Source organism: Paenibacillus lactis (assembly GCF_017873605.1).
GTDB classification, from domain to species: domain Bacteria; phylum Bacillota; class Bacilli; order Paenibacillales; family Paenibacillaceae; genus Paenibacillus_AQ; species Paenibacillus_AQ lactis.
The window spans coordinates 342,165-397,442 of record NZ_JAGGKI010000004.1 but is presented as its reverse complement, the minus strand read 5'-3'; the positions used below and the strand labels follow the sequence as shown (position 1 = coordinate 397,442).

Below are 55,278 nucleotides of genomic sequence, written 5' to 3'. Positions count from 1 at the left end.
AAAAAGGGAGCGTGACAGCCATTGAAGCCCAACCTCAGGAGAAAACTGCTCGGTTTCGTTCTTGCTTTCCTTCTTTGTTACCTTGGAACTGCTGAGCCTGTCCAATCTTTTGCGTCATTGCCTGATGAGCTTAGGTTGATTGCCGGCCGGCAGGCCCGTCTGGACGTGGCGATGCCCGTCCAAGCCCTCGCTTCAGTCGATCGTCCCGATGTGGTGCAGTTAAACGGCTCCCGGGCGTCGAAGCTCCAAGTATCATTAAAGCAGCCGCTCCAGCTATATCCCCAGCAAAGCGGCACAGCAGAAGTTACCCTGAAATTATTCGGTAAAATTCCTTTGAAGACAGTCCATGTGAATGTGATGCCGGAGCTGAAGGTGTTCCCTGGCGGACAGACAATCGGCGTTAAGGTTAAATCCTCCGGCATCCTGGTGGTCGGACATCATCTCGTTCGCGCTTCGAACGGGGCAAAGGTATCTCCCGGCGAAGCTGCAGGTCTCAAGCTTGGAGATCTGCTCACCGCCATGGATGGCAAACCGCTGACCGATGTAACGAAGGTGGCCGAGATCGTGGAGAAGGCGGGGAGAGCCAAACGACCGCTTGATATCACGTTCAAACGCAGCGGCAAGGTCATGAAGACAAAGCTGAGTCCTGCTTTCGACGAGGACGATAAAACCTGGCGTCTAGGGCTTTATATCCGCGATTCTGCTGCAGGGGTGGGCACCTTAACCTTTTATGCCCCCCACCAGAAGGTGTATGGCGCGCTCGGCCACGTCATTACCGACATGAATACCCAGACACCCATTGAAGTGGGGAGCGGGCAAATCGTGCAATCCAATGTCACATCCATTTCAAGAAGCGAAGAAGGGGAACCAGGCGAGAAACGGGCGACCTTTTCCAAAGACGGCAAGGTGCTTGGTAATGTTGAGCGCAACACCCATTTCGGCATTTTCGGCAAAATGAAGGATCTGCCGGAGCATGGTCTGTACACGGAGCCGATTCCAATCGCCATGTCCCACGAGGTGAAGGAAGGGCCGGCTGAAATACTGACCGTGGTCGAAGGCCAGGAGGTCGAGCGTTTCACCGTTGAGATCGTTCATGTCTCCAAACAGGATGCACCCGCAACCAAAGGGCTTGTACTCCGGATCACGGATCCTAGGCTTCTCAAAAAGACCGGCGGAATCGTGCAAGGCATGAGCGGCAGTCCAATCGTTCAAGACGGCAAGTTGATCGGGGCGGTCACCCATGTGTTTGTGAATGATCCGAAATCCGGCTACGGCTGCTTTATCGAGTGGATGCTTCAGGACTCCGGCGTACTACCCTCTGCAGAATCAAAACCAACACAAAATCTTAAGGCAGGTTAATGCCTTGAGATTTTTTGTCGTAATACGACGAAATACATATTAATTTGAAATAAAATATTTAATTATAAATCAACTTCAAAAAAAAATAAAGAAAAAATAATTTTCGACAGAAGGAATTTAAATCCGTCTGTCGAAAACCATATACACAAGAAAAATAACCAAAAAATCCTAAGTGATCGGATAAAGGAGGAGCACGAATTGCAAAAGATTGAAGTATTATTGGCAGACGACAACCGTGAATTTACGAATTTGCTCGGCGAATACATTTCGGATCAACCCGATATGGTGGTTTCCGGAATCGCTTATAACGGGGAAGAAGTACTGAGCATGATCGAGGAAACGGGAAAAGTACCGGATGTGCTGATCCTTGATATTATTATGCCGCATTTGGACGGTCTCGGCGTACTTGAGCGTCTTCGTGATATGAATCTGTCCCCGCAGCCGAAAGTGATCATGCTGACCGCATTCGGTCAGGAGAACATCACCCAGCGGGCTGTCCAATTGGGAGCTTCCTATTATATTTTGAAGCCGTTCGATATGGAGGTGCTGGCTAGCCGGATCCGCCAGCTGGTCGGTTCCCCAAGCAATCTGTCGTCCAGCACGCCGTTTACGAACGTCAAATCCAATGTCGTACCAATGGGCAAGGGCAAAAATCTGGATGCGAATATTACCTCGATCATTCATGAAATCGGCGTGCCTGCGCATATTAAGGGATATCAATACCTGCGCGAGGCCATTACGATGGTGTACAACAATATTGAAATTCTCGGCGCGATCACGAAGACGCTGTATCCGGCCATCGCCGAGAAATTCAAGACAACGCCATCCCGCGTGGAGCGTGCGATTCGTCATGCCATCGAGGTTGCATGGACGCGCGGCAACATCGACAGCATCTCGCATCTGTTCGGCTACACGATCAACATCAGCAAATCCAAGCCGACCAACAGCGAATTCATCGCGATGGTTGCAGATAAGCTGAGAATCGAGCATAAGGTCTCTTGAAATGATGGTGTAACGCGGAAATCTGACGGGGATTAGAACCGGTGTCCGTTAGTCCTTTATCGGACATGACTTCGTATGTCTCGATAACCGATATGCGGTTTCGTTCGAACTCCTGAGCTTTCCGTATTCACCTCGAGCAATTGCCATTATCGATCGGATGTATTTAAGCTGAAATACGAAACGAACTTTGCAAACCTTCCTTACCATCCAATGAGAAGCTCATAACCGGGTCCCTTTCTATGTGCTAGGGACATCGTGTTGTGGGCTTTTCTTATGGCATCGAGAGTACAGCTTTGAAACAAAAAAGGGGTCCTTCCTTTGGTCCGCAGACCTTCAGGAAGAACCTCTTTTCATCGTTTCCCGGGCAATAATTACAGATAGTAGAGCTTAAACTCGATATCCTGGTCATGATTGCCGAATTTTTTGCCAAAGATCGTAGCCCCGCCGACATGCTCGGCATCCTCTTTAACCTCGATCCGAAAGGTCCAACGGTCACAGGTCGTATCCAGGTCCTGAACGGAGATCGCGGACAGCGGGTCACCGTCAATATAAGTGCCGTGCGATGTAATCCGTATGGTCTTCAGGAGCCCATACTGGTTAATATTGTGCGGCCACCAGTCCGGCGTAAACTTCCCTCTCGTATCCGCAAAGTCACCTGGACTCGTCCAGGTGCCGAGCTCGATGCCATTTAGCGAAAACGTAATGTCCGAAGGCCAGACGTCATTGGAAAATGGAAATTCAGAGGAGATTTCCAAACTGATCTCGAACTGCTGCAGCTTCTCGTCCTTCTTGAGGAAGTTCGGGATGTTGTATTGAACGAACCCCTCGGTGAACCATAGAATTTCCGCGTCCACGCGCTTCGGATCCATAAAATATTTCGGTTCGTCGACTCTTCCGATAAATTCCTTATCGGTTGCCAGACCGCAGGTCGGCTTAAGATCATAGTCCGTGTAGTGCCCGATCGGCACCGAGGTCTCGTAAGAGGCGAAGGAATGAAAGATTTTTTTGGGAAAATTGATTTCGATATGATCGACCTTCAAAATCGATATTTTCTGCTGACCCGATTTTCCGGGCACCTTCTCGGTCTTGATGATTCCGGCATCCTCCAGCTTCTTGATATGCTTGGTGACAATCGCGCTGCTGAGCTGAAGCTCGTGGGCAAGGTCCTTGATGTTCATTTTATTTTTGGAGAGAAGCTGGATAATCCGAATTCGAACCTCGCTCGCCAGCGCTTCATAGACGACAAGAGAGGATTTGTCTATTTCCAACTGCATCGATCCCACTTCTTTCAATTGGATTTCATTTCCTGACTTCCTTAACTAATATGAATGATACCACAACTATGGTTAACCTGTACATAAATCAACCAAAATAATCAATCAAAATAATGATGATTTGATTAACCAAAACATTAATCAAATAGAAAATAATATAATTAAATTTATAGAAATGTTATTGACACCGTTTTCAAGGTGCATGTATACTGAACAACAGTTAATCGTTTCCATAGCGTTTGAATGAAAGGGTTAACGAAATGAATTGTAACAGGAGGAGAACGTGTTGAAGAAAAAGATGGGGGTTTCATTAATACTTGTATTGTTGGCCGTATCCGTATTATCCGGTTGCGGAAGCGGGGACAAAAATACGATAACCTTCTGGACGCCTCTCACAGGGGACGACGGCGCGTACATGGATCAACTGGTGAAGGACTACAATGCCACAAATCCGGAGTATAAGGTTAAGCACGTCATCACATCAGACATGTATACGAAGATCTCTACGGTTCTCAACTCCGGCAAGGGTGTTCCCGACCTGGCCATCATCCATGCGGATCGTGTTCCCGGCTTTGTCAAGCAAGGGGTCCTTGAGCCAATGACCGGTGTTATGCAAGCGCAACCAGAGCTGAAGGAAGAGAATTATTTGCCGCAGGCTTGGAACACAGGCAATATCGACGGCACCCAGTACACGGTTCCCCTGGATATTCACAGCAATGCGATGTACTACAACAAGGATTTGCTTAAGAAGTACAATGTGGAAAGCTTCCTGGACGATGATGTCGTAACGATTGAAGAAATGCTGTCGCTCCAAGGTAAGCTGGACGAAGGGGATTATGTCGTTAACGATGCCTTGTTAGGCTGGGTGGTGCTGGCACAGATCCAGAACCTCGGCGGCGACATTCAGCAGGACGGCAAGCCGGCCGTAAATACGGAAGTGATGAAGCAGGCGTTCCAAGAGATTAAAAAGATTGCCGATGCCGGTCTGATGACACCGTTCGGCGAGGACGGCTACTTGATGTTCCAATCCGGCAATGTGCTGTTCTCGACAGACGGAACCTGGAGCTCGACCGCTCACGCAGCCGTAGAGAACCTGAATTTCGGCGTGACAAACATCTACTCCGCAAATGCGGACAAGTTCACGAACCGCGCTTCCTCGCATCTGTTCGCGATGCTGAATAACGACAAACGGACGGATGAGAAGGAAGCAGGAATCGGTCAGTTCCTGGAGTTTATTCGCCAGAACTCGATGGAGTGGGCGAAGGCAGGACAGATCGTCGCAAGTAAGCAGGTCATTGAAAATCCGGAATACAACAAATACATCCAGTCCTTCTTTACAGCGAGCGATAAACAAATTGAGTCCTTGTACATTTATACTTACGAATACTACCCTTACGTAGCTGAAGCCGTTGATACGTACGCCGCAGATATCGTGCGCGGAAACGTTGATATCGATGAAACTCTCCAAACGATGCAAAAGTTCGTCGAGGATAAAATCGCTGAGGGCAGTAAGGCAGCGGAATAGGCCGTGCGCATGAACCGATAGCAAAAAAGCAATGTGCCATCCGATCATGGCGCATTGCTTTTCCCAAAGGAGAAATGAAAGGGTATGAAAAAGAAGTCGCTGACACCTTATTTCTTTGTAGGTCCACATTTGATTCTGTTTGCCGTATTTATTTTTTTGCCGACCATCTACGGTATTTATGCATCATTCACACAGTGGAACCTCATCAATGATCCGGTCTGGGTCGGACTGGCCAACTACAAAACGATTTTGTTTGATACGGAGTCTACGTTTTACACGCAGTTTTTTAACGGGATCAAGAACACGTTGATTTTCGTTGTCTTAAGCGTTCCGATTCTAATTGTCATTCCGCTCTTGATCGCGGTGGCGCTGGAGCATAAAAAGGTGAAAATGAAAGGGCTTATGCAGTCCATTCTGTATATCCCCGGCTTGATCTCGATTTCAGCCGCAGCGCTGATCTGGTCTTTGATCTTTAACAAGCAGCTCGGCATTACGAACAATCTATTCGGTTCCGAAACGGTATGGGCGGCCAATCAGCCTTACGCCTGGCTTATTATCATCGTAATCACGGTATGGGGTGGAGTTGGGGGCAATATGATCATCTACCGTGCTTCGATCAGCGGCGTGTCCAAAGATCTGTACGAGTCGGCCGAAATGGACGGAGCCGGGCCGATCCGGAGATTCTCAAGCATTACCCTGCCGTCGATCCGTTTCCCGCTGATTTATACCTTCGTGATGACAACGGCCGGGGCGTTCAACGTATTCGGGCAGCCGTTAATGATGACCGACGGCGGGCCAAGACAAAGCACCACCGTGTTGATGATGTACATCCGTCAGCTTGCCTTCGGCCATGGGGAATCCATTGCCGGTATGGCATCCGCCATGGCGGTCCTGCTCGGACTGGTCATTCTCGTCATCTCGGCATTCCAGTATTACGTGATGAATCGGAATGCTTCATAGCCGCTTTGCAAACTGCGGCCGGCTAATCTAACGCCAAACGTTAAAAGGTAGGTGTACTGTACATGTCGAACCCGGTGTTGAAGGATGCGGAGACGGCTCCAAGGGCGGCTAACCGCAAAGGCGTCCGGTCATCCTCATCCAGCTTGAATATATCGAAATATTTAGCCTATTTGTTTCTTATCGTTCTATGCGTCATATGGGTCATTCCCGTAATTTTCGGCATAACGACATCCTTTCGTTCCCAAACGGAGGTCGTAACCACCGGCTTTCGGCTGCTGCCGGAGAACTGGATCTTCGATAACTATGTTGCGATCCTGGAAAATACGTCAACCGCGCCGATCCTCCGCTGGCTGATGAATTCGGTCTTTATTGCGACGCTGCACACACTGCTGGTCATTGTCGTGATTTCAATTACGGGCTACGGATACTCCCGTATGAACTTTAAGGGAAGAGACACGCTGTTCTTCACGCTGCTTGGCATTTCCTTCTTTCCAGGCGTCGTTAACCTCATCCCGTCCTATAAAATCATTGACGCCTTAGGCTGGGTGAATACGTCCTGGGCGATGATTATTCCCGGTCTTGCGGGAATGGGGAATATCTTTCTCGTCCGCCAGTTTATGAAAGGCATTCCGAAGGATCTCGACGAATCCGCCAGGGTTGACGGTGCCGGTGATTTCCGGATCTATTATTCCGTTATATTGCCGCTCATCAAACCGGTGCTGATCGTGTGCGGGCTGTTTTCCTTTACCGGATCCTGGAATGATTTCCTCTGGCCGGTCATCGTATATACCGATGTCGAGAAAATGCCGGTTACTGCGGGGCTGCTGCTGCTTCAGGATATTTACGGAAATTATCGCATGATCGGGCAATTGATGGGGTCGGCCATTCTGGCCATCATTCCGACTTTGCTGTTATTTCTTTTTGCCCAGAAGTATTTTGTGCAGTCGATTAATCTGAATGCCGGGATTAAAGGCTAAGGAAACAGACCTTTTGGGTCCCAGCCAATAAATATAAAAAATCATTATACTTGGATAGGAGTTATCATCATGTCAGAATTGAAATTGAACAATCCCCTCATCGAGCAGAGGGCGGACCCTTGGATTTATAAGCATACCGACGGTTATTATTATTTCACGGCTTCGGTTCCCGAGTACGACCGGATTGAGCTGCGGCGTTCCCGTACCATCTCTGGATTGGCGGAGACGGAGGGAACAACGATCTGGGTGAAGCACGAAACCGGATGGATGAGCGCCAACATCTGGGCACCGGAAATTCATTACATCGACGGCAAATGGTATGTGTATTATGCCGCTGCGCATACATCCGAAACTAGAGACGGATTATTCGATCATCGCATGTTTGTGCTCGAGAATGAAGCTGCGAATCCCCTTGAAGGCGAGTGGGTCGAGAAAGGGCAGGTTGTGACGAAATGGGAGTCTTTTGCCTTGGACGCCACAACGTTCGAGCATCGCGGTACACGGTACTATGTGTGGGCTCAGAAGGATCCCGGCATTCCCGGGAACTCCAATCTGTATATCTCGGAAATGGAGAATCCATGGACACTCAAGGGAGAGCAGGTCCTTATCTCCAGGCCGGAATATGATTGGGAGAAGCAGGGATATCTGGTCAATGAGGGCGCGGCGATCTTGAAGCGGAACGGCCGGATATTCATGACGTATTCAGCAAGTGCAACTGACCATAATTATTGTATGGGGTTGTTAACAGCGGATGAGAGCAGTGATTTGCTGAATCCGACTTCATGGGTGAAGTCGCCGGAGCCGGTATTTGCTACCTCGGAGGCCAACGGACTGTATGGACCCGGGCATAACAGCTTCACCGTATCGGAAGACGGCAAGCAGGATATTCTCGTCTATCATGCGCGAAGCTACAAAGAGATCGAAGGCGATCCGCTGTACGACCCGAACCGCCATACCCGGGTACAGCTGATCCGGTGGAACGAGGACGGTACGCCGAACTTCGGCGTGCCGCGGCCGGATACGAAGCTTGTCAACGCCGACTGATTCGATTGCATGAACAATAAGAGCTGCCAGACATCCGTTGCTACGTACAATGGAATGCTGGCAGCTTTTTGGTTTTAATGGGCATTAACGAGAGGATAAGGGCAGGATTATCCTGGACGATGGACGTTGGACGAAACTTGTCGAAACATAGCTAAAAAAGGGATAGCAGCCCTAAACCGGCAGCTCGGACGGATAGCTTAGAAGGAATATCGCCCCGTAATGGAGAACAAAGGTACAGTGCGAATTTTCGGTTCATTAAATCGTGTGGGAGGAATATGCAATGGCTAATATATTGGTCTTGGGCGGAACCCGTTTTTTTGGCAAACGACTGGTCCAGCGCCTGATCGATAACGGGGACGAGGTCACCATTCTTACGCGGGGCAACCATCAGGACCCGTTCGGCCGGCATGTGCGGCGGATTGCGGCGGATCGGAAAGATCCCGGCGCGCTGAAGCGGGCTGCCGGTGAAGCGGATTGGGATATCGTGTATGATAATATATGTTATACGCCGGAGGAAGCCGGGCAAGCAGCCGATATATTTGCAGATCGAACGGGCCATTACGTGCTCACGTCGACGCTGTCGGTTTATGATTTTGCTGATCATTCGCTCCGCGAGGAGGATTTCGATCCATACCGGTATCCGATTATTATGAACGACCAGCAGGACTACAGCTATAAGGAAGGAAAGCGGCAAGCTGAAGCGGTGCTGTTCGGGAGGCATAATCTGAACGTTACGGCGGTGCGGCTCCCGATCGTGCTTGGCCCTGACGACTATACCAAGCGGCTGCTGTTCCATGTCGAGCATGCGGCTGCCGGCGAGCCGATCGGATTGCCGGCGCCTGATGCGGAAATATCGTTCATTCATGCGGAGGAGGCTGCCGAGTTCCTCCAATGGGCAGGGACAACCCGGTTCGAAGGGCCGATTAATGCCTGCTCTGACGGAACGATAACGATTCGTGAGATTATGGGAATGATCGAGAAAGAGATCGGCAGATCGGCGCCGCTTATCCCGTCTGCGTCCCCTGAGCATATGTCTCCGTTCGGAATTCCGGACAATTGGACGATGGACAACACGAAGGCGTCTGAAGCCGGCTTCCGGTTTTGGAATTTAAGGGATTGGATGCCCCGGTTAATATCCGAGCTATCAACCGATGTGAGGTTAAAGTAGCTTATAAGCGCAGGTGAGGCTATCCAGAAAGGAAGAAACAGCATGAATGACAAAATCGAAGCTTTCAAGGCGCGAATCCAGCAGTTGACGGCTGACGGAAAATGCTCCCCCGAGGCTGCTGAGCTGATCGACGAAATGTACGCGGAGCTTGAGACGGCCTACAAGCAGAACCTGAACCTGAGGAAGACGGCGCTTAAGGCCGTATCGAAGCAGGAGAGAATGTCCAGCAAATTGAAGGATGCGCTAATGGAGTAGTTAGGTTCTGATTCTGTAATATGAACGTCAGTCCAAAAGGAATGAAGACTTCGATTCTCAAATGTTCATAATCGAAGTTGAACTAGCTAAAGGGGATGCCCGAAAGATCTGATAGATCTCAAGGACATCCCCTTTTCTCAGTGGACCATGCCTTCCGTCAGCTTCCGGATGAGGTTCCCGGCTTCGGTGCGGAACGCTTCTTCTTAAACCGGGGGCCGACATAATTCCGCTTACGGTCACGAAACAGAATCCAGCCGCCAAGAAAGCCGATGCCGATTACAAAAAGCGCAAGACCGCCAAGGAATGGAAGCCAGCCGAAGGAGGGATTGGTCACGCGATCATCTCCATGGACGGCGATATATAGGAACACCGCATCTTTCATCATTAAGAAGCCTTTCATCGCCATAAAGCCGGGAACGACCAATATAAGAATGGCGATAAACCGGGAAATAATCATTTTCATAAGGAGATTCCTTCCTGAGACTGATGTAAAGTTCTATCGTTTATCATACCTTTTTCCATAGGAGATGTCTATTTGGTTTAGGTGTCTTTCGATTTTGTGTTCAGCTAAAAAGAGAGTACAATGAGAGAGAAACTGGACTTATGTTGGAGGTGCCGATTGTGGCAATTACATGTGATGTAGCGATACTTGGCGGGGGGACCGGAGGATATGTTGCAGCCATCCGGGCGGCCCAGCTTGGAAAAAATGTGGTCATCATTGAACAGGACAAGCTCGGAGGAACCTGCCTGCATCGCGGATGTATTCCGAGTAAAGCCTTGCTTCGGAGCGCCGAGCTATTTGCAGAGATGAAGGATAGCGAGCGTTACGGCATCGAGTCAGACGGCGTCCGTTTATCGTTTGGCAAAGTGCAGCAGAGGAAAGAAGGCATCGTTCATAAACTGTATCAAGGCGTTCAATATTTGATGCGGAAAAATAAAATTACCGTGGTCCAAGGAAAAGGGAGAGTCATCGGGCCTTCCATCTTCTCGCCGCGGAGCGGGGCGGTAGCTGTGGAGCTTCCGGACGGCGAGATGGAGACGGTCGTTCCAACCCATCTGATTATTGCCACCGGTTCCAGACCACGTCATCTGCCCGGGCTTGAGCCGGACGGCGTACATATCCTGACCAGCGACCATGCACTCCAGATGGAGGAGCTCCCTGAATCCATCATCATTGTCGGAGGCGGCGTTATCGGCGTGGAATGGGCCTCGATGCTGAATGATTTCGGCGTGAACGTCACCGTGGTCGAGGCGGCGACGCATCTTGTGCCAGCGGAGGATGAAGAGATCGGACGGGAGCTTAAGAAGCAGCTTGCCGGAAGGGGCGTCAACATCCTGACAGGCGCCAAGCTGCTGATCGAAACCTGCGAGGTTCAAGAAGGACGCGTTACGATTATGCTCGAGCATGACGGCGAGAGCAGGACGCTGACAGCCGACAAGCTTTTGATGTCCGTAGGAAGGGTTGGCAATACCGACCAGATCGGCCTGGAGAATACCGATGTCCGCGTGGAGAACGGAGTCATTGCCGTGAATGCGAACATGCAGACGACCGAACCGCATATTTATGCGATCGGCGACTGCATTGGCGGTCTTCAGCTTGCACATGCCGCCAGCCATGAGGGGATCACGGCCGTGAATCATCTGGCAGGCGAGGCCCATATGACTTATCGCAAAGAGTGGATTCCGCGCTGCATTTATTCCCGTCCTGAGGCGGCCAGCGTTGGCCTTACGGAGAAGGAAGCCCGGGATCGCGGGCATGCGGTCAAGGTCGGCAAGTTTCCATTCTCCGCGATCGGCAAAGCGCTGGTCAACGGGACGCAGGAAGGCTTTGTAAAAGTGATCGCCGATCAGGAGACGCAGGATATTTTGGGCGTGCATATGATCGGTCCGCACGTTACGGAGCTGATCGGGGAAGCGGCACTTGCGCAGGTGCTGGATGCCACGCCTTGGGAAGTAGGAGCAGCGGTTCATGCGCACCCGTCTTTGTCGGAAATCATAGGCGAAGCGATGCTGGCCGTGGACGGAAAATCGATCGGTTTATAGGCCTAAAGGCATTCTTTGTGGAATCCCTCATTTCTTTTTGGTTAAAAAGGGATTATAATAACATTAAGCCAAGTCTTAGTACCAGGTTTTAATACTTGCTCTGATATGCTACTGTTGACGGTGCGACTGCACCGATCCTGGAGGGCGAGGCTCATGATAAAGGAGGGATCTCCATGAAAGAACAAGAAACGATGACTTCGAAGACCAATCGGCATGAACAGCTTGGGCTTACAGACGGACAGGTTCTGGACATGTACAAATATATGGTGCTGGCGCGCAAGTTCGATGAGCGCAACCTGCTGCTGCAGCGTGCCGGCAAAATTAATTTTCACGTATCCGGGATCGGACAGGAGGCTTGTCAGGTCGCTGCGGCTTTTGCCCTCGACCGGGAGAAGGATTATTTCCTGCCATACTACCGCGATTACGGATTTGTGATGGCTGTAGGCATGACACCGCGAGAGCTCATGCTGTCGGCATTTGCCAAGGCGGAGGATCCGAACAGCGGCGGCCGGCAAATGCCCGGGCATTTCGGGAGCAAGCGGCTGCGTATCGTGACAGGGTCCAGCCCGGTCACAACGCAGGTTCCGCATGCGGTAGGCATCGCGCTGGCTGCTAAGATGCAGAAGAAGGATTTTGTTACGTTTGTTACGTTTGGCGAAGGTTCGAGCAACCAGGGAGATTTCCATGAGGGCTGCAACTTTGCCGGCGTCCATAAGCTACCTGTTATTTTGATGTGCGAGAATAATCAGTACGCGATTTCGGTTCCGATTCACAAGCAGCTCAGCGGCAAAGTGAGCGACCGTGCGCTGGGATATGGTTTCCCGGGCATTCGGGTAGACGGCAATGATGCGCTAGCTGTATATGCAGCAGTTAAGGAAGCGCGTGAGCGGGCGATCCGCGGCGAAGGGCCGACACTGATCGAGTCGATGATGTATCGTCTGTCTCCGCATTCCACCTCCGATAACGATTTGGCTTATCGGACGAAAGAGGAAGTCGAAGAGAACTGGAAGAAAGACGGCGTGGTCCGGTTCAAGAATTATCTGATCGATTGCGGATTATGGGATGAAGCGCGGGATCAGGATCTTATTGCACAATTGAATCTGGAAATTAAAGAAGCGACCGAATCCGCAGACAATGCGCCATTCCCTAAGCCGGAAGATACGCTTCTTCACGTATATGCCAGTGATGAAGGAGGGGCTCAAGCATGGCGGTAATGGAGTATATTGATGCCATTCGACTTGCAATGAAGGAAGAGATGCAGCGGGATGAATCGGTATTCGTGCTGGGCGAGGACGTTGGCGTTAAGGGCGGCGTCTTCACCACAACGAAAGGCCTGATGGAACAGTTCGGAGAAATGCGCGTGATGGATACCCCGCTCTCGGAATCGGCGATCGCCGGCGTAGCCATCGGAGCCGCCATGTACGGCATGAAGCCGATCGCGGAGATGCAGTACTCGGATTTCATGCTTCCCGCGACCAACCAGATCATCAGTGAAGCAGCCAAAATCCGTTACCGCTCGAATAACGACTGGAGCTGTCCCGTGGTTATCCGGGCGCCGATCGGAGGAGGAATCTTCGGCGGCCTGTACCATTCCCAGTGTCCGGAATCGATATTCGTCGGGACACCGGGCCTTAAGATCGTCGCCCCTTTCTCGGCGTATGATGCGAAGGGATTGCTGAAGGCAGCGGTACGCGATCCGGATCCGGTCCTGTTCTTCGAGAATAAAAAGTGCTATAAGCTGATCAAGGGCGAGGTTCCGGATGACGATTACGTCGTACCGATCGGGAAGGCGAATCTGCTTCGGGAAGGGGCCGACATTACGGTGATCGGCTATAGTCAGCCGCTGCACTTCGTGATGCAGGCTGCCGAGGAGTTGGAGAAGGAAGAGGGCATCACCGCCCACGTGCTCGATTTGCGCACCTTGCAGCCGCTGGATCAGCAGGCGATTATGGATGCGGCCCGTCAGACGGGGAAAGTGCTGATCGTGCATGAGGACAACAAAACCGGCGGTGTTGGCGCTGAAGTAGCGGCGATCATTGCCGAGCACTGTCTGTACGATCTGGATGCGCCGATTATGCGTTTATGCGGTCCGGATGTGCCGGCGATGCCGATCAGTCCGCCGATGGAGAAGTTTTTTATGCTGAACAAAGATAAAGTCAAAGAATCCATGCGTCAGCTGGCGCTTTACTAAGAACAGGGAGTTGTGAGCATGTCCGATAATCAGAAATTAACCGATGTTGCGATGCCTCAGCTCGCGGAATCCCTAGTTTCCGCAACGATTGCCAAGTGGTTAAAGAAGCCGGGGGATCCGATCGAGCAGTATGAACCGATCTGCGAAGTCATCACGGATAAAGTGAATGCCGAGATTCCGTCGACGATGGATGGCGTGATGGGAGAATGGTTGGCACAGGAAGGCCAAACGGTGAACGTAGGTGAAGTTATTTGCCGGATCGCTACCGCGGCTGCTCCGGAGCGTACGCCATCCGCTCAGCCTTCGGGCTATCCCGCACAGGCTTCCCCAAGCCGTACGGTTTCGGCGGAAGGAGAATCCATGCGTCACCGGTACTCTCCTGCGGTTCAAAGCCTGGCGGCAGAGCACCAAATTGATTTAAACCAGGTACAAGGCACCGGAATGGGCGGCAGAATTACACGTAAAGACGTTCTGGCCTATATCGGGCAGGGACGACCGGCTGCTGCCGCAACCGCAGCTTCCGGCATGGTCTCGAATGAAGCCGAGACGGCGGCACAACGATCAGCTTCGCCGTTCGAAGGCATGCAGCGCCAGACGCCTGCCGCACCGACGCCGCCGCCCGGAACGCCCATCCCGGATGTGCGTCATTCCGGGCTTCACTTGACCGAAACGCCGAAGATCCCGACCATCGAAGTGGAAGGCATGGAAAACGGGCGCTCGGAATATTTTATTGATGTTACGCCGATTCGTAATGCGATTGCGAGAAATATGCGCCAAAGCGTCACCGAAATCCCGCATGCCTGGACCATGATCGAGGTGGATGTGACCAACGTCGTGCTGCTGCGGAACAAACTGAAGGATGAATTCAAACGGAAGGAAGGGGTCAATCTCACCTATCTGGCATTCCTGCTGAAGGCGGTTGTCAATGCGATCAAGGATTACCCGATCATGAATTCCTTCTGGGCTGTCGATAAAATCGTTGTCAAACGGGATATCAATCTGTCGCTGGCCGTAGGTACGGAGGATTCGGTGCTTACACCGGTTATCCAACGCGCTGACCAGAAGAATATCGCCGGCCTTGCCAGAGAGATCGACGAGCTTGCGCGCAAGACCCGCGAAGGCAAGCTGACTCTCGATGACATGCAGGGCGGTACCTTTACGGTAAACAATACGGGCTCCTTCGGCTCCATCCTTTCTTACCCGATTATTAACTATCCGCAGGCAGCGATCCTGACGTTCGAATCGATCGTGAAGAAACCGGTCGTGATCAATGATATGATCGCAGTCCGTTCCATGGCGAACCTGTGTCTGTCATTGGATCACCGCATTTTGGACGGCGTCATCTGCGGCCGGTTCCTGCAGCGGGTTAAGGACAACCTGGAGAGCTTCAGCCTGGATACGAAGCTGTACTGAGTTGGAACAATTCTTGGTGGTAACATCTGTAAATCGACTAAGCAACACCTGTAAACGCCCGTGCATATGCTCACGGGCTGTTGTGATCATGGCATTCATTCGGATATTGGACCCCAGTGGAGAGAAGGGTGAGCACAATGACGAAACCGTTAAATGTCTCGTACACGCCGATGCTCGATTACGGCATGGCCTGGGAGCTGCAAAAGCTCCATGTAGCGGAAATCGACAAAGGGGAGCGTCACGAAAGCCTGATGCTCCTCCAACATCCGCCTACCTATACGATAGGCTCGCAGCGTCATCCGGAGCATTTGCTGCTCAGCAAGGAAGAGCTGGAGAAGAAGGGCATTGGCCTGTTCGAGATCGATCGTGGCGGGGATATTACATATCATGGACCCGGACAGCTGGTCGGGTATCCGCTCTTAGTGCTTGAAGGCGGCAAGGGGCTGGATTTGCACGGATTCCTCCGCAGCGTGGAGCAGGTCATTATCGATTATTTGGCCGCGCACCAAATCGAAGCAGGCCGCAAGCCGGAGTATACGGGCGTGTGGGTCGGCGACCGCAAAATATGCGCGATCGGCGTGAAATTCAACAAGCGCCGGCATGACCGGGGATTTGTCACGAGCCACGGCTTCGCTTTTAACATTAAAGCGGGCATCGCCGAATCCGGCTTCACGGGAATCATTCCGTGCGGGATTCAGGAATATGGCGTGACATCGCTGGAGGATTGCACCGGCCGCACCTTCGAAGTCGAGGAAGTAGCGCGGGAGATCGTGCCCTACTTCACCAAGGTATTTTCCTATAAGGCGCATTGGCCGGATAAAGTCTGGACATAAGCTGTCGCTTAACGTAAAAGAAGGGGCTCCAGGACAATAAGCAGCGTGGATCCGATCATGGCGATCAGCATGAGATAGATAAAAACTCGAAACCATTTTTTACGTTGCATGGTGCAGCTCCTTTGAAAAAGTTTAATGATGTACATCATTATAGCAGCATTTATTCCGTTTGGAAGGCTATAAGTCCATTGTATCGTAACTGCGAAAGAGAGGGAAGTCCAGTGATCTCAAGAGAACGAATCATTCAAGAGTTTATGGAACTGGTTCAGGTGGACAGCGAAACGAAGCATGAAGAGGCGATATCCGGCGTATTAAAGGAAAAGTTCGGAAGCCTTGGCCTCGAGGTCGTTGAAGACGACGCAAAGGATAAGACCGGGCACGGAGCAGGCAACCTCATCATAACCTGGAAGGCGGAAGGCGCGGAGAAAGCGCCGAAGGTACTGTTTACCTGCCATATGGATACCGTTACACCCGGCCGGGGAATTAAGCCGACGCTCGGGGAAGACGGCTGGATTCGCAGTGACGGGACGACGATTCTCGGCGCGGACGATAAGGCCGGAATCGCCGCTTTACTCGAAGGGATCCGGGTGATCCAGGAGAACAAGATTCCGCATGGCCAGATTCAATTCGTCATCACCGTCGGCGAGGAATCCGGTTTGGTCGGCGCTCGTGCGCTCGATCCGAAATACCTGGAAGCAGAGATGGGGTTTGCGCTCGATTCAAACGGAGAGCTGGGTTCCATCGTCGTTGCCGCTCCGACCCAAGCAAAGATCAAGATGATTATTAAGGGGAAATCGGCGCATGCCGGCGTGAATCCGGAGGATGGCATCAGTGCCATCCAAGTCGCCTCCAAAGCGATATCCAAAATGAAGCTCGGGCGCATCGATAAAGAAACGACAGCGAACATCGGCAAATTCCAAGGCGGCGGAGCTACCAACATCGTGTGCGATTACGTGGAGATCGACGCCGAAGCGAGAAGCATCGTGCAGGAGAAGGTGGATAAGCAAGTTGGCGATATGCGCGAAGCGCTTGAAACCACGGTTCGGGAGTACAATGCAAATTGCGAGTTTATTAGCGAAATTGTGTATCCCGCATATAGCTTTAATGAGCATGATGCAGTCGTGCAGCTTGCGCAGCGGGCGATCCGCGGGCTTGGCATGCAGGCGGATACCTTTACGTCCGGAGGAGGCAGTGATGCCAACATCTTCAACGGACTCGGCATTCCGACCGTAAATCTGGCGATCGGGTATCGCGACATTCATACAACCAAGGAACGGATTAAGGCCGAGGACTTGGAAAAAGCCGCACAGATTGTTGTGGCCATCGTGCAAGAAACAGTAAAATCCTAATACCAATAAAGTCCGCAGCGGGCATCACCCGCTGCGGACTTTTTATAATGCTCTCATCGACTCGACTCAAGGAGCGTGGAGCGTTTTTATATTTCAGAGCTTCTTTCGAGCGAAGGAAGTCTTTACATGAGCGCTAATTGACCAGCGAGCGTTCAGTCTCAAAGGGGTCGTTCCGTTGCTGTGCCGGGGACCAGGACGTGTGCCACCCCGTGCTCTCGACCACGTGCAGGGCCGCATTAATTTTGCCCAGATATGCCTCGATTTCTGTTCTGGCTTCAGCCGAAGCATACACTCTTTCCAGCCTTCCGGAGAGCGAGATCAGGGTGGACTGCAAATAACAGGCCGCTTCGCCGAATCTTGCCGCAGTATATGAGGGCCGATGGCTGCGAAGCTGCGCGAATAATTTCGCGGACTCTTCATAGGAGCCTTGGTCGTACAGACGCTCTGCCGCTACGAAAATCAGATCGGTGCTGTACAGGCCCGGGTCCTGCAGGGGCAGTTCTTCGAGCGCATGGATTTTTGCCGCTGCAAGCGACTTATATCCTTCCTGATATAACAGGCAAATCAGTGCATAATAAGCATGGTCGCCATATTCAGCCAGCAATTCCTCGGCCGCATCGATCATGCCGAGCGATACCGCGATGTCAGCCCATTCGATTCGCTCGGTCAAGCTGAGACTGGCTTCCAGCTGCGTACGCTTCAGCTTCCGTTCACAGAGAAGCTGAATGATCCGATGCTTGCTCTTCCGGTCCGTAAGCTCATTCAGCCCTTCCCCGTGACCCGCCTGGTTGCCTTGGTTCATAAGCTGCAGCGCTTCGGGGATCCGGTCGCTCCGGATCAGGCTGCATATGTACATATGCCATTGTTCATGGGTTAAACGGTCAAGGCGCGAGAGACATTCTGCGGCAATCGAATAGGAGCCGATATAATATAGCGCCTTGCCCAGCATTGCTTCCGAATTCGTGCAGCCTCCTGCTTCCCGCGCAAGGGAAGCGTAAATATCGGAATCTGCCGATCCCTGCGCATGGAGGAGGGCAGCCCACTGGTTCAAGGCCTCCTGTGCATATGCTCCCTTCTTCGAGAGAACGGTCCGAAATGCATTCTCCGCATCTTGGAAAGAACGAAGACGCATGCTTAATAGACCATACTCAAGCCAGATCAGATCCGAATCTTTCCATTCGGTCTGGGCCCCTTGGTCTCTATTCAATGGAGAGGATAGCGCCGCTTCCCTGAAGCTCACAAGCGCTTCCTCAAGATATCCGCGTCTTTCGTACCACTTCCCGCGTTCATAGATCGTTGAAGGCGGGCTTGTAATTGGTTCGGTTTCAATAAATGGTATATGTCGCATGTCGAAGCCTCCCAATGTAATAACACAGGTTCCGGTGTGAAAGTCATGGTCGAATTTCGAAAAAAAGAGAAAAAAGTCGAAAAAAGAGTCTAAAGTCCTAGTAATGCCGGGAGCTTGCGTGTTTATTCAATCTCTTGGCGGTAATAATATCCATGATGGTTGCCTCTGGCCCCCATTGATTCTGCCATTGCTTGAGCATAATGCGGATCTGCCAGGCTCGTCCCACCATATGAATCGAATGCTCCCCTTGATAGCTCTTCATCACGCGTTCCTTCTTTCTCGGAAATTTTGATATAATACACCTTATGCAATAGCATGGGCAGTCATGCCGTTTTTAAACTTAAGGAGGCTAAATCTATGAACGTGACCGGCAGCAGCAACCGCGAAGCTTCAAATAAAATGCTGGAAGAAACGACAATATCGACGCAGCCTGTATTCGACGGGAAGATCATTTCCCTTCAGGTGGATACCGTCCGCCTTCCGTACGGGCAGACAGCAACGCGGGAAGTCGTAAGGCATCCTGGTGCCGTAGCGGTCCTTGCGTTAAAAGGGGATAAAATGCTGGTCGTCGACCAGTTCAGGCAGCCGCTGGGGCGCTGCGAGGTGGAGATTCCCGCCGGCAAGCTGGAGCGCGGCGAGGATCCGATGGAAGCTGCAAAGCGGGAGCTGCAGGAGGAGACGGGCTATGCATGCGGTTCGATTCGCAAGCTGCACTCCTTTTACACGTCCCCGGGCTTTGCCGACGAAATCATTCATCTCTATCTGGCCGAAGATCTTGTGAGTGGAGCCATGAACCCGGATGAGGATGAATTTCTCCAATTGATGGAAGTCACGCTGGAGGAAGCCTATGATCTTATAAGAGAAGAAAGAATCAGCGATGCCAAAACGATTCTGGCGGTGTATGCATGGAAAATGTATACGATGACGGGAACGATCTGACATGAGTTCGGGTAAGAAGCTTGACTTCCAGCAGGACCTGCACAGCTACTATTGCGATATGCATATTCATATCGGCCGAACGGACAGCGGACAAGCTGTCAAAATTAGCGCAAGCAACAACCTGACGTTCGAGAACATTGCGGCGGAAGCCTCCGAACGGAAAGGCATCCGGATGATCGGCATTATCGACTGCCACTCTCCTTCCGTGCAGGACGATATCACCCGCTGCCTGGACAGCGGAGTCATGGAAGAAATCGAGGGCGGGGGCATCGCCTACCGGGATACGGTCATTCTTCTCGGCAGCGAGATCGAAATACGCGAGCCGGGCCTGGGAGCGGCGCATGTGCTTGCGTATTTTCCGGATTTGGGCACCATGCGCGAGTTCACGGACTGGATGTCCCGCTATATGAAAAATGTCCAGCTGAGCTCGCAGCGAATCTATGTGTCTCCGCGGGAGCTGCAGCGGGAAATCATCGGCCGCGGCGGCCTGCTCATTCCCGCGCATGTATTTACGCCTCATAAAGGGCTGTACGGCAGCATGGCGGATCGGATGAGCGATGTGTTTGATCTTGAAGGGATTGCAGGCATCGAGCTTGGTCTCAGCGCCGATTCCTCGATGGCGGGATTGATCAGCGAGCTCGACCGCTACACCTTTCTGACCAATTCGGACGCGCATTCGCTGGGGAAGATCGGAAGGGAATACAACCGGATTGATATGGCCGGCCCATCGTTCGAGGAATTCAAAATGGCGCTTCAGATGAAGGAAGGGCGGAGGGTGTCGGCGAACTACGGCCTGAACCCGAAGCTGGGGAAATACCATCGGACCTATTGCGGCGGATGCGAGAGCATCCTCGATCAGGAGCACTTAGCTGCCGAATCCGGGCCGCCAAGATGCCCGTACTGCGGCAGCACCAAGCTCATCCAGGGCGTCCTTGACCGGATCCTTGATATTGCAGACCGGGAGGATCCGCGCATACCGCCGACCCGGCCGCCATACCATTATCAGGTTCCGCTTGAGTTCATCCCCGGCCTCGGCAAATCGGCTATGGGGAAGCTGCTGGCCGCCTTCGGGACCGAAATGGCGATTCTTCATCAAGCCACCGAAACGGAGCTTGCGGAGGTCGCCGGGGAGAAACTTGCAGCCAGCATTGTCAAGGCAAGAAACGGAACGCTGGCCCTGTCCTCGGGCGGTGGAGGCACCTATGGCAAGGTGATGAAGTAAGGACACGCCGGGGTCCGTCCCCGGAACCTTTCTTCCAGTCATAGAATTCGAGAGGGGATCATAGAGTAGAGTAGAGACAGGAAAGGAGACTCTATTCTATGCAATCATTCCGCCAGACGTTAAAGGATCAGACACCGCTCTATGTATTTGTTGCTGTCTTGTTTCTGGTCGGCGTGCTCTTCGGGGCGCTGATGGTCAATGCGCTGTCGTTGGAGCAGCAGCAGGACATGGCCAGGCACTTGAACCATTTTTTCATTAACGTGCAGGACAGCAGCGAAACCATGATGCAGTCCTCCTACTGGAGCATAGCGGGTCTTCATCTGAAATGGATCGGACTAATATGGATTTTAGGCTTGTCGGTGATCGGCCTGCCGGGCATTCTCATTTTGGATTTTTTGAAGGGAGTTCTGATCGGCTTTACCGTCGGATACTTGGTTGGGCAATACTCGTGGACCGGTCTGCTATTCGCACTGGTATCCATCGCGCCGCAAAACCTGGTCATTATCCCGATGCTGATGATGTGCAGCGTTGCAGCCATCTCGTTCTCCCTATATATCATCAGAAATCGATTTTTGATGCATCGCGGAGGCAGCATGGTACGGCCGCTGACATCCTATGCACTGATAACGCTCTGCATGGTGGTTCTGGCGCTGTGCATTTCGTCCTTTGAGACGTGGGTAACGCCGGCGATGATGCAGTGGATTACACCGATGATGGTTCAAAATGCGTTGTAAGTATTGATGTTTCTGATGTTGTGAAGCCATCCGATTTAATAAAAATCACGAAAAAATCACATTTTCGGCACAAACATAGAATCAAGAATGCTTCCGAAGTGAACTTTCACTTTTTCAGAAGCGTTCTTTTTCATTTTCTTTGTCACGTGGGTGTAAATTCTTAGTGTTGTCTTTTCATCATCATGACCAACCCGAGCCATAATAGTAGGCAAATCCACACCTGCTTCTGTGAGCATACTTATGTGGGTATGTCGTAAAATATGAGGTGTCGCATTTTTCTTGATGGTTAGTCTCTTTAAAATTCGGTTCATCCGATCTCGGAGAAACTTTTGACCTATAGGCCTTCCGTTAACTCTGGCAAAAATAAAATTCTCATCATAAAAGTCATCGCTATGCTTTTTGTACAGAGATTGTCTGGCATCTTGTTTTTCTTTAAAATCCTTCAACATAGTGATAATCTGCTCGTCCACATCGAAGGTTCTGACTGACCCATCAGTTTTAGGTGGGGTTACTTCAGCGGTGTACATGTTATTTTCAGGCGAGTATAAAGTTTTCGACACTCTAACATCGCGTGTCTTGAAATTGATATCCGCCCACTTAAGCGCGCAAAGTTCCCCAGGGCGGAGTCCACTAAAAGCAAGCAGGTAAAATATTTCCTTATCTCCATACAACCCCCGTTGGAGTACAGCGCTAAGAAACTCATGAAGTTCCTCTCTCTCTAAATATTTTTCTTCAATTTCATCTCGCTCTATATCTTCAACTGTAAGTCTACGTTTTGGAATTGTTGCACCTATACATGGATTGATCTTTGTTAAGTTGTTCAATATGGCCCATTTAAATATCATGTTTGCTACAATATGAATGCTTCGGAGATACGATTGTGAATAACCTTCATCAAAAAGTGTATTTAGAATTTTTTGATACTGGTGGTGTGTTACTCGATCGATGTTTATTTGGGAAAGATGTTTTAACAAAACAAGCAGTGTCTTTGATCGTTGGCGAATGGTGCTCTTTTTTACCGCGCTTCTTGAGTAAGTATCAAGCCATTCATAAGCTGCATCTTTAAAGGTGGTCTTTTTTGCTTTTTTCAAATCAAGGCCACTATTCAATGCATCGACGACTGCTTTCGCTCGATCATAAGCCTCTTTTTTCGTCTCACCACGGCGAGGGACCTGCTTACGCTTTCCCGTAACTGGATCCGGCGGCCCCTCTAAAGTGCATATCCATTTATATCCTTGCTTATTATTAGCGGGGATTTTTTTATAGCTAGCCATTCCTAACCCTCCTTAAAAATTCGCCCCGTAAAAATGCAGTACTTGCTCTATATCCTTTCGTTGAACAATGAACTTGAAGGCGGAATTATAATACCTGATGGCGAGATTTTTTAAGCGTAAACTTATTCGTCTGTCCCTGGTGTAATCCAGATCATGAAATTTAACCGGTTTACAGTCGGCAAAGCATTGGAGTTGCTGCTCCTCAATCCGGTCAAAAGGGCCATTTGGTGAAAATAAAAGCTCATCCTGGGTCGACAAAGTTTGTTCATCGACCTGGATTATAATTTGAGCAGGCGCAATGTTATCGTCTGACGGGTCGTAGTATGCATAAATAGCCGTTTCGGATTTTCCGGGCGAGGAAGCCGGCTGGTAGCGGGCAATGTTGAATTTTATGTATGAGTTCAAGAGACTGCCTTCGTACTCTCTCCTTCGAATCTGATCCAGCCTTTTTTCGGCCAATTTAAGCGGCACTCTAAACGTTGAGGCTAAGGTTTGAATTATCTCCATTCGGCTTCCGGGTAGTTGTATCTGTTTAATCATTGAAAACGGCATGGCGGCGTATAGAACGAAATTCTCTGCATCTGCTTCCTGCGCTTGAGTAAAAAGTTTAGGCAATATCGTTTGATTTCCTGAATGTCGAAGAAGGTGGCCGAGCTCATGAAGAAAATCTAGCCATTGTTCGGCAGAAGCAAGACGACTATCGATATTTACTGTATACATACCAGGAGTAAGTTCGAGACCTCTACTTGTGATTGGTTTGTAATATATCCAAACATTTAAACATCGCGCTACTTCCCCAATATTCAATTGCTTTGGAGAGAGAATTCCGTGTGTCAAGTATAAGTCTTCGACAAATTGTTCTAGAGGGGTTAGTTTGTAAAATCTAAACATGTTGCAACCTCCGATTACAGGAATGTATGTTCGAAATAACCGTAAATATAAAAGCCGTTTCCGGCTAAAAAGTAATGATTTAGGATGATTGTTCTTCTCTTTTGTTGGTCGCAGGTTTGTCTTCAAGAATGGCGAGACGATTGGTATTAAGGGAATCAAAGGTGCTTGCCGTTCCTTTAATGATCACAGGCTCGAGTTTTGAAAGGCGCCCAGATCCAGAAAAAACTCCAATTCTGATCATAGGGAAACTCCTCCTATATAAGAATGTATGTTCGTTAATTATTTAAAAAGAAAAGCCATTGCTGGCTTAAAATATTTAGATAGCAGCTTTTTATCCAATTTGCTGCGTTGTTTATTTCATTTGGAATTTATTCTTTATAGAAACTAGGAAACTGGTTATTATTCTTTAAAAACGATTCAATCGATGACGAGAGACTTTCCGCGCTTCTTTGTTTTTTACTGTCTATAATAATTCCATTTGTAGCAGCAGATAACAAAGAAGCTTCATACTTGATGGTAGTGTAACCATAGTTAGATGGAAGTTCGCTTAGATATCCATAAATAGGCGTTCCTTCTGGCGAACTAATACGAGGAATATAATCAAGAACTTGTTCGATGTTTTCAATAGTCTCTTTCAGTTCTTCAATAGTTGTCGAAGTATTCAGCGTTATTCTATAGCCATCAAGCATTTCAAAACGCCTTCTAACATCAAGTACAGCCTCGTGTTCGGCTTTGATAAGCGAGAGTTTTTCACTAATCTCGGGATCTTCTTTCAATCTAAGTGACTCTTCATAGGAAATTATCGCTTCTTTCAGGTATCCCTTGTAGTAATCGTCATTTGCCTTCGAGTTCAAATCAGCCGTTTGTTTTTCTATCGAAGGACCACAACCAACAAGTATTAGCACTGTAAAAATGATTACTGAAATAACTTTCTTCATTTATTCCACTTGGTTCATTCCCCATCGGCTGAGGTACTTGCTCTATTCACCCTGTCGATCACCGGGTTTCCGGTCCTTTTCTGCTTCTTTAATGAACCTCCAGAACTGCAACAACTCTTTTTTTCTTTCCTCGGGAGCACTCAAATAGTCCCTGAAAAAAATACCGTGATTTGGGTTATTGATGAACGCTTCAAATTCGGCGAGTTCCTTAGGATCAATATCATCTCCATAATCTGTTGGACGGGGGTTGTCCGTCCGGCCTAAAAGGTAATCAACAGATACTTCAAAATAATCTGCCAACAAATTCAATGATTCAGTATCTGGCTCTCTTTCGCCCTTCTCGTAATATCCGTATGCTTGTCGAGTTATACCTAATAAGCTCGCTAATTCAGCCTGCGTTTTCTTTTTTTGTTGCCGTAAGTAATACAATCGCTGTGCGAGCAATACGGTTGCCTCCTTTTGAAATATATACATAATTATAACGCAACAAATTGTTTCTAAAAATATGTGTAACAAAAAGTTGCATTTTAGTATTGACAGTAACTATTAGTTGCGTATAATTAAGATCAAAGGCAACAAAAAATTGCATATGGGGGTGATTAGATGATCAGGACATGGTTGGCTACCATTCGCGAAACTAAAAATAAGAGCCAAGAAGAAGTAGCAGAGGAAGCTGGTATCACGCGTCAATATTACGGGATGATTGAAAGTGGTCAAAGAAATCCAAGCGTCCGTGCTGCTCAATCGATAGGAAAGGCTCTAGATTTCAATTGGACTCTTTTTTTTGAACAGGAAAGCAACGAAATGTTACCAATAAACAATAATGCCGAAAATCACATCCGGAAGGAGGTTGGGTGATGGAACACCAACTTTCCGAAGCAACAGCAGTCAAGGAAACATTTGATTATGCGAAAGTAAATGAATTGTTGTCCGAAGGATGGACATTGCACAGCATGTGGCCTGATCAGAGTAAGACGCGCTATGTACTTGTGAAATTTTAAATAGGGAGGAGAGAACATGGCAGTTGTTGTTATTGAAGTTGAGGATCTTCAAAAAATGATCCGAGAAGCTGTCGCCGATGCAGTGAAAGGACATTTAACCCGCGAGCTGCCGCCGGTTTTAACCAGAACGCAGTTTATGGAACTGTTGGGAATTGGCGAATCCAAGACAGCAGAGCTATTCAACAGACCGGATTTTCCGGTAAACAGGGAATTCGGGCACCCTCGAATCCCTACAGGTCTTCTATTGAAGTGGATAGACGAGCACACCTCTTGGGTTAATCAAAATGCTGGCGAGCAGTGGAAGAAAAAACGCAATGGTGGTGTTGCCTAGTGCGCTTTCGCTGGATACGCCAAACTTCCAGAACCGCCTGTGTATCAGCAACCGTAACTAGAAGCTTACTCAAGAACATAGATGTTGAGATCGCATTGGATATGTCGCTTCCGCATTATGCAGTAAACCCGGAGAGCCTCTCAAAGCTTGAAAGAAAAAGAGTTTTGAAAGAGGCGTCGGATAGTCTGAAGAGGATAGAAGAAAGCCGCCGGAGCGGTACCAGCTGCCAGCGGCGAAGGGGATGACGAGAGGGGAAGGTTTTGCTCACAACTTCATAATACATCAAATCCTTGTCCGTCATCTCCCATTAAATCGGACAAAGGAGAATGATTAAACGATGGCAATCGGACAGTTTGGATCAGCACTCGAAGAAGTGCTGAAACGAAAAGGGGAGACACGGGGGGCGGCCGGCGCGGCAGCTCACGTAGATGCTTCCCTGATCGGCAAAGTCATAAAGGGGACCAGGAAGCCTTCTAATGAAGTAATGGCATCAACAGTCAAACATTACGATGACGGCCAACTCTACATTGCGGCAGCTGGGGAGGTTACTGGCGGTGCCTTTGCCCCCTGGCTCAACAATGTGGATCTACATAGAGCAAGCGTTCTGATCAAGAGCATCGAGGAAATCAAGGAAGTGCTCGCTGCATCCGGACAAGCCCCAATCAGCAAGACCAATGAGCAGATCGACGAGTCGGAACGTCAGCAGATTAAGCGGCTGCTTATGGAGACGGTCGAGGCGATCACCGCGCTGACCCATCTGGCAGCGGTGCTTTGCAAGGAGTATTCATTCTCGTGGTTGGCCACCTGGAAAGAGCACCGCTCTACCTTGAAAGCCAAAAAATATATGAAATGAGGGTTTAACTTGTTGAGAGAAACTTTGGTAAAGCAAGCTCTGCAAGCTGGAAGAAACGCGGAACATAACCTGCAGATCATCGTTCGCAATCCGGATAAGATGATCGATTCCAACAAACTTGTAAATGGAATCGACTATCTGAACAACATGATTAGATTCGCTGAAAAAGAAATGAAAATGAAAAAAGACCGCCGGGCAGGGCAGTCTCGGTTGAGAGCACGTCTTAAGAGTCTCTTGTCGTCTATTTTAATAGTTGAACGTCAGAAGCGCAAGGGGGTTGAGCTATGACGGCCCCCGTATCACCTGCAGCAGCGTATATATCCTCGACACTGGCACTTCGGGCCAGCACTGATTCCATCGCAAAATTCATCCAGGAGGATCCGGACAATCTTCAACGATTGAACGAGCTCCAGAAACAGCGAGAAGAAGCCTATCTGAATTGGAGCAATGCAGCGTCCCTGTTGAAAACATTACCTGTACCCGAGATGGCTGAAGCGTTGGGACAAATCGAATCTACACTTTGGTACAGATGACAGAGCTTCGGCCCTGTCTCCCGGCGTCGGACAGTATCATAACCTTACTCCTGTCTGGCGTCGAGAGATGCGGCTGAACGCATCAAATATATAGGAAAGGAGAGATGGAATGGCTAAATTACCTAAATTGCCGAAGAGCCACGCCGAACGGGCTCTGAAGAAACTTGTTGGATCGGCAACGGGAATGGTGGAACTGGAGAACGGCCGAGGTTACTTCGTTTCACGCGGGATTTTTTTCGTAGAGGTATGTTTAGAGGACATGTGGCCATCTGGTGTTTTTATCCGAGGCGACATCTACTTCAAAGGAACGATCATCAAAACCGTTTATCTCAATCAAGAAAGTTTCGAGCCTGATTTGGTAATAACCGAACAAGCCGAAAGGATCAAGGCCAAGGAAAGGAGGGCAAATCATTAATGCAGATTATCCAAAAGCTAACCGTGGTCAGTAATCCGACTCGGATCTTTGAAGTCGGAACTGAGGTAAACGGCCGGGAGGTCATCGAGATTAAGCAGGTCGGTTATGAGCACGACAACGGGATTTTCTCCGAATTTCATGTGCTCGACGAAAATGATGCCCTGATTGCCAGCATCGAAAACTGCCCGGTGATCGTGGAATGGCAGACGATTGCTGAACACGACCAAACAGAAAATGACCCGCAGCAACGGGTCATATCTGGTGCCAAAATTTAATTTTGATGCCCCCACTATACCAGATGGGGGCAAATCACACAAGAGGGAGTGATCTAACATGGGAGCAGCGATGTCGCTTGATATTACTGGCGAACGCATAGAAACCGTGGTGCAGCCCCAGAGAATGTATACGCCGACGATCCTGTCGGTTCGTGCTAAAAGTGGCACAGTAGAGATTCATTGTAACGATGAGCAGTTGGCTGAGATCGAATATGCGATCCGCCAGCATTTCGAAAATATGAAATATCCGGAGAAGCCCGAGCCAACGGTCCAAGACGTCGGTCTCGAGTATTCCGTTAAGGAGGAAATCGCTTGATGAAGATTGTCCTGGAGCGCCTGACGTTCCGTAATTTTAAGGGATTCCGTGAATTCGTTCTCGACGCCAACGGCGGGAATGTGGATGCCTTTGGTGATAATGCAACTGGCAAAACGACATTGTTTGATGGCTTCACTTGGCTTTTGTTCGGAAAGGATAGTGCCAATCGGTCCGAACAGAAGTTTGAAATAAAAGAGCTGGACAAGGCCGGCAAAGTTGTACGGCATGGCCTTGATCATGAAGTTGAGGGAGTCCTTCTGGTTAACCAGCGACGCCGAACATTCCGGAGAGTGTTCAGTGAAAAATGGACACAGAAACGGGGATCAGCCACATCTGTATTCGACGGCCATACAACCAATTATTTCGTCGACGGGGTTCCTGTTAAGGAAAAAGAGTACAGGGCCGAAGTTGATGCATTGATCAGCGAGGATGTTTTCAAGCTTCTCACCAGCCCTTCTTATTTTAACGAGGTGCTGAAGCCGGAGGCCCGCCGAAAAGTACTGCTAGAGGTATGCGGAGATATGACCGATGCGGAGATTATCGCCAGCAACAAGGAGCTAACTCCACTGGCAGCGATCTTGGAGGAGCGATCCGTTGAAAAGCACAAGCAGTTGATTAAATCATCGCTTGCGGAGATCAATAAGGAAATAAAAGAGATCCCGACAAGGATCGACGAGAAATACCGTGACATGCCGGATGTCTCCGATTTGGACGCTGAACTGCTACAGGAAGACATCGACACCTTGCGCGGCAGGATAGACGCTAAGACCGCGGAGCTGCAGCGTATCCAGTCCGGGGGCGAGCTGTCGGCCAAGGAGATTCTTCTACGCGAGATCAACGCTGAACTGACGGACATCAAACACAGAGTCCAAGCAGATGGCTTGCAAGCCGTGAACGAGCAAAGAGAACGATTGATGCAACTGCGCGGCGAAGCATCCGAGTTGCAAGCGCGAATTTCTGCCGGGCAGCGTGAGATTGAACAGTACAAGCGGCAAATCGCAAGAGCTGAGAGCCAAGCGGAACGGCTGCGGGAGGAATGGCATGCTGCTAACGGGTTGGAGTTCCCCGCCCATGAACATCAGCATGACGATAATTGCCCGACATGCGGACAAGCTCTCCCTGCTGATCAAGTACATGCTGCGAAGGACAAGGCACTGGCTGACTTCAACGTTTCCAAATCCCAGCGGCTTGAACGTATCTCTGCCGAAGGTAAGGCCACTGCAGAAGAAGTCAGAAAGCTCAAACATTGCATGTTTGATCTAGAAGAGAGTTTGTCCGTTCTAGAGACCAAACTGACGGTGAAGCAAGAAGAAGTATCCGCAGCTGAAGCAAAGCTAGGCGACCTGCAGGCAGCCATTTCCGATCCGGCCGACGATCGAGAGTATCAAGCCAAACAAAAGGAAGCCGAGATTGTACGCTCTGAAATTGAGCAGCTTCGGTCCTCAGCATCCGATGCTGCAAGCAAGGTTCAAGCCGAAATCAGATTGCTAAGGGATCAAGTCAGCGAGCTCGAATCGGATAAGTTGAAAATTGCTGCAGCAGCTGCGATTGAAAAACGAATCGCCGAATTGACCGAACAGGAGCGCAAACTGGCTGCCGAATACGAGCGGCTGCAGCATGAGCTCTACTTGACGGAGGAGTTTACGCGGACCAAGGTTTCCGCACTCGAGTCCAAAATTAACAGCAAATTCAAATACGCCCGGTTCCGGCTGTTTGAAGAACAACTCAATGGAGGCCTGAACGATGTCTGCAAGACGCTTTATAACGGCGTTCCGTATGACGGTGGCCTTAACAATGCCGCTCAGATCAATGTCGGTCTGGACATTATCAATACCCTCAGCGAACACTATGGTTTTATCGCACCAATCTTCATTGACAACGCTGAATCGGTTACGCAGTTGATCGACACCGAGGCGCAGCTGATCCGTTTGGTCGTATCCGAGAAGGATAAGAAGCTACGCGTCGTAACCCAAAACATGCAGGAGGCGATCTAATTGACTACCCAAAACCAAGCGGCTGTCACCAAGAAAGAGCCAACTCAGTCCGAGAGGTTCATGACCAAGGTTATAGCCGAGTTCGGTTCTAACGTTGGTGAAGTGGCCCTGACGAACTTTCAAAAACGACTCGCTCAGAACTACTTTGTCGCCTTGGACGCGGTTCTAAAGTCTACTGAAGAGAAACGGCTGAAGAAATCGGAACGATATCGGGATCCGCTTCCGGTCACCTGGAACAATGTCAATATGGAAAAGCTTGCGCGGGATGTTGTTGCCTACGCCAGAATCGGGTTTGATCCCTCACAGCCTAATCATATCAGTCTGATTCCATTCAAGAATAACAATACAGGCAAGTACGACATTGGATTCATTGAGGGGTATCGGGGGTTGGAGCTCAAAGCTGTAAAGTATGGGCTGGACGTTCCGGATCACGTCACGGTTGAACTCGTTTATTCTAATGATTATTTCAGACCAATTAAGAAGGATGCCAATCATCCACATGAAGGGTACGAATTTGAAATTAAGAATGCTTTTGATCGCGGGAAGATCGTCGGGGGCTTTTACTTCCATTCGTATACCAAGAACCCGGAAAAGAACAAATTGGTCATGATGACCATCGCTGAAATCGAGAAGAGGAAGCCGGACCATGCCAGCCCAGAATTCTGGGGTGGCGAGAAAGACAAATGGGAAAATGGCCAGAAGGTCGGCAAGGAAAAGGTCGAAGGCTGGTACGAGAAAATGTGCTGGAAGACGGTATATCGGGCCGCCCATAGTGATATCACCATTGATAGTCAAAAGATTGATGATGATTATCTCCGACTGAAGCAAATGGAGAGTGATTTCGCCGAATCCGAGGTCAATGAGGAGATTAGAGCAAATGCCAATAAGAACGTCATCGACATTACGCCTCCTGCGACAACTGAAGCTGAACCGGAGCCGGAACAGCCAAAGGAAACAACTCGCTCATCTAAGAGCAATGTAGAACCGGCTGGACAAGGAGAAATGGATTTCGAAATCCATCCGGATGATATTCCTCCGTTCGGCACTGAGGGGCCTGATTTCTGATGATCGACATTCAATGCCTCGGCTCCAGCAGCGCGGGTAATGCCTACCGGATCTCGGACGGGCATACCGCTCTCCTGCTGGAGGCCGGCTTTCCTTTCAAATCCCTGCAGCGAGCTTTGAAGTTTCGCATGACTGAGATAGCCGGCTGCCTTATCACCCATGAACACATGGACCATAGTAAGGCCGCTCGAGACGTTATGAAGGCGGGGATCAACGTTTATACCAGCCAAGGGACAGCGGATGCCAGAGGACTCTCCGGGCATCGTCTGAAGGTCATCAAGGCATTGGAGCCGTTTCATGTTGGCACCTGGTCGATTCTCCCCTTTGACATACAGCACGACGTCGAGGAGCCACTAGGGTTCCTGCTGGCCAATACAGCCGGAGACAAGCTAGTCTTCCTGACGGACACCTATTATTGCCGACATCGCTTCCGGGATCTAACCCACATCATGGTGGAATGCAATTATTCGATGGACATCGTAAGGGAACGGGTGGCGTCCGGCCACCTGCATCCAGGACAAATGAAACGACTGCTGAAGTCGCACTTTGGTCTGGAACATGTAAAAGATTTCTTGAAAGCCAATGATACCCGCAAAGTCCAAGAGATTTGGCTATTGCACTTATCGGATGGTAATAGCGATGAGGAACGTTTCAAACGAGAAATTCAGGAAGTGACTGGAAAGATGGTCCGGGTGGCCGGGCGATGATCGACGGCAAACCTTTAATGCGCAGCATGATGGGCGAGCGGATCTGGAGCTTAATGCAATCTGATCCGGAAGAGTTTAAGCGGGAGACACGCGCGTATTTCGCTCGAGGCTATCCCGGGTGGACTGTAGTGAAAGTTAAATACCCGATCGTATACCTTCGGGACGAAAGGGGGCGTCAAGGTTGAGTGAGCCTGTGCAGTTAGATCTCTTCGGAGATTACGAGGAAATGTCCGATCAGCCGGCCTTAAACGGAATGTATTACGAACGGGCGACTGGGAAGTTTGTCTCCTTCGTCTGCGGGCGCCGGTACTTTGAGATAACGTACGGCCAATGCTTGGGTGACAAAGAATGGAAAGAGAGAATCAAGAAGGAGCGTGCGATATGAACCAAATCAATGAAATGACAAAAGAGGAGCTTCAGCAGCGTACGAAGGAGATCGTCGATTTTCTTACTGAAAAGAACGAGGAGGCGAAGAAGGCGGGGATTGATCAGCACGGCCATTTCTATACTTCTGTTGCCTTTACACTCGGCTCTTTGATCGGATTTGACTTTGAGCCTCAGGGGTACGGACCCATGCTAGGAACTATGCTTGATTCCCTTACGGATGGGCTGCAGACAGGCGCCCAGAGCAAGGGTGTAAAAGGAACCTTCATCAAAGTCGTAAGAGATTGAATCCTAGTTAGGGGATGAGCGAATGCCCGAAGGCAGTTACCCTTTTCCGATGTACTCCGGATTACTTGAGCCAAGACACTACAAAAACATAGGCAACGCGATATGGCTGTTCCTCTGGTGCATCAGCTCCACCACTACTGAGGAGGAGAAGGAGGGGACTGTCTGGGGATTTGTTCTTCGCGGGAAGCCTATGAAACTGTCTGAGATATCAGGACATTTCGGAGTTAATGAAAAGACAGTTAGTCGCTGGTTGGACACCTTAGAGCAACACGATTACATACGAATAACCAGAGCTCCACGCGGACTGATCTTAGCAGTTAAAAATTCAAAGAAATACACGGACAGAAATGTCCGATCAGTCGAAAGTGATCGGACAAAAATGTCTTATCACCCAGGCGGTGAAGAGACAAAAATGTCCGATCATGGGAACAGTGACAAGACAAATTTGTCTGATCATAGCACCTGTGATCAGACAGAAATGTCCGATCATCTGCCTAGTGATCAGACAGAAATGTCCGATCACAACGAAATTTTACCGAGTGATCGGACAGAAATGTCTGATCTAAAAGATATTACTACTACTACTCCTATTACTACTACTGACAGGGAGTGGTTTGAGGATGAGTCTGGGTTAACATCTCGGGCTGACGGAATGATCGCCATTTTAAACGCTTATTGCAAATTGCATGGCAAACTAGATTTTCACGTAAAACCACGTGAACGCGAAGCCATGGGTAGGATGGTCGCCGGGGGGATGCCGGTACCCTTTACCATCTCAACTATGGAGAGCCTGCTTCAGGCCAAGCGTATCCGTGAGGGCAGTGAATTCAAGTACCCGACGAGCTTTTTATACTACGTGGATGGAATCAACGAAGCTTGGCGCAATTCCCAAACTACCAGTCTGCCGATGGCTGGAGTCGCCCAGGGAAAGCCAGAGCAACCGAAACGAATGAGCAAGCAGCAGCAGGCTCTTGAGGATTTAAGAAGACGAGCAAGGGAGGAACGACAGCGTGAACAGAGCTGAGGTAATCGACCTTTTCATCGAAATCAAGCAAGAGTACCCATATTTTAACGACAGCGACGACGAGGTCGACCGCCACTACAAATATCTCAAGGATTTTCCATTTGAAGCAGCTTTGCGTAATGTCGAGCAGCACATCAAGACAAGTAAACGGCCGCCCGGTATCTCAGAAATCAGAGGTAGCCTCGGCGAACAGATCGAGCGTGACCGCATGAAATCCTACACGCAAGAGTATTTTGCCGAGCGTGCTCGGGCTAAACAAGAAGCGTGCCCACCGCCGCCAGGCTGGAAGGAGTCTATCTATGCAAAACTCGGACGTGCTTAACATGATCATGCCAGAAATGCCGCATGACTTGGCTGCTGAGTGCTCAGTGATCGGGGCTATCTTGGTGAAGCCAGATGTTTACGAGCACGCCGAAGCCCTAGATCCTAAAGCATTTTATCGCAAAGAGCATCAGATCATCTTCGGACGGATGGCAGAACTTGCAGAGGAAGCCGAGCCAATTGATATTGTGACACTGGCTTCCCGGCTGCAGAACAATGGCGAGCTGGAGGACATTGGAGGCGTTAGTTATCTCTCGAAATTGGCTCATGCCGTGCCGACAGCGGCGAACATCGAAAGCTATGTTGCTTCCGTAGAGGAGAAGTATTTGCTGCGAGAGCTTATTCGAACGGCTCAGTCCCAGATCGCCGCGGCAACGGCCGGGGGAAGCATCCAAACCATTGCCGCGGAGATGCAGACGGCCGCAGCCAAGCTAACGGATCGGGCAGCTCCCAAACAGGATTTCAAGCGTGTCAGAGATGTTTTGATCGATGTCATTGAGTCGACCGAGAACAAGGCCGAAGTGTATAAAACCGGGAAGGTTACCGGAATCGCGACAGGATACACGGACCTCGATGCCATCCTTGGGGGCTTGCAGAATAGCGACTTGATCATCGTGGCAGCCCGGCCGTCGGTCGGGAAAACAGCTTTCGCCCTGAATATCGCTCAGAATGTGGCCACTCGTGTCCAGGAGCCAGTTGCTATTTTCAGTCTGGAAATGTCCGCTGAGCAGTTAGTCACTCGGATGGTCAGTGCTGAGGGCATACTCGAGGCGAGCAAACTCCGGATCGGGGATATGGGGGCTGAGGATTGGACAAAGATGGCGAATGCTGCCGGCGTCCTCGGCGGCAGCAATATCGTAATCGACGACTCACCAGGCATTACGGTCCATGATATCCGCTCGAAATGTCGGCGCCTTAAGAAACAGGAGGGACTCGGTCTGATCGTGATCGATTACCTGCAGCTGATCGCAAGCGTCAGCAAGGGCAGAGGGGCGGAGAACCGGCAGCAGGAGGTATCGGAGATCTCCCGGACGCTGAAGCACTTGGCCCGGGAAATGGATGTTCCGATCATCGCACTTTCCCAGCTCAGCCGCGGTGTGGAACAGCGGCAGGACAAGCGTCCGATGATGAGCGATCTTCGAGAATCCGGATCGATCGAGCAGGATGCGGATATCGTGGCTTTCCTGTACAGGGATGACTACTACGACAAGGAATCCGAGAAGAAGAACATCATCGAGATCATCATTGCGAAGCAGCGGAACGGTCCAGTAGGAACCGTCGAGTTGGTCTTCCTGAAGCAGTTTAATAAATTCGTCAATTACGACCGGGTTCATATGGATCCTGGTCCACAGCCACCACGTCAGCACAAGGTGGTCAATATGGAGAAGCGCCAATACGCGTAAGCCAAAGGAGGCTAATGGGAGATGAAGAACGGAAAGCGGCCGACGAGGCGGCAGAGAATTGAAATCAAAGATCGGGGACTCAACCCTGAAAACTGGCTCGTAGAGCGAGATACACCTGCAGCTATGGTCCTGATTCATCGGTACACTGGCAGCTCGCGGACGATCCGGCGGGGTGCGTGATGAGCAGGTGGAGTCACTGGCACGTTTACGAGTACATGAGGCAACGGTACATTCATACCGGCATGGTGCCCGATCAGCAGGAACTGCTCGCCGAATTTGCTGACATGGAGCTCGCTCTTATCGAAGAGGGCGTGAAGGAATTCAATCTGGCCATGTCGATCGGGGGTCGGTTATATGCATAGCGAGGCCTCGATTGATCCGTTTTTTCAAGAGATACCATGGGAAATCATATACGATCATGACGGCAAGCAGATAGGAGAGGTTTTCGTGCTTCGTGGCTGGTCGAAGTCCAAAAGAAAAAGGAGGGCCAAGAAACGTGGAAGTACGAGAAGAAATCAAAAGGGTTATTGACGATCTTGAAACGAAGGCGGAGGTCGTAGATGACGAGGCAGCTGCGGCAGCTTATCGGTACGCAGCCGAAGAGCTGAAGAAGGTGGGGATATGAACCGATACGTCGGTGTTGACCACTCAACCAAAACAGGGGTCGCTATTTTGGACCCGGACGGGAATGTCTTGAAAAGGATCGAGATCCAAGCGGATGGTGCGTTAGATGCTGGCCGGATTAACGATGTCGTTGTCCGGACACTCCGGTTAATCCAGCCAACCGACAAAGTGGCCATTGAAGGATTCTCTCATGGGTCGACAGGTTCGTTTGTGGGACAACAGTACGCAATAGGCTGGGCAATCCGCATTGGACTGCATGTGCGAAAACAGAAATACATCGAGGTAGCTCCTACCCAGCTCAAAAAATTTGCAACTGGAGTAGGGAAGGGATCAAAAGACGATTTGATCTTGCCTATATTTAAACGCTGGGGGTTTGAACACCCAAGTGATAACGTCCGGGATGCTTTCGTCCTGGCGCAAGTCATAAGAGCTATTCATGAGCCTGTAGAGCTTACCAAGCCGCAGCAAGAAGTCATTCATAACATTATAAATCCACCAGCAAAGAAGCCGGCCAATAAGAAAAAGAAGAGAGGAAAGTGATTGATATGGGGAAAGATTTTGCGAAGCTTACTGGAGAATTAGCGAAAGGCATCAAAATTGGGGAATCGTCTATTGAGATTAAACTGACCTTCCCACTTAAAGCAGCATTACCGCATTTGGTCTTCTTAAGTAACAATCAAGGTGAAGAGCTCAATGTATTCCTTGGGGATCCGCAAATGTCATTCGATTTTGATGAGGTGGATGACGACGCGTATAAGCTTTACACGGGCGGCCGCCGAGTGACTGCGGATGCTTCCGGCGTGGTGACATCGGTCGAGCAGCCTGAGAAGGATGAGAACCAGGCGGAGCTGAGGCTTGATGAATCGGGAACAGGAGAAGAAGCAGATCGTGGCGAGGATCAGGCTGGAGATCCGGAAGGGGAGCCGCCGGCAGGAGACACTCCGGCAGAAGATGGCGACGAGCTAAGTGACTATGAGAAGGGAATTATGGGTGAGGAAGGATCCGATCTTCCGGAATGGATGCAGGGATCGCAAGACGGACATTCCCCAGGTGATCGGGAAATGAGCTTCGAGGATACTGATCAGGACCCGGGGGAGGATGTCGTTGCAGCTGCTAACGATGAAACCCAGACCGCTGGCGATGTCGAGATCACTCCGGAAGAATTGGAACAATACATCCTTTCCCAACGTCCATCCTTCCCGGATCTTCAGCTCGACTTCCCAAGTCTCTTCGAGCGTAAACGGAAGGATGGAGTGACCTGGAGGGAGATCGCTAAGGAAGTGGGCATGACCTCTGGGCAATTGAGCGGCAAAATCTCCAAGTACAAAGAAGAGGTCAAAAAGGCAATGATGAGCCACGGCGTGGCCTAAAAATAGATGCAAGCAAGCCCCGGTCGAAGCTGACCGGGGTACCTAAATACATGCTTCTTGCAGAACGTCAGTTCCTAGAATGGGGGGGAAGAACCTGTGAAGGTTTATGACTACTACATTACGCCGGCTGAATATGAACTGGCCGCCCAAAATGGAGTTTCGAGAGAACTTGTGAATCATCGAATCCGCGGACTCGGATGGGACAAGGATAGAGCGGTCATCACCTCGCCGCGGAAGACGACCATCCATCGTAAATGGTTGGAGATTGCTGCAAAGAACGGGATATCTAAAAGGCTGTATTTCAAAAGAGTTTACCGTGGTTGGTCAAAGCAAGAAGCAGCTACGAAACCAGTTATGAGCACGAAAGAAATAATCAAAAATCTAGACAACTACAGAATCAAGCTTTTTGAACCCGAGGACATCCAGGAAGCCGCTCGGAACGGTATCTCGTACGAGACATTCCGAAAGAGAGTCAGGGATTGCGGGTGGACAGTTGAGGAAGCGAAGACAAGACCGCTTTACACGCCTACAGAACGCGCATCAAAAGGGGCGCGCGCCGTCAGAAGAAAGCATGGCAATATATTCGCACACGTTTATCAGAAGAAACTCTCGGGGAGGAATTAACGGTGGATGAGCAGACTCGCAGACGAGTATTTCAGAAGGTGAAAACCTTCAGTAATCATAAATTCTGGAACTGGATGAATTACATGCATAGCAGAGCTTATGCAAAGGCAGCACAGCATTACGAAGAAGCGATGGGGATTGTTCTGCAGCCGAAACAAGCAGCCGCAGTTAAATCAAAAGCCAAGGAGATCCGCGAGAAATGGGACGGGATGTCTACGATCACGATCGACGATACCGAGGGAACAGAGTTCCAGTCGTTGGGGGTGTGAGCGTGGGGAGAGTGCCTAATTGGACGAAAGAGGAGATTGATTACCTTCAGGATCAATGGGGAGTAACCAGCATAAAGGGGATATCAACCCGGCTGGGTAAAAGCATCAATGCCGTAAAGCTTAAAGCTCAACGTATGGGCTTGTCCGATCCGCGGATGAACTTTGACGGTATTACAGTCTGCCAACTAGGGAAAGCCCTTGGTCGAGAATATACTATCGTGAAAAACTGGATCAATCGTTATGGAATGCCTGCTAGAAAGAAGCTGTTTGCTCAAAGTGCGAGAGTCTGGGTTATCTCCTACGCAGATTTTTGGAAATGGGCAGAGGAGCATAAGGAATTACTGAATCTAGCAAAAATGGAGCCTGGGACAATTGGTCCGGAACCTGAATGGGCAAAGATAAAACGCAAAGCCGATCAATTGCGATCTCAGAAAACATGGCAATCTATTGACTGGACGCCTGCAGAGGATCAGAGACTCGCCCAAATCCTGAAAACCGAAATCACCTACCCAGATTTAGCCCGTATGTTTAACCGATCGGAGGCATCCATAAAACGACGGATCCATGATCTTAATCTCAAAATGCGACCGGTGCGCTTGAACAATCGGATTAAATATACACCAGATGAGGTACAGACGCTGCTACGTATGGCTCAGGAAGGTTATTGCTATGAAACCATTGGCCAGACCTTAGGAAAGAGTGCGCTGGGTGTCCGCGGCAAATTGGAGCGGATGGGGTTTGATTTCAAACGTCGAAGACTTCGTGAGGTGGCAAAATGAGCAAATGGATCGGAAAACCCTCGCCCAAAAGTCAGCGAACGGAGGGATACGATAATGCCGAATAACAAAGGATGGTTTACCAAGGAAGAAGTTTTAGAAACGGGATTACCTTACTACAACTCAATATCTAAGCGTTGGACCGATACACCATATCCATTTGCGGTGTTGCTTACTAGGAGTCGGTGCGCTGCGTTAAAGGTTCCGGTCCTGAGAAGCGGCCGGGAAAAGCCATCTGCATTCCGTCACATTGCCTTAGCCGGACGAGGAACAAATGATGATAAACGGTACCGATATGCTCCTTTATACGATCGGACAGATGCATATCACCTTATTAAAGATCAATTGTACCCACATGAGATTATGGGGGATCCGCAAGATATGGAGGAATAAGAAGGAATGACCGTGATACGAGAAATCATTGTAGATAATTTCGCTGGTGGTGGTGGAGCAAGCACAGGAATTGAAATGGCAACCGGCCGCAGCGTGGACATTGCCATTAACCACGATCCCGCAGCGATCGCTATGCACAGAGCTAACCATCCAGAGACGGAGCACTATTGCGAAAGCGTATGGGATGTTGATCCCCGGGAGGTCACCGGCGGGCGTCCGGTTGGGCTGGTTTGGCTATCTCCAGACTGCAAGCACTTTTCCAAGGCCAAAGGCGGCAAGCCAGTTGAAAAAGGAATCCGCGGGCTCGCTTGGGTGGCCGTCCGATGGGCTGCGACAGTCCGGCCGCGGGTCATCATGCTGGAGAATGTTGAGGAATTTAAAACCTGGGGGCCGCTGATGAAAGACGGGTATCCGGATCCTGATCAGAAGGGCAGGACGTTTAACTGTTTCGTGAATGCGCTGAGACGGCAAGGCTACCGAGTTGAATGGCGAGAGCTGCGGGCATGTGATTTTGGAGCCCCGACTATCCGCAAGCGTCTTTTCTTAGTCGCCAGGTGCGATGGTCGCCCGATTGTCTGGCCGGAGCCGACGCACGGCGCGCCTGACAACCCGGAAGTGCTTGCAGGCAAACGCAAACCGTGGCGTACTGCTGCGGAGATCATAGACTGGTCGATTCCATGCCCGAGTATTTTTGAACGGAAGAAACAGCTGGCTGAGAATACAGAACGGCGAATAGCGCGAGGACTGCAACGTTTCATATTGGAAAACCCCAATCCGTTCATCGCTCCATTCGTGATCAAGGTCAATCATCACGGTACGGACTTCCGGGGGCAACCAATCGATGAACCGCTGCAGACAGTGACAGCAAAAAACGGCTGGGGAATCGTAACTCCCTACATCGCCCGGATCGGCCAAACCGGATTCGGAGAGGACCGACTCCAATATAAGGCCGAAGATCCACTGACAACCGTGACAACGAAGGCAGAGCACCTGCTTGTAAGCCCTACGCTTATCGAAATTGGATATGGCGAAGGACCAGGCCAAGCGCCAAGGGTGCCGGGTCTCCATAAACCACTTGGAACGGTCGTCTCCGGTGGGAGAAAGCATGCACTGGTGGCAGCATTCCTTGCACGACATTTCGGAAATTCTGTTGGCAGCAGCATCGATGATCCGGTAGGAACAGTGACCGCTGGCGGTGGTGGTCATAGCGCTCTAGTGACGGCTCATATAACGAAATTTCGAACGGGCGCTACGGGCCACAAGATGGACGAATCCCTGCACACAATCACAAGCGGAGCAGGGGCAGCCAGACCGGCCGGAGCCGCTCACACGCTGGGCCTAGTTACATCACATCTGGTCAAGCTGCGCGGCACCTGCCAAGACGGACAGCCAACCACTGAGCCGATGCCGACGATCACCGCCGGCGGGATGCACGTCGGGGAGGTTCGGGCTTTCCTCCTCAAATACTACGGCAGCGCCGACAACGGTCAGCAGCTGGGTGAGCCGCTCCATACAGTCACCACAAAGGACCGCTTCGGCTTGGTAACCATCCATGGCGTTGATTATCAGATCGTCGACATCGGCATGCGGATGCTTGAGCCGCACGAGCTGTTTGCCGCCCAAGGCTTCCCGCCGAATTATATCATCGACGTCGACGCCGACGGCAGGAAGTATTCCAAGAGCGCGCAAGTCGCCCGCTGCGGTAACGCCGTACCGCCGCCGTTTGCAGAAGCTTTGGTCCGCGCAAATCTGCCGGAGCTCTGCACTGGATCCGGAAATGCTTTGACAATTGAACGGTACAAAGAGGCGGTCGGCGCCGGACAAATGGAGTTTTCATTGTGAATCAATTGATGCTCGACCTTCAGCAATATGGTCCATGGATCGTCACCCATAAAGGTGATCGCTCATGCCGACTACTAGCTGATCGTCATTACTCCCGGCAGCGCCCGGGACATCCGATGTTCACAAGGCCAGGACGCAACCTTGTCCTCCGCTCAGCTGCTGGTGACGCTGTATGGGTGACATGGTCAGGGGTAAGGGATGACGGCATGGATGCCTGGGAATGCACACTCTTCCGAAACGAATCAAGCATCCGAAGTTCTGAAATGATTCGTTTCGCCGTGACGGCAACGGTTGCAGAATGGGGTAAGCCGCCGGCAGATGGAATCATAACGTATGTGGACGGAAGAAAGATTCGCAGCACAAACCCAGGATGCTGCTTCAAGGCTGCTGGTTGGAGAAGGATCGGGAAAAGCAAGCATAGAGGTTTGATATTACTGCAATTTATCCAACGGGAGGTTAGTCCTCCCTGATATAAGGAGAGATGAACGGTATGACGTTAACCTTAGAGCAAATGTACGAAATGCAGAAGGAGCTTGACGCCAAAATCATCAAAGAGAAGGGGCTGGAAGGGCAGGACCTGCTGCAGAACACCGTGCTGGCTCTCCAGGTAGAGATTGGCGAGCTTGCGAATGAATGGCGCGGATTCAAGCATTGGAGCAATGACCGGGAGCCACGGACAGCGGTTCAAACGGAATGCACGACCTGTGAAGGCAGTGGTGATATAAATTGGCCTTCAAGCCGTTCGTTCTTATTGGAGGGTCAAGAAGGACTACCTTATGAAAAATGCAGTGATTGCGGAGGAAGTGGCGAAGGAGATCCAATTAACTTGTTACTCGAAGAATACGTCGATTGCCTGCATTTCTTTCTGAGCATTGCCCGGCAGCTCGATCTCCCTGCCGCGGATCTGTATGCACCGGGTCCAGATGAAATAGTGAAAGGCAGTACGGCATATGTGTTCACCGAAATCCTTCATCATGTTGGTGGTGTGGGTCTTCACAAAGACCCACATATTCGCAAGACATCCTTACGATTAGGGCTTTGGATTTTTTACTCACTCGGTGAGCAACGTCTGGGGTTCACCTTTGATCAGATCGCAGAGGCATACGCTGCCAAGAATGCTGTGAACCATCAGTGGCAGGCGAACGGATATTGAGGAGGCATAGACAACATGGTACTCAAAAGCTCGGGAACCGCTGGGACAATTCTGATCTATTGGAGGTTGAGAAGGTATGGGACAGTTCAAATTTCGCGTATGGGATAAGGAGTTGCACAAAATGCATGTTTGCGGCGAGGACATTCATGACTCTATTTCCTTTGATGAAGACGGAACGGCTTTTTACTACAATCTCCAGAATGGCTGCGGCAGCGGCGGCGAAGATTCAGAATATGTTTTGATGCAATACACTGGCCTGGATGACATTGAAAGCAAAAACATATTCGATCGAGACCTGGTAGAGATCAAGGGACACCCGTTCCAGGGTCCGAACATGCAGGTCGACGGCATATACGAGGTCGGATACAACGATCGCATGGAATTATGCTGCGGCAGCTGGCTCCTGCATCGGATGCTCCATTACATCACGGTGATTGGGAATATCTATGAGAACCGGGATCTGCTGGAGGTGCCACATACATGACGGAGGAAATAGCCGAACAGCTGAAAAAGAATCGCGAATATATGGGACAACTCTTAGAGCGAAATATAATAGGCTCGATTCTTTACAACATGTATCGCCTGGTAGATACCGTAGCAACCGAATCGATAGAAGAAATCGAGCGCCTACAAGCAGTGAACAATCACTTGAATGGGATCGTGCTAAGTTGTACGGCTGATAACGAACGGTTCCGTCGCTCACTCGCTGACGGCATGCGGCAGCCGGCTCCAGTGAGTAATCAAGCCAAATTTATAGACTTGGAGCTGGCGCTTTTAAGAATGTGGTCTGATGCCGGTATCAAAGAAATTTACAAGTACAAGAATAGAATCAAAATTTACAAGCGGGAAGGATTGGGTAGATTCGAATTGTTCTACGACCTCTCCCAAGCTATGTTTACGGACGTGGAGGATACGGCGAACGGTGACGACCTTTATGCTGAAGAATACAAGGTAAGTGTTGATATGCTGATCAAGAATAGGATATCGTCTGACCCCACAGTTGAGGATGGAGGTGAGTCAGATGCTGGATAAAGGGAAGAGTGAATTCTGGCCGCCGGAGAAGCTGGCAGCACACCTCAAAGCGATCGGAGCAGACAAGCCGCCTGAACCCAGAAACAGCGGTTTGAAATATAAGATCACCGCACCGCGGAGAGGGTACCGGAACAAGTATCTAAAGCGCGGAGGCGAGTATTAAGACTTATAAATGAAAGACCCCCCTAATCCTTGGCCGGTGCGGGGGTCAATCGGTAATATATTCCTCTCAATAATTATAGCATAAAGGGGATTGAGGGGAATGGCGATAGCATGGGTACAGGGTGAGCTTTTCAGCAACGCTTCAAAGGCAGAGATCCAGCAGACGGAATTCTACCTCAGTAAATTCAAATCCATGCAGATATTCATGAGCGATTTCGAAAATTATCAGAAAGAAATGGCTCAGGTTGCGATCGATGGGGAAGCAGCTCGCCGAATTGATCAGGAGGATCTGCACGCAGACAAGACGGCTAACGCTGTAATAATGATGGAGAAACAAAAATGGGTTTACGCCCAGTATAAAACAATTTCGACGATGCTCCTGCGTGCCCACAGTCAGATTCTTGATGAAGAGGTCAAGCAAGTAATCGACATTCGATTTCTTCAAGGGTACAGCCGGAAGGAAACGATGTTGTTCATAAAGTGGGGAGTTGCACATAGCACGGTCGATCGCCGCATTAAAGAGGGCATTAGAACAATGGCCAACGTATTGAAAACGATGGGATTCTTCGAAGTAATAAGCAAAGAATTTTGACGACAATGTGGGGAAAAACGGGGAATCTTGAAGACCACATGATGAATCTACCGTGTTACGATAGGAGCATAGAAAAAGGCGAGAATGACACGCACGAGTCGCATGAATGCGGCAATGTTACCGGGGCGTACCTCTTCTCGCTTTTTTTATGCCCACGCTCGCCATCGAAAGGCAGAGAGCAGCTTGAAGCCGGCAATGCCGACGGGCGACTTGCTGCGTGGGCAACCATTATCAAAACAGTGAGGAAAATTGATATTTAACGAGGTAAACAGGGGTTTATAATTATTATTTCGTTATTTCACTTTTGACTTGTCTTTTTATTGCTCGTTAAAATGGTCTTGTCACACGTATCTAGTTACAAAGTACGGATTCTTTTAATAGCAAAGAGCGCAGCGTTTTTGCTGCGGCCGGCACGGGCGCCACTGCTCTCACGGATCTCTTTGCAGATATGAACTGAATATATATTCCGAAGTCGTTCCTTCCCGGAACGGCTTTTTTATTTCCAATAGGAGCGTGACGGTTTATGAAATGGATTCAATGGTTGATCAGAGTGACAGCAGGCAGCTCACCACGAAATCGAGAGGAACGACGACATGGCCGGAAAACGTAATAAGCTGCAGCGACCACGTTATAAACCAAAGCAACCAGATAAATGTAAAGGGTGTATATGGGGTGAGTGGACGGGAACGAAGCAGTTCTGTAGTAGACCGAAATGTTCAAAAGAGGTAAAATAACCCTTGATTTAATACTAAACAGAGAGGGATACCTTATATGGAAGACATTGATTATTTAGGTCTATTTATCATTCCAGTAGCAACTGCAATTCTTACAACAGTGGCATTGATGATTAAAGAATGGTTTCAAAGTAGAAATACCACTAAAAGAGCACTTACTGAGAAAAAGTTGGTTGAACTTTATAATCAGTTGTACAGTATTGTCATTCGTTACGAAGGTAGATTGCAATTCACGTATCGCAAGGAGGTTTACGATATTGATCCTAATGGAAAGGAAAAATATCATGAAATACCAGAAGCTGAAGATCCTGAAGTTTGGGAGGAAGCTATTCAAAAAGCCTCAGATGAAGTATACAATAAGATTCACTTATTGGAGTACGAAGATCTTATATTATGGATTAAGGTTGAAAATGGTAAGCAAGAAGAATACGCACTTGAAGATCATTCAGTAAATAAAGCTTTATCTTATCGAGATTTCAGTAAAAGTGTTAAGAAAAGTTATGGCCGATTATATAACGAATTTCATTTAAGCACCCGACAGAGGAAGAAAACGAGAATAAATGAACTAAAAAAGAAATTGAAAAATTTAAAGCGAAATCCGTTTCCTACGAAAGAAGAAAAAACTAAACAGAAGAAAGCTTTAAAAGAAGAGATTAAGAAGATCAAGCGGGCGTAGGCATCCTTTGGGGTGCTTTTTCTTTTGCTCATATATGATGAAATGTGAGCCATTTTAAGGTAGGGACAATTTTGCGCGGAAGGGATGGAGCGCGAGAGCCGAAAATGGTAGAGAAGGGGCACAGCGTTGGCACATGCCTCGATTAGTCGTGCATTCATATTAGAAACCAACTCAACTCAAATAATTGAAAAGGGAAATGGCTCCTTTTGTCGAAATATAATGCGAAGGAGGCGACAATGGTAAAGTATGAGCTTGGGAATATCGCAGATTGGTTGTCCGCTATTGGAACTATTGGAGCGGTAGTAGTGGCATTGTATTTGGCAAGGAGAGAGTCGAATCCGCGAGCGTTTGTTCAGGTTGATTGGAGTTATGAGGTCGACGGAGTGTTAACTATCTCACGAGAACCAAGTTATATAAAATGTCGAATTGTTAATATAGGAATAGTGCCTATTTATTTATCAGAGTGCACTATCTTCATTAAAAAGAGAAAAATGGCTTTTGTGCATGGAACTCATCTTGTGAATAAGACAATTAGACCAGGAGAATTGTATGAGCATACTTTCAGTTATAGTTCGGTAAAATCCTTCTGCATAAGTAATGGGGTAAAACACTTAAATACTAACATTTATTTTCTTACTCCAAGCGGGAAAAAATTTAAAACGAAGATCAAAACTCAATTCGAAAGCGGATAACTAGTGGCAAGAATTAATAACCACGTTGGTGGAATTTTAAAAGTTGGGTGAGTCTCTTTGAATGATGCAATTTTAGGGGCATTAGTGTCAGGGCTTGTCGGTGTAGCAGGTGTATTGATCGGAGGTACATTGACTTATAAATTAAGTCATCGATCTGAAAAAATATTGATAAGAAAGAAAGTTGTAATTGAAAAAATTCAGGAAACACAACATGGATTGTATACCATTGCGAAAGGATTGGGCACTTTACTTGTTAGTGTGACGCGGTGTGAGAATCAAAAAATTAGCAAAGAAGAGTTGCTTCGGATATCCGACCAGATCCAAGAAGATGGAGGAGCAATTACTCGAAGTATTAGAGTAAATGAGGTTTTTCTAAAAAAATACAGTCCTCTTATTAATGACTTCATAGATCAGACAGCGGTATTCCATGAATTAATATACTACGTATATATTGACCCTGATCATCCAGGTAAGTGGAATTATACTCCAGAAGAGCTCTCTTACACACATATAGAATCTTTGATTATGCAAGCAGTCAATTCTGCTATGAAGATCAAAGAAGAATTGGATAGACAAATTGAAATTGAATTAAAATAACCATGGTATTTAAAGTGACGACCCTCAAGCGGCCGTCCTTTTTTTGTTGGGGGTGGTGATAGTGTAGATGGCAAGAGAGAGAAGTCCCGACCGGGACAATGCAAAACAAATGTGGCTAGAGAGCGGCGGGACGATGAAGCTTAAAGACATCGCCGCCGCTCTTTCTGTATCCGATACACAGGTCCGAAAGTGGAAGTCCCAGGATAAGTGGGCTGCCCAGCTGAAAGGTAACGTTACCAATGAATCGAAAGGTAACGTTACCAAACGCGGCGCTCCCAAAGGAAACAAGAACGCTGTTGGAAATAAGGGAGGTGCGCCGCCTGGTAATCAGAACGCCAAGGGGAACCGAGGCGGCCACGGAGGCCCCGAACGAAACGATCATGCTGTGACTCACGGCTTCTTTCGTAAATTTCTTCCGGAGCGGACCCTTGAGATCATGGAGCAGATCGCTGAGCGAGATCCGATCGACATGCTCTGGGATCAGATTATGATTCAATATACAGCGATCATTTCAGCTCAGCAGATCATGTTTGTAGAGGCTAAGGACGAAATGATAAAGGAACTCAAAAAGCAAAAATCAACAGTGTTCGGCGGTGACGATGGCGGGTATGCTGAAGAAACAGAATGGGAATTCCAATTCGCTTGGGACCGCCACGCAACATATCTGACTGCCCAGACCCGAGCTATGGCCGAGCTACGAAGCTCGATCAAGCAGTTTATTGAGCTGGCCAACGATAATGACGAGCGTAGACTTAAGCTTCAACAGATGCAGTTAAACATTGATAAGACGAAGGCTGATGTCGAGAAGGCGACAGCAGAAGCTGAAAAGCTCAAGAAGGGAACGGCCGGCAAAGAACCGCTGCATATCATCGTTGATTACGGTGATGACAAAGAGGATGATGCATCATGAGCGCCGCAGCTACAGTGAAGGTACAGTTCAACGCTCACTTCAAACCTGTTAATCGATCTAAACGCCGCTATCGTGCACTTCGCGGAAGCGCGGGCTCCGGGAAATCCGTCAATATCGCCCAAGATTACATCCTGAAGCTCGGCGACCCGAAGTATGCTGGCGCGAATCTCCTGTGCGTCCGAAAGGTTAATGAGACGAACCGGAACAGTACCTTCGCCGAACTCACCGGCGCGATTAACCGCATCTACGGAGAGCGGGCCGAAGAATACTGGGAAATCCTCCGCTCGCCGCTGACGATACGCAGCAAAGTGACCGGGAACGAAGTCATCTTTCGCGGCATGAACGATGTGCGGGACCGTGAAAAGGTCAAGTCCATTAACTTTGCCCATGGCAAGCTCGTTTGGATCTGGGTCGAGGAAGCAACGGAGCTCCAGGAATCTGACGTCGACATCCTCGATGACCGGCTGCGGGGCGTGCTGCTAAATCCGAACCTGTACTATCAGATCACGTTCACATTCAACCCGGTTTCGGCACAGCACTGGATCAAACGGAAGTATTTCGACCGGGAGAGCCCTGACGTGCTGACGCATCACTCTACCTACCGGACCAATCGCTTTATCGATCCCGCATATTTTCGCCGGATGGAGCGTCGGAAGATCGAGGACCCTGAAGGTTATGCGATTTATGGCGAGGGTGAGTGGGGCGAGCTGGGTGGCCTGATTTTTAAGAATTTCGTCATCCATGATTTCGATACGTCGTTCGAAATGTTCGACAGCATGCATCATGGACAGGACTTTGGCTTCAACCATGCGAATGCGATTCTCACCGTCGGCGTCAAAGATGGTGAGTTTTTTATTTGTGACGAAATCTATGTCCATGAGCTTCCGACAGACCAGATCATCGAAATTGCGGATCGCAAAGGGTTGAGCAAGTACCTTACGATGTACTGTGATTCCGCCGAGCCGGACCGCATCCAAATGTGGCAGAACGCTGGTTACAATGCCACACCGGTTGTCAAGGAACCTGGAAGCGTCCAGGCACAGATTGACTATCTGAAGCAGCGGAAGATACACATTCATCCGGACTGCGTGAACACGATTAAGGAAATTCAGCAATGGTCATGGAAGAAGGACAAGAAGACAGGGCTGTACCTAGATGAGCCGGTCAACTTTATGGATGATGCAATGGCTGCGCTTCGGTATGCGGCAGAGCCGCTGCGGCGTCCTGAGATGCTCTATGCAAACCAACGGCCTGCAGGCTGGTAATTTGGTATTATGGTGAATGGAGGTGCTTGCTGTGAAAGTTTCAGAGTTAATTGACTGGCTCCAAACCTTGGAACCGGATTGGGAAATTTTCTATGACGATGGCAGCCAAAACGGCGAAGAGATTAGTCACATCAGAGTGGATGAGGATAATAGACAATATACATTAGAGTGAGCTGCTCAGTTGAGCGGCTTTTTATTTTGCCTTGAAAGTAGGTGATGAACCTGACAATCATATATACCAAAAAGAGTTTCCCGCCGCCGCCATTTGATCAAGAGATCAGCATGATGCTGTATTACCGGTTGCTGTATGAAGGCGAGCACGCCGAGATCTTCCCGAGGGCCCGCTCTGTCGTTACAGAAAAGCGTTACGTTCACCGCCGTGTTGGCGTTCGATCCTGGCGTAAGGTCGAAAAGGTGTTCAGCGCCGATCATCAATACATCGTGGCCAACTTCAGCAGCTTGGTCGCCGAGGTCCCTGCTGATCTCCTGAACCGGTCGCTCGGAAACATTTCTGCTGATACGGAGGAAGGTCCGGAGCTGGAGTTCGTATCTTTAGTCGTGACCGCCAGTAAGCCGAACGAGAAGATCTGGGCGGCTGTCACGCAGCATCAGGTTGACGGCAGGGTGGCCTACCGCATACGAAGGAACGAGGCTGGGGCGGTGTGGTTTGAATGGATCCTGGGAGACCATTATCTTCCACATGATGACGGCCACGGCGCGGATGTCGTATGGTTCGAAGAGTGGGGCAACGAAAATCGCAAGGACCGATTCCTTCGTGTTGAGCGACAACGACTGGAGGCCGAAGGGCTCACCATTCAGCAACTTGTCTTCAAAATGGATGGCGATAATGTGGGAGACCAACTCGAAATTGACCAATACGCTTCGGATTACGAGTTGGATATCCCGGAAGACGTTGAGCTTACAGGTGTAAACGAGCTGCTCTGTGGGATGGTCACCAATGACGAGATGCTCACGTATCCGCGGGGCCGGTCCGCACTCCGGAACATTGACGGGCTCCAGGAGGAGATCAACTGGACGATAACCCGGGATAGCATCGTGTTTGATAAGCACGGTAAGCCGAAACTCGCTATTCCCCGAGCACTGTGGGACACGGTTGCATCTCAGAATCAGCGGGACTATGGCGGGCGATTCGTACGGAACGCCGACCTAGAGGTCGTATCCTATGACGACAAGACGGGGGCGGTCCCTATGTATATTACTTGGGACGCCAAGACGCAGCAGAGCTTCGAACATGTCACTCGGCTGATCAAGTACATGTTAGCCATCAGTAAAACGTCACCACAGGCTGCCGGCCTCGAGGAAGGAAAAGGTGAATCCGGAGTCGCGCTCCTTTATCTCTGGATTCAATCGGTGATCAAGGCCGAGGCAATCAAAGACAAGTTTGATGCGGCGATCAAGGCTGCCATCCGAAAATGTATGATCCTCGAGAATGCGATCAGCGGGCAGAGCCTTCAGATAACCGATCCCGTGGTCGAATGGGGTGAGCTTCTGCCGAAGGCTAATAGCGAGAAGGACACAGAAGAAATCGAGAAGTATGCCGGCGGTGTGCAGTCGCTGGAGACTACGGTTCGCCGGATGCATCCGGACTGGTCCGAGGAGGCAATCATGGCCGAGATCCAGAAGATTCAGGACGAGCAGACGGCTGACTCGATGAGCCCGACCTTTACTCAGCCGCCGCGAGTGAATCTAGGTGGTAGCTGATGGCTGACACGGACAAGCTGATCGCACTTTACAGCCATACTGGCGAACGGCTACTTGAGCTAATCCGTACTCTTGAATCCGGAAGTTATACCCGACGGCGGAAGGAGCGAATCCTGAAGCAGATCGACGAGATCCTTGCCGAGCTGACGGACGGTGCTGCGCAAAGCATGTCCGAACTGTTGGCAGAGTCGTATAAAGCCGGATCCCAGGAGGCGGCCAGCAACTTGATCGCTCAGGGAATGCCGGAGAACCAAGTCAACACCGCCCTTGAACCGATCATCCATCAGCAGGCCGTGCAGGCGATCATGGACGATGCCTTCTTCCGGATCCTCGAGGCGACCGACAATATGTCCCAGGACGCGAAGCGCCGCGTGGAGGAGATTGTGAGGACCGCGACGGAGCGTATGCTGACCGAAGGCGTTAGCCGGCGAGAGGCGACCAATGAAGCCGTTGCCAAGATGACTGAGCAAGGCATCACGGGCATTGTAGCCAAGAACGGTGCGCGGATCCCGGCGGATAAGTACATGAACGGCGTCGTTCAGTACAATCTCCGCAAGGCCCACGTCACTGGAGCCGAGAACACGATTGTTCAAAACGGTCTTGACCTGGTCTATGTGAACTATGTGGGGATAACCTGTGAATATTGCGCGAAATATCAGGGCCGCGTGTACAGCATCAGCGGAAACGATTCACGCTTCCCAAAACTGGAGATCCGGCCGCCATACCATGCTCATTGCGTCCATTCCATTAGTGCCTGGATCGAGGAGTATCAGTCACCTGATGAGGTGGAGCGGATGCTGGTTGCATCGAACCGGCCTTTTACCGATAACCGCACCGAATCGAACATCCGGCGATACAACGAGATCCAGCGGGACAAGGCCCGGAAGAATGAAACACGAAAGCAGTGGTTGCGGTACAAGGCTGTGTTGCCAAACGACACGCCGGATCTGAGGACATTTGCAAGACTTAAGGCACGCAACGCTGAAACATATCGTGAACTGCAGGGGAGCTATCGCCAGGCAAACCGAATTATTAACGAGCGAAACAATCCTTTTCGTTCTGCAGAAAGTGCATCTATTCAGCGGTTCGAGTCGTATATTCAAGGAGCGGACACGTTCTATCGAAAAGACTTTGCTGAATTGTTGCTGAATAAAGCAGGTCTCGGACATATCTCTGTCTCGATCGATCAAAACTTGAATGCGAATGGCGCGTGCATGATCAATTTCGGTGGAGAGCGTGCAGACGTGTCTGCGTATCGATTGTTACGTGACGATGGCCGCCCTTTCGACTATCAAACTAAGACGGCGCTGCATGAGTTTTATCACGCGAACATGCATGGGTTAAAGCATGACGTTCATGATTTAGGCATGAAAGAGTGGCTCAAACTCGAGGAGACCGCGACAGAAACGGCTGCACACTTTATGGCCGATTTGGTTGGCGTATCAGAAAATCTGGCGTACTCTTATTCCGGATACCTGGTCGAGACGCTGCCTAAGCTTAAGCGACTGGACGAGTTTAGCGATGCCGTCACTGTTAAGGATTTCGGTAGGAAGTTTATGAAGTATCGATTTGACAATGATTTTAAAACGGCAGAGTGGGGACCGTTGAAAGATCGAGTCGATAAAATTACAATTGAGATGGAAGACTACGCTCAGCTTTACGAATCTTATGTATTCGAACATGAGGATGAGATTGTTGAGAAGATTTTTGATAATATCAGTGACTCGACGAAGCACTTCAATCGAGAGATCTATATCACTGCTATCAAAAACAGTCTTAATGCTGGGTGGAAGAATTACGATTTCTCACAACCCGGTTTTACGGACTCGCTGATCATTGCAATGAACGACGTGGGGGTGAAGTGACATGTATGAATACATGGCCAAAATGAAGAATCCAGACAATTGGTCGGCAATCACCAATATTATTCAACCGATTGTCGAGGGTGACATACTTAATGACGATGTCGTTCGTAAGAATGTGCGCTCCCTTGATAAGCTTAAAGAGCTTGGAGAACACGGTGTTTATACGGTTTTGGTTGAACGATTGAAAAATAGCCCTCTTTACGAAAAGTATCTGAAATGACGACCACCACGCATTAGGCGAAGGTGGTTTTTTATTTGAGTCGCTCAAACGAGCGGCTTTTTCTTTTGTCCAAACCGTGGCATGACGTAAAACTGCTATTCGAGGAAGCCTACCCGGGCATAAAACAGGAGGATGAAAAGATGTACGAGTATATCGCAAGACGTTTTCCTTTGAAATTGAACCTGCAGCTATTTGCAGCTGATGGCGGTGCCAGCGGAGGAGCAAGCGGCGAGGGCAGTGGCGGAGATGGAGCTGGGGGGAGCGGGGATGACGGCGGCGCCGGTAACGGCGAGAAGACGTTCACACAGGCGGAACTCGACCAGCTCGTGCAGCAACGTCTATCGCGAGCAGAAAAGGCTGCTCAGAAAACTCTAGCTAAGCAACTGGGTTTTGACTCAGTGGAAGCCATGCAAGCCGCCCTGAAGCCGAAAGATAAAGAGCAGGAGAAGGAATCCGGGAAACTTGACCCCGAGGAAATCGACCGTTTGGTTGACGAGAAGATCAAGGCGCGCGAGAAGGAACAGAATGACAAGACATTCAAGCGCTTGCTCAACGCCGAGGTTAAGGTGCTGGCGAATGAACTCGGGTTCGCCGATTGGGAGGACGCTGCGGCACTCGCCGATCTGTCAGCTGTGAAAGAGAACGACAAGGGCGAGCTGGAGGGCGTGAAGGAATCACTCGAAGCGCTGGCCAAGAAGAAGCCGCATCTGCTCAAATCGAAGCAGGGGGGCGGCCGGATCGGCGCCGATATCGGCGGCGGAAGCCCCGACGACAAGAAGAAACGGCAGGAAGAAATCATCAATTTAGCAAAAAGCCGAGGGACGATCGGCGGGCAAGCCGTGAATGACCCGTGGGCAAGAAAATAAGGAGGGACTATCAATATGAGATTGCAACCAAGACCGCGCGTTACTGTCCAGGACGAGTACGAAATTCTGGCATCCTTTGAAGTGGTCCGTGAGGTGACCAACGGGATCACGATTGATTCGGCAGCCGTTACTGCGGATGCTAATGGTGACAAGATCATCAAGAAAGGTATGCCGATGGCGAAGCTCGCCGCCTCCGGGAAGTTTGTGCCTTACGATCCTGCAGGCACCAATGGCAGCGAGAACCCAACCGTCATCCTGAAGCGTACGGTCAACGTCAAAGACGGCGATCATGTTGTTGGCGGGTACGAGGTGGCAAAGGTAATCGCAGACCGCATCCCGGTCACTGTAGATGACACGCTGCGCCAGAAGATGCCGCATATCGTCTTTGCCTAATATCCAAACACGGAAAGGATTGAACATATATATGATTAAGTCGTATAAATTGCGTTACAAACTGGATCTGCAGACCTTTGCTGGCTATGATCCGATCGATCTGACACTGGATGAGGCTTTGACCGGGGAAGACCTGCTCGTTTATTCCCGGAACCTCGAGGTGTCTAACGAGTATCTCCACCCTGTGTTGTTCCCACCACAGGAAACTGACGAATTGACGGTTGACATTATTAAGGACAGTGGATCAAAGTTGCCCGTTATGGCACAAATCGCTGAGCTGGGTACCGAAGTTGAATACGGTTCTCGTGAAGGCCTGACTGGAAGTCGGGTGACCATTCCTAAAATTCAGCGCGGTCGTTATATGGACGAGAAGTTGGTCCGGATGGCGCTTCAGGCCTCGCAGAGTTATGGTCTGCGGGACGCGGAGCGTAATAAGCTACGACAGGAGCAATTGAATGACGCGCAGTACGCTGTGGATGCCATCCAAGCTCGGAAGGAATGGATTGCTATGACCAGCGTCTGGAGCGGTGGTGTCAATTACGTCGAGGATAATGTCCGGGTCGTAGTCGATTACGGGTATACTCCTGCACAAAAGCCGGTGCTCACTGGCACGGACAAGTGGGATGACATTGAAAACTCGAAGCCGCTGGACGACATTCAAGAATGGATTGATGCTTGGGCTGATATGGGTATTGCGCTTAAACGGGCTATGACAAGCAAAAAGGTTATTACACTGTTGCGACGTAACCTTTCGATCCGACAACATTATCACGGCAACCCTAGCGGAAATGCACGTCCGCCAGAGCTTACTCGAGCACAATTACAATCGGTGTTTGATGAGCTCGAATTTCC

At 49.8% G+C, this 55,278-nt stretch carries 71 protein-coding genes (1 of these 71 cut by a window edge); 61 read left to right on the top strand and 10 right to left on the bottom strand.

Features of this window, described 5'->3' with window-relative positions; translation table 11 throughout:
- Positions 1-21: 21 nt before the first annotated feature.
- Complete coding sequence (gene spoIVB / locus J2Z18_RS10620) at positions 22-1,359, top strand: SpoIVB peptidase (RefSeq protein ID WP_007129736.1); 1,338 nt, start codon at positions 22-24, stop codon at positions 1,357-1,359.
- Between the two features lie 198 nt (positions 1,360-1,557).
- Complete coding sequence (spo0A, locus tag J2Z18_RS10615) at positions 1,558-2,361, top strand: sporulation transcription factor Spo0A (RefSeq protein WP_007129737.1); 804 nt, start codon at positions 1,558-1,560, stop codon at positions 2,359-2,361.
- A gap of 371 nt (positions 2,362-2,732) precedes the next feature.
- Here the strand turns inward: spo0A and J2Z18_RS31110 are convergent, their stop codons facing one another.
- Positions 2,733-3,635 (bottom strand): ArsR/SmtB family transcription factor, encoded by a 903-nt coding sequence (locus tag J2Z18_RS31110; RefSeq protein ID WP_028403680.1) that lies wholly within the window; start codon positions 3,633-3,635, stop codon positions 2,733-2,735.
- Between the two features lie 283 nt (positions 3,636-3,918).
- On the opposite strand from J2Z18_RS31110, the gene J2Z18_RS10605 reads away from it, so the two are divergent.
- The 6 genes from J2Z18_RS10605 (at position 3,919) to J2Z18_RS10580 (ending at position 9,564) form a co-directional block, all read left to right on the top strand.
- On the top strand, positions 3,919-5,160 hold the full coding sequence (locus J2Z18_RS10605) for an extracellular solute-binding protein (RefSeq protein WP_007129739.1): 1,242 nt from the start codon (positions 3,919-3,921) through the stop codon (positions 5,158-5,160).
- A gap of 84 nt (positions 5,161-5,244) precedes the next feature.
- Positions 5,245-6,120: a carbohydrate ABC transporter permease gene (locus J2Z18_RS10600; RefSeq protein ID WP_007129740.1), complete on the top strand. Its 876-nt coding sequence runs from the start codon at positions 5,245-5,247 to the stop codon at positions 6,118-6,120.
- A gap of 62 nt (positions 6,121-6,182) precedes the next feature.
- Positions 6,183-7,097, top strand: a complete 915-nt coding sequence (locus tag J2Z18_RS10595) for a carbohydrate ABC transporter permease (RefSeq protein ID WP_007129741.1) — start codon at positions 6,183-6,185, stop codon at positions 7,095-7,097.
- A 69-nt stretch (positions 7,098-7,166) separates the two neighbouring features.
- Positions 7,167-8,141, top strand: coding sequence for a glycoside hydrolase family 43 protein (locus J2Z18_RS10590; protein WP_007129742.1), 975 nt, complete (start codon positions 7,167-7,169; stop codon positions 8,139-8,141).
- 280 nt (positions 8,142-8,421) lie between these two features.
- Complete coding sequence (locus J2Z18_RS10585) at positions 8,422-9,309, top strand: NAD-dependent epimerase/dehydratase family protein (protein WP_007129743.1); 888 nt, start codon at positions 8,422-8,424, stop codon at positions 9,307-9,309.
- Between the two features lie 42 nt (positions 9,310-9,351).
- Positions 9,352-9,564: a hypothetical protein gene (locus J2Z18_RS10580; RefSeq protein WP_007129744.1), complete on the top strand. Its 213-nt coding sequence runs from the start codon at positions 9,352-9,354 to the stop codon at positions 9,562-9,564.
- Between the two features lie 157 nt (positions 9,565-9,721).
- On the opposite strand, the gene J2Z18_RS10575 is transcribed toward J2Z18_RS10580, so the two are convergent.
- Complete coding sequence (locus J2Z18_RS10575) at positions 9,722-10,027, bottom strand: DUF2627 domain-containing protein (protein WP_007129745.1); 306 nt, start codon at positions 10,025-10,027, stop codon at positions 9,722-9,724.
- A gap of 158 nt (positions 10,028-10,185) precedes the next feature.
- Here J2Z18_RS10575 and lpdA point away from each other — a divergent pair, with 158 nt between their 5' ends.
- The 5 genes from lpdA to lipB all read left to right on the top strand — a co-directional run bounded on the left by lpdA (position 10,186) and on the right by lipB (position 16,044).
- Positions 10,186-11,607, top strand: a complete 1,422-nt coding sequence (lpdA, locus tag J2Z18_RS10570; protein ID WP_040738619.1) for a dihydrolipoyl dehydrogenase — start codon at positions 10,186-10,188, stop codon at positions 11,605-11,607.
- A gap of 173 nt (positions 11,608-11,780) precedes the next feature.
- Positions 11,781-12,821 carry a thiamine pyrophosphate-dependent dehydrogenase E1 component subunit alpha gene (locus J2Z18_RS10565; protein WP_007129747.1) on the top strand — a complete coding sequence of 347 codons (1,041 nt, stop codon included), beginning with the start codon at positions 11,781-11,783 and terminating at the stop codon, positions 12,819-12,821.
- Complete coding sequence (locus J2Z18_RS10560) at positions 12,812-13,798, top strand: alpha-ketoacid dehydrogenase subunit beta (protein WP_007129748.1); 987 nt, start codon at positions 12,812-12,814, stop codon at positions 13,796-13,798. The genes J2Z18_RS10565 and J2Z18_RS10560 overlap by 10 nt, the downstream gene beginning before the upstream one ends.
- An 18-nt stretch (positions 13,799-13,816) precedes the next feature.
- Positions 13,817-15,211, top strand: a complete 1,395-nt coding sequence (locus tag J2Z18_RS10555; protein ID WP_007129749.1) for a dihydrolipoamide acetyltransferase family protein — start codon at positions 13,817-13,819, stop codon at positions 15,209-15,211.
- Positions 15,212-15,348: 137 nt separating this feature from the next.
- A complete protein-coding gene (gene lipB, locus J2Z18_RS10550) occupies positions 15,349-16,044 on the top strand; it encodes a lipoyl(octanoyl) transferase LipB (RefSeq protein WP_007129750.1) in 696 nt (231 codons plus the stop codon).
- Between the two features lie 8 nt (positions 16,045-16,052).
- On the opposite strand, the gene prli42 is transcribed toward lipB, so the two are convergent.
- Entirely contained in the window at positions 16,053-16,154 is a 102-nt protein-coding gene (gene prli42, locus J2Z18_RS10545) for a stressosome-associated protein Prli42 (protein WP_007129751.1), read from the bottom strand.
- A gap of 111 nt (positions 16,155-16,265) precedes the next feature.
- On the opposite strand from prli42, the gene J2Z18_RS10540 reads away from it, so the two are divergent.
- Positions 16,266-17,393: a tripeptidase T gene (locus J2Z18_RS10540; RefSeq protein ID WP_007129752.1), complete on the top strand. Its 1,128-nt coding sequence runs from the start codon at positions 16,266-16,268 to the stop codon at positions 17,391-17,393.
- Between the two features lie 133 nt (positions 17,394-17,526).
- On the opposite strand, the gene J2Z18_RS10535 is transcribed toward J2Z18_RS10540, so the two are convergent.
- Positions 17,527-18,741 (bottom strand): tetratricopeptide repeat protein, encoded by a 1,215-nt coding sequence (locus tag J2Z18_RS10535; protein ID WP_007129753.1) that lies wholly within the window; start codon positions 18,739-18,741, stop codon positions 17,527-17,529.
- Positions 18,742-18,838: 97 nt separating this feature from the next.
- A complete protein-coding gene (gene mciZ / locus J2Z18_RS10530; protein ID WP_007129754.1) occupies positions 18,839-19,003 on the bottom strand; it encodes a Z-ring formation inhibitor MciZ in 165 nt (54 codons plus the stop codon).
- Positions 19,004-19,098: 95 nt separating this feature from the next.
- Between mciZ and J2Z18_RS10525 the strand changes: the two genes are divergently transcribed.
- From J2Z18_RS10525 to spoIIM, 3 genes are all read left to right on the top strand, one after another.
- Entirely contained in the window at positions 19,099-19,680 is a 582-nt protein-coding gene (locus J2Z18_RS10525; RefSeq protein ID WP_210094689.1) for an NUDIX hydrolase, read from the top strand.
- Between the two features lies 1 nt (position 19,681).
- Entirely contained in the window at positions 19,682-20,902 is a 1,221-nt protein-coding gene (locus tag J2Z18_RS10520; protein WP_007129756.1) for an endonuclease Q family protein, read from the top strand.
- A gap of 98 nt (positions 20,903-21,000) precedes the next feature.
- A complete protein-coding gene (gene spoIIM / locus J2Z18_RS10515; protein ID WP_210094688.1) occupies positions 21,001-21,636 on the top strand; it encodes a stage II sporulation protein M in 636 nt (211 codons plus the stop codon).
- Between the two features lie 56 nt (positions 21,637-21,692).
- Here spoIIM and J2Z18_RS10510 read toward each other — a convergent pair whose 3' ends face one another.
- The 5 genes from J2Z18_RS10510 to J2Z18_RS10490 all read right to left on the bottom strand — a co-directional run bounded on the left by J2Z18_RS10510 (position 21,693) and on the right by J2Z18_RS10490 (position 25,183).
- Positions 21,693-22,910 (bottom strand): tyrosine-type recombinase/integrase, encoded by a 1,218-nt coding sequence (locus J2Z18_RS10510; RefSeq protein ID WP_210094687.1) that lies wholly within the window; start codon positions 22,908-22,910, stop codon positions 21,693-21,695.
- Positions 22,911-22,922: 12 nt separating this feature from the next.
- Positions 22,923-23,801, bottom strand: coding sequence for an ImmA/IrrE family metallo-endopeptidase (locus J2Z18_RS10505; RefSeq protein ID WP_210094686.1), 879 nt, complete (start codon positions 23,799-23,801; stop codon positions 22,923-22,925).
- Positions 23,802-23,880: 79 nt separating this feature from the next.
- Entirely contained in the window at positions 23,881-24,042 is a 162-nt protein-coding gene (locus J2Z18_RS10500; protein WP_210094685.1) for a hypothetical protein, read from the bottom strand.
- Positions 24,043-24,169: 127 nt separating this feature from the next.
- Entirely contained in the window at positions 24,170-24,739 is a 570-nt protein-coding gene (locus J2Z18_RS10495; protein WP_210094684.1) for a hypothetical protein, read from the bottom strand.
- A 42-nt stretch (positions 24,740-24,781) separates the two neighbouring features.
- A complete protein-coding gene (locus J2Z18_RS10490; protein WP_245255928.1) occupies positions 24,782-25,183 on the bottom strand; it encodes a helix-turn-helix domain-containing protein in 402 nt (133 codons plus the stop codon).
- 159 nt (positions 25,184-25,342) lie between these two features.
- Here J2Z18_RS10490 and J2Z18_RS10485 point away from each other — a divergent pair, with 159 nt between their 5' ends.
- From J2Z18_RS10485 to J2Z18_RS10275, 44 genes are all read left to right on the top strand, one after another.
- Complete coding sequence (locus J2Z18_RS10485; RefSeq protein WP_210094682.1) at positions 25,343-25,597, top strand: helix-turn-helix transcriptional regulator; 255 nt, start codon at positions 25,343-25,345, stop codon at positions 25,595-25,597.
- Positions 25,597-25,740 carry a hypothetical protein gene (locus J2Z18_RS10480; RefSeq protein ID WP_210094681.1) on the top strand — a complete coding sequence of 48 codons (144 nt, stop codon included), beginning with the start codon at positions 25,597-25,599 and terminating at the stop codon, positions 25,738-25,740. Before J2Z18_RS10485 ends, J2Z18_RS10480 begins: the two co-directional genes overlap by 1 nt.
- 16 nt (positions 25,741-25,756) lie before the next feature.
- A complete protein-coding gene (locus J2Z18_RS10475) occupies positions 25,757-26,071 on the top strand; it encodes a DNA-binding protein (RefSeq protein WP_210094680.1) in 315 nt (104 codons plus the stop codon).
- Positions 26,072-26,408: 337 nt separating this feature from the next.
- Positions 26,409-26,924 carry an XRE family transcriptional regulator gene (locus J2Z18_RS10470; protein WP_210094679.1) on the top strand — a complete coding sequence of 172 codons (516 nt, stop codon included), beginning with the start codon at positions 26,409-26,411 and terminating at the stop codon, positions 26,922-26,924.
- A 9-nt stretch (positions 26,925-26,933) separates the two neighbouring features.
- Positions 26,934-27,212, top strand: coding sequence for a hypothetical protein (locus J2Z18_RS10465; protein ID WP_210094678.1), 279 nt, complete (start codon positions 26,934-26,936; stop codon positions 27,210-27,212).
- Complete coding sequence (locus J2Z18_RS10460) at positions 27,209-27,457, top strand: hypothetical protein (protein WP_210094677.1); 249 nt, start codon at positions 27,209-27,211, stop codon at positions 27,455-27,457. The genes J2Z18_RS10465 and J2Z18_RS10460 overlap by 4 nt, the downstream gene beginning before the upstream one ends.
- A gap of 109 nt (positions 27,458-27,566) precedes the next feature.
- Complete coding sequence (locus tag J2Z18_RS10455) at positions 27,567-27,872, top strand: hypothetical protein (protein ID WP_210094676.1); 306 nt, start codon at positions 27,567-27,569, stop codon at positions 27,870-27,872.
- Complete coding sequence (locus J2Z18_RS10450; protein ID WP_210094675.1) at positions 27,872-28,147, top strand: hypothetical protein; 276 nt, start codon at positions 27,872-27,874, stop codon at positions 28,145-28,147. The genes J2Z18_RS10455 and J2Z18_RS10450 overlap by 1 nt, the downstream gene beginning before the upstream one ends.
- A gap of 58 nt (positions 28,148-28,205) precedes the next feature.
- Positions 28,206-28,463 (top strand): hypothetical protein, encoded by a 258-nt coding sequence (locus J2Z18_RS10445; RefSeq protein ID WP_144866196.1) that lies wholly within the window; start codon positions 28,206-28,208, stop codon positions 28,461-28,463.
- Entirely contained in the window at positions 28,463-30,457 is a 1,995-nt protein-coding gene (locus J2Z18_RS10440) for a coiled-coil domain-containing protein (protein WP_245255949.1), read from the top strand. The genes J2Z18_RS10445 and J2Z18_RS10440 overlap by 1 nt, the downstream gene beginning before the upstream one ends.
- Positions 30,458-31,522, top strand: a complete 1,065-nt coding sequence (locus J2Z18_RS10435; RefSeq protein WP_210094673.1) for a recombinase RecT — start codon at positions 30,458-30,460, stop codon at positions 31,520-31,522.
- Positions 31,522-32,229, top strand: coding sequence for an MBL fold metallo-hydrolase (locus J2Z18_RS10430; protein ID WP_210094672.1), 708 nt, complete (start codon positions 31,522-31,524; stop codon positions 32,227-32,229). Before J2Z18_RS10435 ends, J2Z18_RS10430 begins: the two co-directional genes overlap by 1 nt.
- A 181-nt stretch (positions 32,230-32,410) precedes the next feature.
- Positions 32,411-32,614, top strand: a complete 204-nt coding sequence (locus tag J2Z18_RS10425; RefSeq protein WP_210094671.1) for a hypothetical protein — start codon at positions 32,411-32,413, stop codon at positions 32,612-32,614.
- Entirely contained in the window at positions 32,611-32,901 is a 291-nt protein-coding gene (locus tag J2Z18_RS10420; protein WP_210094670.1) for a hypothetical protein, read from the top strand. Before J2Z18_RS10425 ends, J2Z18_RS10420 begins: the two co-directional genes overlap by 4 nt.
- 22 nt (positions 32,902-32,923) lie before the next feature.
- Positions 32,924-33,925: a helix-turn-helix domain-containing protein gene (locus tag J2Z18_RS10415; protein ID WP_210094669.1), complete on the top strand. Its 1,002-nt coding sequence runs from the start codon at positions 32,924-32,926 to the stop codon at positions 33,923-33,925.
- Positions 33,912-34,247, top strand: a complete 336-nt coding sequence (locus J2Z18_RS10410) for a replicative helicase loader/inhibitor (protein ID WP_210094668.1) — start codon at positions 33,912-33,914, stop codon at positions 34,245-34,247. Before J2Z18_RS10415 ends, J2Z18_RS10410 begins: the two co-directional genes overlap by 14 nt.
- The gene (dnaB, locus tag J2Z18_RS10405; RefSeq protein WP_210094667.1) at positions 34,225-35,649 is read left to right on the top strand and encodes a replicative DNA helicase; all 1,425 of its coding nucleotides are present in this window, start codon (positions 34,225-34,227) and stop codon (positions 35,647-35,649) included. Before J2Z18_RS10410 ends, dnaB begins: the two co-directional genes overlap by 23 nt.
- 21 nt (positions 35,650-35,670) lie before the next feature.
- Positions 35,671-35,829 carry a DUF6906 family protein gene (locus J2Z18_RS10400; RefSeq protein ID WP_007132791.1) on the top strand — a complete coding sequence of 53 codons (159 nt, stop codon included), beginning with the start codon at positions 35,671-35,673 and terminating at the stop codon, positions 35,827-35,829.
- Positions 35,829-36,011 (top strand): hypothetical protein, encoded by a 183-nt coding sequence (locus J2Z18_RS10395; protein WP_210094666.1) that lies wholly within the window; start codon positions 35,829-35,831, stop codon positions 36,009-36,011. The genes J2Z18_RS10400 and J2Z18_RS10395 overlap by 1 nt, the downstream gene beginning before the upstream one ends.
- A gap of 134 nt (positions 36,012-36,145) precedes the next feature.
- Positions 36,146-36,274 carry a hypothetical protein gene (locus J2Z18_RS30770; RefSeq protein ID WP_276824937.1) on the top strand — a complete coding sequence of 43 codons (129 nt, stop codon included), beginning with the start codon at positions 36,146-36,148 and terminating at the stop codon, positions 36,272-36,274.
- Complete coding sequence (locus J2Z18_RS10390; RefSeq protein ID WP_210094665.1) at positions 36,271-36,813, top strand: hypothetical protein; 543 nt, start codon at positions 36,271-36,273, stop codon at positions 36,811-36,813. Before J2Z18_RS30770 ends, J2Z18_RS10390 begins: the two co-directional genes overlap by 4 nt.
- Before the next feature lie 176 nt (positions 36,814-36,989).
- Positions 36,990-37,643 (top strand): hypothetical protein, encoded by a 654-nt coding sequence (locus J2Z18_RS10385; protein ID WP_210094664.1) that lies wholly within the window; start codon positions 36,990-36,992, stop codon positions 37,641-37,643.
- A gap of 96 nt (positions 37,644-37,739) precedes the next feature.
- Positions 37,740-38,267 (top strand): hypothetical protein, encoded by a 528-nt coding sequence (locus J2Z18_RS10380; protein ID WP_210094663.1) that lies wholly within the window; start codon positions 37,740-37,742, stop codon positions 38,265-38,267.
- 2 nt (positions 38,268-38,269) lie between these two features.
- The gene (locus J2Z18_RS10375) at positions 38,270-38,536 is read left to right on the top strand and encodes a hypothetical protein (protein ID WP_210094662.1); all 267 of its coding nucleotides are present in this window, start codon (positions 38,270-38,272) and stop codon (positions 38,534-38,536) included.
- Positions 38,537-38,538: 2 nt separating this feature from the next.
- Positions 38,539-39,315 (top strand): hypothetical protein, encoded by a 777-nt coding sequence (locus J2Z18_RS10370; RefSeq protein ID WP_245255927.1) that lies wholly within the window; start codon positions 38,539-38,541, stop codon positions 39,313-39,315.
- A gap of 54 nt (positions 39,316-39,369) precedes the next feature.
- Positions 39,370-39,705, top strand: coding sequence for a hypothetical protein (locus tag J2Z18_RS10365; protein WP_210094660.1), 336 nt, complete (start codon positions 39,370-39,372; stop codon positions 39,703-39,705).
- A 6-nt stretch (positions 39,706-39,711) separates the two neighbouring features.
- Entirely contained in the window at positions 39,712-41,547 is a 1,836-nt protein-coding gene (locus J2Z18_RS10360) for a DNA cytosine methyltransferase (protein WP_210094659.1), read from the top strand.
- A 490-nt stretch (positions 41,548-42,037) separates the two neighbouring features.
- Positions 42,038-42,700, top strand: a complete 663-nt coding sequence (locus tag J2Z18_RS10355) for a dUTP diphosphatase (RefSeq protein ID WP_210094658.1) — start codon at positions 42,038-42,040, stop codon at positions 42,698-42,700.
- Between the two features lie 76 nt (positions 42,701-42,776).
- A complete protein-coding gene (locus J2Z18_RS10350; RefSeq protein ID WP_210094657.1) occupies positions 42,777-43,184 on the top strand; it encodes a YopX family protein in 408 nt (135 codons plus the stop codon).
- A complete protein-coding gene (locus tag J2Z18_RS30375; RefSeq protein WP_198015071.1) occupies positions 43,181-43,732 on the top strand; it encodes a hypothetical protein in 552 nt (183 codons plus the stop codon). The genes J2Z18_RS10350 and J2Z18_RS30375 overlap by 4 nt, the downstream gene beginning before the upstream one ends.
- Entirely contained in the window at positions 43,722-43,895 is a 174-nt protein-coding gene (locus J2Z18_RS10340; protein ID WP_210094656.1) for a hypothetical protein, read from the top strand. Before J2Z18_RS30375 ends, J2Z18_RS10340 begins: the two co-directional genes overlap by 11 nt.
- Positions 43,896-43,994: 99 nt before the next feature.
- Positions 43,995-44,486: a hypothetical protein gene (locus tag J2Z18_RS10335; protein WP_210094655.1), complete on the top strand. Its 492-nt coding sequence runs from the start codon at positions 43,995-43,997 to the stop codon at positions 44,484-44,486.
- A 771-nt stretch (positions 44,487-45,257) separates the two neighbouring features.
- On the top strand, positions 45,258-45,896 hold the full coding sequence (locus J2Z18_RS10330) for a hypothetical protein (RefSeq protein WP_210094654.1): 639 nt from the start codon (positions 45,258-45,260) through the stop codon (positions 45,894-45,896).
- Positions 45,897-46,132: 236 nt separating this feature from the next.
- Positions 46,133-46,588 (top strand): hypothetical protein, encoded by a 456-nt coding sequence (locus J2Z18_RS10325; protein ID WP_210094653.1) that lies wholly within the window; start codon positions 46,133-46,135, stop codon positions 46,586-46,588.
- A gap of 57 nt (positions 46,589-46,645) precedes the next feature.
- A complete protein-coding gene (locus J2Z18_RS10320) occupies positions 46,646-47,185 on the top strand; it encodes a hypothetical protein (protein ID WP_210094652.1) in 540 nt (179 codons plus the stop codon).
- 67 nt (positions 47,186-47,252) lie between these two features.
- Positions 47,253-48,095 carry a phage terminase small subunit gene (gene terS / locus J2Z18_RS10315; protein WP_210094651.1) on the top strand — a complete coding sequence of 281 codons (843 nt, stop codon included), beginning with the start codon at positions 47,253-47,255 and terminating at the stop codon, positions 48,093-48,095.
- A complete protein-coding gene (locus J2Z18_RS10310; protein ID WP_210094650.1) occupies positions 48,092-49,360 on the top strand; it encodes a PBSX family phage terminase large subunit in 1,269 nt (422 codons plus the stop codon). The genes terS and J2Z18_RS10310 overlap by 4 nt, the downstream gene beginning before the upstream one ends.
- 31 nt (positions 49,361-49,391) lie before the next feature.
- A complete protein-coding gene (locus J2Z18_RS10305; protein WP_210094649.1) occupies positions 49,392-49,532 on the top strand; it encodes a hypothetical protein in 141 nt (46 codons plus the stop codon).
- A gap of 110 nt (positions 49,533-49,642) precedes the next feature.
- Positions 49,643-51,082: a hypothetical protein gene (locus J2Z18_RS10300; RefSeq protein ID WP_245255926.1), complete on the top strand. Its 1,440-nt coding sequence runs from the start codon at positions 49,643-49,645 to the stop codon at positions 51,080-51,082.
- A complete protein-coding gene (locus J2Z18_RS30370; RefSeq protein ID WP_245255925.1) occupies positions 51,082-52,947 on the top strand; it encodes a phage minor capsid protein in 1,866 nt (621 codons plus the stop codon). The genes J2Z18_RS10300 and J2Z18_RS30370 overlap by 1 nt, the downstream gene beginning before the upstream one ends.
- A 1-nt stretch (position 52,948) precedes the next feature.
- Positions 52,949-53,167, top strand: coding sequence for a hypothetical protein (locus J2Z18_RS10290; RefSeq protein WP_210094647.1), 219 nt, complete (start codon positions 52,949-52,951; stop codon positions 53,165-53,167).
- Positions 53,168-53,202: 35 nt separating this feature from the next.
- A complete protein-coding gene (locus J2Z18_RS10285) occupies positions 53,203-54,033 on the top strand; it encodes an ATP synthase mitochondrial F1 complex assembly factor 1 (protein ID WP_245255924.1) in 831 nt (276 codons plus the stop codon).
- Between the two features lie 15 nt (positions 54,034-54,048).
- Positions 54,049-54,426 carry a head decoration protein gene (locus J2Z18_RS10280; protein WP_210094646.1) on the top strand — a complete coding sequence of 126 codons (378 nt, stop codon included), beginning with the start codon at positions 54,049-54,051 and terminating at the stop codon, positions 54,424-54,426.
- A 31-nt stretch (positions 54,427-54,457) separates the two neighbouring features.
- Positions 54,458-55,278, top strand: partial view of a major capsid protein gene (locus J2Z18_RS10275; protein ID WP_210094645.1) — the 5' portion only. It continues 319 nt past the right edge of the window; the window shows 821 of its 1,140 coding nt (coding positions 1-821); its start codon is at positions 54,458-54,460; its stop codon lies beyond the right edge, outside the window.

What these genes read in the sequence shown, in the direction of transcription:
- J2Z18_RS10470 (WP_210094679.1), top strand. Translation starts at nt 26,409, where the DNA reads ATGGCAATCGGACAGTTTGGATCAGCACTCGAAGAAGTGCTGAAACGA.
- J2Z18_RS10330 (WP_210094654.1), top strand. Translation starts at nt 45,258, where the DNA reads ATGGAAGACATTGATTATTTAGGTCTATTTATCATTCCAGTAGCAACT.
- J2Z18_RS10455 (WP_210094676.1), top strand. Translation starts at nt 27,567, where the DNA reads ATGGCTAAATTACCTAAATTGCCGAAGAGCCACGCCGAACGGGCTCTG.
- mciZ (WP_007129754.1), bottom strand. Translation starts at nt 19,003, where the DNA reads ATGAAGAGCTATCAAGGGGAGCATTCGATTCATATGGTGGGACGAGCC.
- J2Z18_RS10480 (WP_210094681.1), top strand. Translation starts at nt 25,597, where the DNA reads ATGGAACACCAACTTTCCGAAGCAACAGCAGTCAAGGAAACATTTGAT.
- J2Z18_RS10575 (WP_007129745.1), bottom strand. Translation starts at nt 10,027, where the DNA reads ATGAAAATGATTATTTCCCGGTTTATCGCCATTCTTATATTGGTCGTT.
- J2Z18_RS10445 (WP_144866196.1), top strand. Translation starts at nt 28,206, where the DNA reads ATGGGAGCAGCGATGTCGCTTGATATTACTGGCGAACGCATAGAAACC.
- J2Z18_RS10450 (WP_210094675.1), top strand. Translation starts at nt 27,872, where the DNA reads ATGCAGATTATCCAAAAGCTAACCGTGGTCAGTAATCCGACTCGGATC.
- J2Z18_RS10360 (WP_210094659.1), top strand. Translation starts at nt 39,712, where the DNA reads ATGACCGTGATACGAGAAATCATTGTAGATAATTTCGCTGGTGGTGGT.
- J2Z18_RS10355 (WP_210094658.1), top strand. Translation starts at nt 42,038, where the DNA reads ATGACGTTAACCTTAGAGCAAATGTACGAAATGCAGAAGGAGCTTGAC.
- J2Z18_RS30375 (WP_198015071.1), top strand. Translation starts at nt 43,181, where the DNA reads ATGACGGAGGAAATAGCCGAACAGCTGAAAAAGAATCGCGAATATATG.
- J2Z18_RS10440 (WP_245255949.1), top strand. Translation starts at nt 28,463, where the DNA reads ATGAAGATTGTCCTGGAGCGCCTGACGTTCCGTAATTTTAAGGGATTC.
- J2Z18_RS10500 (WP_210094685.1), bottom strand. Translation starts at nt 24,042, where the DNA reads ATGATCAGAATTGGAGTTTTTTCTGGATCTGGGCGCCTTTCAAAACTC.
- J2Z18_RS10520 (WP_007129756.1), top strand. Translation starts at nt 19,682, where the DNA reads ATGAGTTCGGGTAAGAAGCTTGACTTCCAGCAGGACCTGCACAGCTAC.
- J2Z18_RS10475 (WP_210094680.1), top strand. Translation starts at nt 25,757, where the DNA reads ATGGCAGTTGTTGTTATTGAAGTTGAGGATCTTCAAAAAATGATCCGA.
- J2Z18_RS10340 (WP_210094656.1), top strand. Translation starts at nt 43,722, where the DNA reads ATGCTGGATAAAGGGAAGAGTGAATTCTGGCCGCCGGAGAAGCTGGCA.
- J2Z18_RS10395 (WP_210094666.1), top strand. Translation starts at nt 35,829, where the DNA reads ATGAGCAGGTGGAGTCACTGGCACGTTTACGAGTACATGAGGCAACGG.
- J2Z18_RS10415 (WP_210094669.1), top strand. Translation starts at nt 32,924, where the DNA reads ATGCCCGAAGGCAGTTACCCTTTTCCGATGTACTCCGGATTACTTGAG.
- J2Z18_RS10595 (WP_007129741.1), top strand. Translation starts at nt 6,183, where the DNA reads ATGTCGAACCCGGTGTTGAAGGATGCGGAGACGGCTCCAAGGGCGGCT.
- J2Z18_RS10325 (WP_210094653.1), top strand. Translation starts at nt 46,133, where the DNA reads ATGGTAAAGTATGAGCTTGGGAATATCGCAGATTGGTTGTCCGCTATT.
- J2Z18_RS10365 (WP_210094660.1), top strand. Translation starts at nt 39,370, where the DNA reads ATGCCGAATAACAAAGGATGGTTTACCAAGGAAGAAGTTTTAGAAACG.
- J2Z18_RS10560 (WP_007129748.1), top strand. Translation starts at nt 12,812, where the DNA reads ATGGCGGTAATGGAGTATATTGATGCCATTCGACTTGCAATGAAGGAA.
- J2Z18_RS10525 (WP_210094689.1), top strand. Translation starts at nt 19,099, where the DNA reads ATGAACGTGACCGGCAGCAGCAACCGCGAAGCTTCAAATAAAATGCTG.
- J2Z18_RS10485 (WP_210094682.1), top strand. Translation starts at nt 25,343, where the DNA reads ATGATCAGGACATGGTTGGCTACCATTCGCGAAACTAAAAATAAGAGC.
- J2Z18_RS10505 (WP_210094686.1), bottom strand. Translation starts at nt 23,801, where the DNA reads ATGTTTAGATTTTACAAACTAACCCCTCTAGAACAATTTGTCGAAGAC.
- terS (WP_210094651.1), top strand. Translation starts at nt 47,253, where the DNA reads ATGGCAAGAGAGAGAAGTCCCGACCGGGACAATGCAAAACAAATGTGG.
- J2Z18_RS10400 (WP_007132791.1), top strand. Translation starts at nt 35,671, where the DNA reads ATGAAGAACGGAAAGCGGCCGACGAGGCGGCAGAGAATTGAAATCAAA.
- J2Z18_RS10300 (WP_245255926.1), top strand. Translation starts at nt 49,643, where the DNA reads ATGATGCTGTATTACCGGTTGCTGTATGAAGGCGAGCACGCCGAGATC.
- J2Z18_RS10385 (WP_210094664.1), top strand. Translation starts at nt 36,990, where the DNA reads ATGTCATTCGATTTTGATGAGGTGGATGACGACGCGTATAAGCTTTAC.
- J2Z18_RS10280 (WP_210094646.1), top strand. Translation starts at nt 54,049, where the DNA reads ATGAGATTGCAACCAAGACCGCGCGTTACTGTCCAGGACGAGTACGAA.
- J2Z18_RS10335 (WP_210094655.1), top strand. Translation starts at nt 43,995, where the DNA reads ATGGCGATAGCATGGGTACAGGGTGAGCTTTTCAGCAACGCTTCAAAG.
- J2Z18_RS10390 (WP_210094665.1), top strand. Translation starts at nt 36,271, where the DNA reads ATGAACCGATACGTCGGTGTTGACCACTCAACCAAAACAGGGGTCGCT.
- lipB (WP_007129750.1), top strand. Translation starts at nt 15,349, where the DNA reads ATGACGAAACCGTTAAATGTCTCGTACACGCCGATGCTCGATTACGGC.
- J2Z18_RS10430 (WP_210094672.1), top strand. Translation starts at nt 31,522, where the DNA reads ATGATCGACATTCAATGCCTCGGCTCCAGCAGCGCGGGTAATGCCTAC.
- J2Z18_RS10555 (WP_007129749.1), top strand. Translation starts at nt 13,817, where the DNA reads ATGTCCGATAATCAGAAATTAACCGATGTTGCGATGCCTCAGCTCGCG.
- J2Z18_RS30370 (WP_245255925.1), top strand. Translation starts at nt 51,082, where the DNA reads ATGGCTGACACGGACAAGCTGATCGCACTTTACAGCCATACTGGCGAA.
- J2Z18_RS10580 (WP_007129744.1), top strand. Translation starts at nt 9,352, where the DNA reads ATGAATGACAAAATCGAAGCTTTCAAGGCGCGAATCCAGCAGTTGACG.
- J2Z18_RS10510 (WP_210094687.1), bottom strand. Translation starts at nt 22,910, where the DNA reads ATGGCTAGCTATAAAAAAATCCCCGCTAATAATAAGCAAGGATATAAA.
- J2Z18_RS10565 (WP_007129747.1), top strand. Translation starts at nt 11,781, where the DNA reads ATGAAAGAACAAGAAACGATGACTTCGAAGACCAATCGGCATGAACAG.
- J2Z18_RS10585 (WP_007129743.1), top strand. Translation starts at nt 8,422, where the DNA reads ATGGCTAATATATTGGTCTTGGGCGGAACCCGTTTTTTTGGCAAACGA.
- J2Z18_RS31110 (WP_028403680.1), bottom strand. Translation starts at nt 3,635, where the DNA reads ATGCAGTTGGAAATAGACAAATCCTCTCTTGTCGTCTATGAAGCGCTG.
- J2Z18_RS10290 (WP_210094647.1), top strand. Translation starts at nt 52,949, where the DNA reads ATGTATGAATACATGGCCAAAATGAAGAATCCAGACAATTGGTCGGCA.
- J2Z18_RS10600 (WP_007129740.1), top strand. Translation starts at nt 5,245, where the DNA reads ATGAAAAAGAAGTCGCTGACACCTTATTTCTTTGTAGGTCCACATTTG.
- J2Z18_RS10590 (WP_007129742.1), top strand. Translation starts at nt 7,167, where the DNA reads ATGTCAGAATTGAAATTGAACAATCCCCTCATCGAGCAGAGGGCGGAC.
- spoIIM (WP_210094688.1), top strand. Translation starts at nt 21,001, where the DNA reads ATGCAATCATTCCGCCAGACGTTAAAGGATCAGACACCGCTCTATGTA.
- J2Z18_RS10420 (WP_210094670.1), top strand. Translation starts at nt 32,611, where the DNA reads ATGAACCAAATCAATGAAATGACAAAAGAGGAGCTTCAGCAGCGTACG.
- dnaB (WP_210094667.1), top strand. Translation starts at nt 34,225, where the DNA reads ATGCAAAACTCGGACGTGCTTAACATGATCATGCCAGAAATGCCGCAT.
- J2Z18_RS10460 (WP_210094677.1), top strand. Translation starts at nt 27,209, where the DNA reads ATGACGGCCCCCGTATCACCTGCAGCAGCGTATATATCCTCGACACTG.
- J2Z18_RS10535 (WP_007129753.1), bottom strand. Translation starts at nt 18,741, where the DNA reads ATGCGACATATACCATTTATTGAAACCGAACCAATTACAAGCCCGCCT.
- J2Z18_RS10350 (WP_210094657.1), top strand. Translation starts at nt 42,777, where the DNA reads ATGGGACAGTTCAAATTTCGCGTATGGGATAAGGAGTTGCACAAAATG.
- J2Z18_RS10495 (WP_210094684.1), bottom strand. Translation starts at nt 24,739, where the DNA reads ATGAAGAAAGTTATTTCAGTAATCATTTTTACAGTGCTAATACTTGTT.
- J2Z18_RS10310 (WP_210094650.1), top strand. Translation starts at nt 48,092, where the DNA reads ATGAGCGCCGCAGCTACAGTGAAGGTACAGTTCAACGCTCACTTCAAA.
- prli42 (WP_007129751.1), bottom strand. Translation starts at nt 16,154, where the DNA reads ATGCAACGTAAAAAATGGTTTCGAGTTTTTATCTATCTCATGCTGATC.